The organism is Nocardia sp. NPDC004168, from assembly GCF_040610355.1.
GTDB lineage: Bacteria > Actinomycetota > Actinomycetes > Mycobacteriales > Mycobacteriaceae > Nocardia > Nocardia sichangensis.
Genome location: NZ_JBEXME010000017.1, coordinates 56,361 through 111,574, shown reverse-complemented (window position 1 = coordinate 111,574; position 55,214 = coordinate 56,361). Strand labels below are relative to the sequence as shown.

Here is a 55,214-nt window from a genome sequence, read left to right as displayed (position 1 = left end):
CCTATCTGTACGCCCGCCGCGCGGTCGTGCGGGATCCGGCGAAGGCGGCCGCCACCCGGGCGCTGGTCGGCGCGTTCGTCCGCGCCTACCAGTGGGCCAACACCCACCCGGAGGACTGGGCGCGCCGCTACTACGTGGACAACCAGAAGGTGAGCGCCGACGACGCCAAGCGCATCGTCGACTCGTTGGGCACCTACGTCTTCCCGCATCTGGACCAGCAGTTGGTCGACCGGCAGCAGGCCACCATCGACGCCATCGCCAAGGCGGGCGAACTGCCCAAGAAGGTGCAGGCGTCCAACGGCTTCGACCTGCGCTTCGACGCCGCGATCACGCAAGCGGTCACCGAGAGCGGCGCGTCGTTCGAACCGAAGGCACGCTGATGGCGACCCTCGACGCCGGGGTGCTGCGCCGCTTCGGCCTCGGCCGCTCCACGGCGGAACCGATACTGGCGAAACGCAAACCGACCCGGCCGCGCCTCGGTCCTGGCCGCCCCATCCCGTTCGGCATCGCGGTGGGACCGGCGTTGCTGATCGCCGCCTGGGTGGCCGGTTCGGCCACGGGCGCATTGGATCCGGAGACCCTGCCCGCGCCGTGGACGGTCGCCGAGACCGCCGGTGACCTGCTCGCCGACGGCCGTTTACAGAGCAATCTGCTGACCTCGGTGCAGCGCGCCGTGATCGGGCTCGGGCTCGGTGTCGCGATCGGCCTGGTGCTGGCGCTGCTGGCCGGGCTGAGCCGGGTCGGTGAAGCGTTGGTGGACGGGCCGATCCAGATCAAGCGCGCCATTCCGACGCTCGCGCTGATTCCGCTGTTCATCGTGTGGTTCGGCATCGGCGAGGAAATGAAGCTGGTGGTGATCACCACCAGCGTGGCGATCCCGATCTACCTGAATACGCACGCGCACCTGCGCAGCGTCGACGCCAGGTATGTGGAACTCGCCCAGACCGTCGGACTTTCGCGGTGGGGATTCGTCCGCCGGATCGCGCTGCCGGGATCGCTGCCCGGCTTCTTCACCGGCCTGCGGCTGGCCGTCACGATCTCCTGGCTGGCGCTGGTCGTGGTGGAACAGGTCAACGCCACCAGCGGCATCGGTTACCTGATGACCCAGGCCCGCACCTACGGCCAGATCGACATCATCGTGGTCGGCCTGGTGATCTACGGCCTGCTCGGCCTGTTCGGCGACATCCTGGTGCGCGCGGTGGAAAGGAAGGCGCTGTCATGGCGGCAGACACTCGGGGATTGAACGTCGTCCGCGCCCGGCGGCTGCGCCGTGGCTTCGGCGACCGGGTGGTGCTGCGCGACATCGACATCGACATCGCGCGCGGCGAGTTCGTCGCGCTGCTCGGCCGCAGCGGTTCGGGCAAGAGCACGCTGCTGCGGGCGCTCGCCGAATTGGACTACGACGTGCCGGGTTCCGGCGAATTGAGCGTGCCCACCGAGCGTTCGGTGGTGTTCCAGGACTCCCGGTTGCTGCCCTGGGTGCGGGTGCTCGACAACGTGACTCTCGGTCTAGGAGGTTCGGACGCCGCCGGTCGCGGTCGCGCGGCACTGGCCGAGGTCGGGCTCGCGGGCCGGGAGAAGGCCTGGCCCAAGGAGCTTTCCGGTGGCGAGCAACAGCGTGTCGCCCTGGCGCGTTCGCTGGTGCGCGAACCCGAGCTGCTGCTGGCGGACGAACCGTTCGGCGCGCTGGACGCGCTGACCCGGATCAAGATGCACGCACTGCTGCAGGACCTGTGCGCCGAGCATCGGCCCGCCGTGCTGCTGGTCACCCACGACGTGGACGAGGCGGTGCTGCTGGCCGACCGTGTCCTGGTGCTCGACGACGGGCGCATCGCGGTGGACCAGCGCATCGACCTGGAACGCCCCCGCCGCCACGGCGATCCCGCCTTCCTGCGGCACCGTTCCCTGCTGCTGGCCAGCCTGGGCGTCGACGTCGTCGACACGCCCACCGACGAGAAGAAAGCCTCATGACCGCACCGCGCCAACTCAGCCTCAACGCCTTCATCTACCCCTCCGGCCACCACGAGGCGGCATGGCGGCATCCGTCGAGCAGCCCCGAACGGATCTACGACGTCGCCTACTACCAGGAGATCGGACGCACCGCCGAAGCGGCGAAACTGGACGCGGTGTTCTTCGCCGACGGACCCGCCCTGCACAACAACGTGAAGCACAACGCGACCTCCGGCCTGGAACCGATCACCCTGCTCACCGCGATCGCCACCGCGACGACGCATCTCGGCCTCATCGCCACCGCGTCGACCACGTACTACGAGCCCTACAACCTGGCCAGGCTGTTCTCCACGCTGGACCACATCTCCCGCGGCCGGGCGGGCTGGAACATCGTCACCACCGGCACCGATCTCGCCGCGGCGAACTTCGGTCTGGACAAGCATCCCGACCATGCCGAACGGTACGCCCGTGCTAGGGAATTCGTCGACGCCGTGGTGGCGCTGTGGGACAGCTGGGAGGACGACGCCATCGTCCTGGACCAGGCCTCAGGCGTGTACGCCGACCCGGAGAAGATCCACCAGATCGACTTCGCCGGCGAATACCTGCGGGTGCGTGGACCGTTCAACGCGCCGCGCACGCCGCAGGGCCACCCGGTGCTGGTGCAGGCGGGCGCGTCGAACGACGGGCGGGCGTTCGCGGGCAAGTACGCCGAGGCGATCTTCACCGCGCATCAGCGGCTCAGCGACGCCCAGGCGTTCTACGCCGACATCAAGGAGCGGGCCCGTGGCTTCGGCCGCGACCCCGAGCACATCAAGATCCTGCCGGGGATCAGCCCGTTCATCGCCGACACCGAGGCGGCGGCCAAGAAATTGGAGCAGGAGTTCAACGAGCTCACCGTGCCGGAATACGGCCTGGCCCAGTTGGAGGGCATCGTCGGGATCAGCCTGCGGCACCTGCCGCTGGACGAGCCGATCCCGGTCGATTTGTTCGACGCGGCGGGCGATGTGACCGACAACGGGAAGAGCCGCTTGCAGGTCGTGGCGGGCATCGTGCAGCGCGAACGGCCGACCGTGCGCGGCCTGCTGCACCGCCTCGCCGGTGCGCGCGGCCACCGGGTGTTCGCCGGAACCCCCGAGCAGGTCGCCGACACCATCGAGGAATGGTTCCGCAACGGCGCGGCCGACGGGTTCAACGTCATGCCGCCGTACTACCCGGGCGGACTGGAGATCTTCGCCGAGACGGTCGTGCCGATCCTGCAGGAACGCGGCCTGTTCCGCACCGAGTACACCGGCACCACGCTGCGCGACCACTTCGGCCTGCCCCGCCCCGACAGCCGTTTCGCCCCGCAGCCCGCGCTGGCCCGGTGAGCGGCGCCGACGAAAGCGACTGTCCGCCTGGGCGCCGGGCTGTCCGCCACAGGACGGCGCCGGTGCATGCGATGGGTCGGCCCCGCGCGTTCGGTGCGGGGCCGACCGACGCCGTGCCCCGCTCACGGGTCGGGCATTCGAAGTCGGTCGCGCACGCTATCGTGCGCGTCTTCGATCCACACGCTGTGCTGGTCGACTCGAACCAGCGAGTCGGGTTCCAGGGCAATGCGAGCCAGGTGCGCTCCGGGTGCTGGTGGTCGGCCGGTTCCGAGTCTCCTGCTGTCGTGTCGCGGGTTGCCTCCACCACGCCGGTTGTGCGGTTCGCCTCGGGCAGCGGCTTCGGGCCGGATGTGATCGGGCGGAGCGCGGTCTCGCGGCATCGATCGGCGATGCGATGAGCGAGCGGTCCGTCGTAGCGGGCGACATCGGCGGCGTGCGGTTGCGGTCGCTGACCTGGACGGTGTTCGTGCCGATGGTGGTGTACGGCATCGGGTCCGGCGCGGCGGCGCCGATGTACGCGCTGCGCGCGCTCGACCTGGGCGCGTCGGCCGGGCTGGCGGGGATCATCGTCGCGCTGTCCGGGTTGGGCATGGTGCTCACCGACCTGCCCGCGGGGCGGGTCGTCGCGACCATCGGGGAACGCGGTGCGCTTGCGGTGGGTTCGGTGGTCGGTGCGATCGGCGTGCTCGCGGCGATCGTGGCGCCGAATGTCGGCGTGCTCGCGCTGGGCATGCTGCTCAACGGTGCGGCGGGCGCGGTGTGGGGCCTGGCTCGCCAGTCCTATCTGGTTGCCGTGGTGCCCCCGAACGACCTCGGCCGCGCGATGTCGACGCTGGCCGGTTCCATGCGGCTGGGGTTCTTCTGCGGACCGTTCCTCGGTGCGGCCGTGGTGCATTCGCTCGGTCCCAACGGCGCGTTGTGGTTGCAGTTGGTGACCACGGTGGTGTCCGGCGCGGCCATGGCGGCGATCCGATCGCCGGAGGGATCGGGCGAGGCGGGCGCGGGGCACGCGCTGACGGCGATCGTGGTCGAGCACCGCAGGACCCTCGGCACACTCGGCCTGGCCGCGCTGCTGGTCGGGGCCGCGCGTGCGGCCCGGCTGGCGCTGCTTCCGTTGTGGGCCGCGCACATCGGACTGAGCGCGTCGACCACCAGTTTGGTGTTCGGCCTGGCGGGCGCGGTGGACGTGCTGATGTCGTATCCGGCGGGCGTGTGGCTGGATCGCTACGGCAGGCGGGCGACCGGCGTGCCGTCGATGGTCCTGTTCGCCGCCGGTTTCGGTGTGCTGCCGTGCACTTCCTCGGTGCTCGGGCTCGGTTGCGCCGCCGTGCTGCTCGGGCTGGCCAACGGCATGAGCAACGGGCTGATCATGACGGTCGGCGCTGATGTCGCGCCCGACGGGCAGCGGGCGGAGTTCCTCGGGGCCTGGCGGCTCACCCACGACATCGGCATGTTCGTCGGACCGGTGGCGGTCGGCGCGATCAGCGCCGTGACCGTGCTCGGCGGAGCGGCCATCGCGCTCGCGCTCACCGCCGCGGCGGGCGCCTACACGATGCATCGCTGGTTTCCGGGCGTGGTCGGGGCGCCAGGGCGGCGGTCGGCCCAGACCGGGTAGGCGCTCGGCCTCGCCGCGGTTGCGCGGATTCGAGAATTTCCACTGGTGGCACGTGTCGCTAGGGTCTGGTCATCGGAGTGCGTCGGTATGGTGCTGCGGCATGTCCCTATCGTTCCTTCGGCGATCCGGCCTGGTCGCCGCCTCGATAAGTATGTGCGTCGCGGTCACGCTCGGGGTGGCCCCTGCGACAGCGGAAAGCCCGACGACCGGGCAATTGAGCGGGATCGCGCTGCTCGATCCCGCGTGGACTTTCCCCAAGGCCGCGGTGTCGCTCGGGATCGGTTACACCACGACCGATCAGCACGGCGCACCCGCGCAGGCATCCGGTGCGCTCTATCTGCCCCCGGGCCTGCCGCCGCAGGGAGGATGGCCGCTGGTGGTGTGGGCACACGGAACCGCGGGCATCGGCGATGCCTGCGCGCCGTCGCGCCGCCCGCAGTCCGAGCGGAACATCACCTATTTCGACCAGATCCTGGAGAACGGGTACGCGGTACTGGCTCCCGACTATCAAGGCCTCGGCACCCGCGGGCAGTTCAGCTACTACAACACGAACGTCGAGGGGATGTCGATAATCGACGCGGTCGCGGCGATGCGCACGACTCCGATTCCGCTATCACGCAGATGGGCCTTGGTCGGTCAGTCGGAGGGAGCGCACGCGGTGATGAGCGCGGCCGGTCTGTATGCCGAGAAAGGCGGTTCCGCTACGGGGTTGAGCGGAGTGGTGGCCACCGGGCTGCGCACCGACCCGAGCAAGAGCCTGCCGGAGATGTTCCGGGCGGACTCGACCGGCTCCAAGAACCAGATCGCCTACGCCGCGTACTATCTGGCCTCGCTGGAGGAACTGAACCCAGGCAGCGTCACCCCGTACCTGTCCGATTTCGGCAAGGACTTCGTGGAAAAGGCCGCCCACGAATGCCTTTCGCATCTGGTCGAGCGCGCCGACGGCCGCCGACCGTCGGCGCTCGTCGCCGACCCCGACCGGCCGACGCCCACCTTCGCCGAAGACATCGCCGCCCTGACGGGATATCCGGAAGACCGGTTCACCAGCGATCTCCTGATCGGCTACGGCACCGCGGACATCGATGTGCCTCCCACCGACACCGAGAGCTACGGGAAAGAACTGCAAGAGCTGAACCCCGGAATACGAGTGACGGTCCAGCAGTACCCCGGCAAGGACCACAGCGGCGCGTTCCTGGCATCGCTTCCGCATGCGCTGGGATTCCTGAACACGCACCTGCGCTGACGCTCGGCGCGCACCCGCGAGGGAACAGTCGCTGTCGACTGCTTCGGAAACGGCCGCTACACCTACTGCGGAACCGTGATCGGGACGCCCCCGGCGTCAGCGGACGCGGGTGCCGAGCAAGTGCCGCACGCCCGCGACGAACAATTGCAGGCCGAAGTCGAAACGGGCGGTGGGGTCGGTGGTCTCCTCCAACGGCGAGGCGCCCTCGGGCAGGGCGCCCGCCGAGTCCATCTGCATCCTGGACTGCTCGTCCACGGTCTCACCGAGGACGTAGTAGAGCAGCGTGAACGCCGCGAGTTCGGCCTCCTGGCGCGGCATGCCCGCGCGGATGGCGGCGCTCACCAGCCGTTCTCGCCCTTTGCTCGTGGTGAGCCGGGACGCGTAGGTCGCCGACACCAATTCGGCGCCGTCGCGATAGGCCAGCAAGCAGTCGCGCAGCCGGTGCGCCAGTTCGGTGATCTGCCCGGACCATTCCTCGGCCGCGATCGGGTCCTCCATGGGCGCGAGGATCTTGTCCGCGACCGCGCCGAGCAGCGCCTGCTTGTTCGGAAAGTGCCAATACAACGCGCCGGGCTGCACCTGGAGCGAGCCGGCCAACCTGCGCATGGTGAGGTCGGCCAGGCCGTATCGGTCCAGAATCGCGATGGCTCCGTCGACCACGTCCGCCCGGTGCAGCTGCACTCGATGCCCTTCCCGTCGTGCTTTGACTCACTCCTACCGCTACCCTAGCCTGAACACCGTTCAAGTTGCACGGCCACCTCGGCCGGACGAAGGGATTCGTGCAGTGACCCAGGCACCTGTAGACACCGAAATCTTGTCGATCGCCCGCGAGCAGGTGCTCGAGCGCGGGGTGGGGCTGACCCAGGAGCAGACGCTGGAGGTGCTACGGCTCGGTGACGACCGGCTGGAGGAGTTGCTCGCCCTGGCGCACGAGGTGCGCATGAAGTGGTGCGGCCCCGAGGTCGAGGTCGAGGGCATCATCAGCCTCAAGACCGGCGGTTGCCCGGAGGACTGCCACTTCTGCTCGCAGTCGGGCCTGTTCCAGTCGCCGGTGCGCGCCGCGTGGCTGGACATTCCCAGCCTGGTGGAAGCCGCCAAGCAGACCGCGAAGACCGGCGCCACCGAGTTCTGCATCGTGGCGGCCGTGCGCGGTCCCGACGAGCGCCTGATGGCCCAGGTGGCCGCCGGTGTCGAGGCGATTCGCAACGAGGTGGACATCCAGGTCGCCTGCTCGCTGGGCATGCTCACCCAGGAGCAGGTGGACCAGTTGGCCGCCATGGGTGTGCACCGCTACAACCACAACCTGGAGACCTCGCGGTCCTACTTCCCGAACGTGGTGACAACGCACACCTGGGAGGAGCGCTGGGACACCCTGCGTATGGTCCGCGAAGCGGGCATGGAGGTCTGCTGCGGCGGCATCCTCGGCATGGGCGAGACGCTGGAGCAACGCGCCGAGTTCGCCGCGAACCTGGCCCAACTCGAGCCCGACGAGGTGCCGCTGAACTTCCTCAACCCGCGTCCGGGTACGCCCTTCGGCGACCTGGAGGTGCTGCCCGCGTCCGACGCGCTGCGCGCCGTGGCCGCGTTCCGGCTCGCGCTGCCGCGCACCATGCTGCGCTTCGCGGGCGGCCGGGAGATCACCCTCGGTGACCTCGGCGCCAAGCAGGGCATCCTGGGCGGCATCAACGCCGTCATCGTCGGCAACTACCTGACCACCCTCGGCCGCCCGGCCGAACAGGACCTGGACCTGCTCGGCGAGCTGAAGATGCCGATCAAGGCGCTCAACGAAACGCTCTGACCGGCTCGGTTGCGACGAAGAGGCGAGCGAGCATGAGTACTGTCATGGACATGGACGAGCGCTACAACCCGTTCACCGGCAAGCGAATCGTGCCGGGCCTCGACGACGCGATCCCGGCCGCCGCCGCGCTGGGCCTGGAGCCGCCGCGCTTCTGCGAACAGTGCGGACGCCGCATGATCGTGCAGGTGAGCCCGGACGGCTGGTGGGCCAAGTGCTCCCGGCACGGCGTCGTCGACTCGGCCGAACTGGAACGCCGCTAGTGGCGTCGCCGTTGCGCGGTGAGGTGCGGGCGGCGGCTGTGGTCGCCGTCGCCGTGGTGGTGGTGAGCGCGCTCGCCGGTGTCGGCTGGGGCCTGCTCGCGCCGACCGAGCGGCTGCTCGTGGTCGAGCCGGGTCGCGGTGTCGGACTGACCGGGGAGACTGCGCATCAGTTCGACGCGCTGGCGTTGTTCGTCCTCGCGGGGGCGGTGCTCGGCTTGCTGTGCGCACTGGCCGTGTGGCGCTGGCGCTCGGCGCGTGGGCCGCTGTTGCAGCTGGGCCTGCTGATCGGTTCCGGCCTGGGTGCGGTGGTGATGGCCGGTGTAGGGGAGCAGGTCGCCGAGTGGTCGCATCCGCGCCCGCACGACCCGCCGGTGGGCCAGATCGTCACCTTGCCGATCGAACTCGGCAGCGACCTCGCGCTGATCGTGCAGCCGCTGATCGCGTCGTTCGTCATGCTGTTCCTCGCGGCGCTGAGTACCTCGGCGGATCTCGGCAGTGGCCGCCGCGCCGCCCGGAAGGAGGAAGCCTCCTACGACGGCCAGGGCGCCTTCATGCCCTATGGTGACGCTGCGAGCAGCGCAGAGCTGCCCTATGGTGGCTACCAGCCTGCCCCAGAGGGATATTCGCTGCCCGAATATCGCCAGCGCCGCTGACGCGTCGTCCGGCACGTCGCCGCGACGGGGAAGGTTTTCCGAACCACTTCGGGGTCGGGAACTCGTGGCGTGCTGGGAAGGAATGGGACGTGGCCTTCGTGGGTGGCGGTCCGGTCGTCGAAGAGCTCGACGCCAAGTTCTGGCGGGTGACCGAACCACTGGTCTATCGCGGTGCGAGTGAGGAATTCGTGGTCCCAGCTGGTTTCCGGACGGACTTCGCCTCGGTGCCGCGCCCGTTGATCTGGCTGATTCCCCGCTACGGCAGCTATACCCGTGCCGCCATCCTGCACGACTACCTGCTGAGCACGAACACGGTCGGCGTGGCCGACGCCGACGGCATCTTCCGCCGATGCCTGCACGAACTCGGAGTCTCCCTGCCACGCCGCTGGATGATGTGGGCGGCCGTGCGCGCGGCGCACCGGTTACGCGGCGCGAGTGCGGGCGACGTCGCCCGGTTCGTCGTCGTCGCGGTCCCTTCGGTGTTCTTCCTCGCCGTTCCCGCGACCGTGGTGACGGTGTTCCTCCTGTTGTTCTGGTTGGTGGAGTTGGCCTTCTGGGCCGGGTCGCGCCTAACGCAGCGGACCGAAGCTCCGCCGCCCGGTCCGCAGATGAAGACCGCCTGACCGACCTGGGGTCTCGGTGCGAACTTCGTGCGCGCTGCTGGCGAGCCTCGCGCCGGCGAGCCCGGCCGGGTCGCCGGATCCGCGCGGGCAACCCGCCACCGGCGCGGACGAGTTCTCGGCTGCCGCAGCGGCGCACGAGTTACGGTGCCGATATGAGCGACGGATCGCCCAGGCTCCCCACCCTCGTCGTCGTCAGTGGCCCGCCGGGGTCGGGCAAGACGACGCTCGCGCACGCTCTCGCCCGGGCGATCGGCTGCCCAGCCATCTGCCGGGACGAGATCAAGGAGGGCATGGTCCACGCGACGGAGAACTACGCCCCGAGCCGCTCGAACGAGCTGAACCTCCGCACGCTGCCGGTGTTCTTCCAGACGCTGGAACTGCTCCTGCGGGCCGGTGTCACGGTGGTGGCCGAAGCCGCCTTCCAAGACCGGCTGTGGCGTCCCGGCCTCACACCGCTGCGCGCCCACGCCCAGCTCCGCATCGTGCACTGCACGATCGATCCAGCTCTCGCGACACAGCGAATCCACCAGCGCCACCGTTCGGATCCGCTCCGCCGCGCCCACGACGATCCAGACCACCCCGCACCCGCCGCCTTCCAGCGCATCTCCCTCGACGCGCCGACACTCGAGGTCGACACCACCTCCGCCTACCGCCCCGACCTCCCGGCGATCGTCGCCTTCCTCGACGCCTCCTCATGATCAACGGCACACGACGGAGGGCCTTCTCGCGAAATGCCGCAACCATGTGCCGCTGATCTTGAAAATCCGTTGGAGCCGACGTGGGCGCGAGGATATGGTGGGCGGCCGGAGTGGCCGAGGGTTGTCGGAAAGGGACTGGGTGGTGAAGACCGCGCACGCGGTGGAGGACGGGGCGGCTTCTGCGCGGGGCGAACGGGCCGATCTGGCGGCGTGGCGGCGGCGGGATGCGCTGCGGCGCGGTAATGCGGCGCGGCCCATTCCGAGCAAACGGCAGTACCGTCGCCGGGACAAGCATCGCAAGACTGCGGCAGAAGGCTGAGCAATGCCTGACCGCCGCTTCCGCGGCCGGCATCTGGCGTACCCGCCGATATCGCCGGCTTTCCGGCCGGTTACGAAGGGCCGGGTGGGCGCAGCGCCGCGAATTCGTCTGTCACGCGCAGGCCGGAGTCGGTGAAGCGGTACACCGCGGCGGGGCGGCCGCCCGCGCGGCCGGGGGCGGCGGTGGCTCCGGTGGGGGTGATCACCTTGCGGCGGGAGAGAACTCGCTGAAGGTTCGTAGTGTCCACGTCGTAACCGAGTGCGGCGCAATAGATTTCGCGCAGTGTCGACATGGTGAACCGGTCCGGCGCGAGAGCGAAGGCGATGTTGGTGTAGGACAGTTTCGCCGCCAGCCGGGTGCGGGCGTGGTCGACTACCGTGCGGTGGTCGAAGGACATGTCCGGCAGTGCCGACACCGGGTGCCAGGCGGTGTCCGGGGGCAGCTGCGGGTCGGCGGTCAGCGGGACCAGCCCGAGGTAGGCCGAGGCGATGCGGCGCGGGCTCGGCACCCGGTCGGGGGCGCTGAACACGGAGAGCTGTTCCAGATGACTCAGCTCGCGCACGTCGACCTTCTCGGCGAGCTGGCGGCGCGCGGAGGCGTCGAGGTCCTCGTCGTCGCCGAGACGTCCGCCGGGGAGCGACCAGGTGCCCTTCTGCGGGTCGAGTGCGCGTTCCCACAACAACACCGCGAGTTGGGTCCGCTGGTCGGGCGGGCAACGTAGCAGCATGCCTTCTGCCCGGTCGGCAGGGGCGTGACCTGCGGCGATGTCCCGGGGGTAGCGACGAACCTGGAACACCGCGGTGAGCGATTCGTGGATGGTGCTACTATGGGCCACGTTTTCGATTATAAGTCGAAAACCTGGTTTGGTGCGAATCGGCGGTGTAGCCGACCGCACGAGGAAGGGAGCCATCCATGGCGACGACGGGTGCGAAACTGGCGCCCCCGCTGATGGGGCAGGTGTTCGACGGACCCTCCGGGTTCGCGGGTGTCGAGGCGACGCCGGAGTGGGCGCAGGAAGTCAAGCGTCTGGCCAGGGAGCGCAACGCGACAATCCTGGCGCACAACTATCAGCTGCCGGAGATCCAGGACGTGGCCGACCACGTCGGCGACTCGCTGGCGCTGTCGCGGATCGCGGCCGAGGCGCCCGAGGACACCATCGTGTTCTGCGGCGTGCACTTCATGGCCGAGACCGCCAAGATCCTGAGCCCGGCGAAGACCGTGCTCATCCCCGATCAGCGTGCGGGATGTTCGCTCGCGGATTCGATCAGCGCCGACGAACTGCGCGCCTGGAAGGCCGAGCACCCGAACGCGGTGGTCGTGTCCTACGTGAACACCACGGCCGAGGTGAAGGCACTCACCGACATCTGCTGCACCTCCTCCAACGCGGTGGACGTGGTCGCCTCGATCGACCCGGACCGCGAGGTGCTGTTCCTGCCGGACCAGTTCCTCGGCGCGCACGTCAAGCGGGTCACCGGCCGCGCGAACATGCACATCTGGGCGGGCGAGTGCCACGTGCACGCGGGCATCAACGGCGACGAGCTCACCGAGCAGGCGCGTACCCACCCGGACGCGGAACTGTTCGTGCACCCCGAATGCGGGTGCGCCACCTCGGCGCTGTACCTCGCGGGCGAGGGCGCGTTCCCGGCCGATCGGGTGCACATCCTGTCCACCGGAGGCATGATCGACGCGGCCAAGGCGGCGAAGTCGAATCAGGTGCTCGTGGCCACCGAGGTCGGCATGCTGCACCAGCTGCGCAAGGCCGCCCCCGGCATCGACTTCCAGGCCGTGAACGACCGGGCGTCGTGCAAGTACATGAAGATGATCACTCCGGCGGCCCTGCTGCGCTGCCTGGTCGAGGGCCGTGACGAGGTCCACGTCGATCCGGAAACCGCCGCGCTGGGCCGCAACTCGGTGCAACGGATGATCGCGATCGGTAATCCCGGCGGCGGTGAATGAGTCCGACCGCTGCCCTCGCGGCGGCGGGTCGCTCTCCGGCGCAACGCGCTGACCACAGCGCCCGCGCCGCGGAACGTTCGCGGATCGGAAGACAGAGAGGCGCGGGGCGATGACAACCCGGGTTTCCATCGACTGGGAGGCCGAGGCCGATCTGGTCGTGATCGGCGGTGGCGTCGCGGGACTGACCGCGGCGCGCACCGCGTCACTGCGCGGGCTGCGGGTGCTCACGCTCAGCAAGGGCGGGCCGACGGATACGTCCACCCAGTACGCCCAGGGCGGCATCGCCGTCGTGGCGCCGCACGGTGACTCGGTCGAGTCACACGTGCACGACACGGTGGAGGCGGGCGTCGGCCTGTGCGACGTGGACGCCGTGCGCTCCATCGTCGAGGGCGGGCAGGACGCGGTGGCCGCGCTGACCGACCTGGGCGCGGTGTTCGACCTCGGCCGCGACGGCCAGATCTCGCGGACCCGCGAGGGCGGCCACAGCACCCGCCGGATCATCCATGCCGGGGGCGACGCCACCGGCGCCGAGGTGCAGCGGGCGCTGAACGAAGCCGGCTTGCCGGTGCTGTTCGGCGCGGCCGTCGGCGAGATCGTCACGGGGCCGAACGGTGTGCGGGGCGTGGTCGCGCTGTCGGACCGAGGTTTCGGTGTCGTGCACGCGCCCGCTGTGTTGCTGGCCACCGGCGGGCTCGGCCAGTTGTACGCGCTGAGCACCAATCCGCCGGGCGCCACCGCCGACGGCATCGCGCTCGGGCTGTGGGCCGGCGCCGCCGTCGCCGACCTCGAATTCGTGCAGTTCCACCCGACGGTGCTGTACACCCCCGGCGGTATCGGGCGCAGGCCGCTGATCAGCGAAGCGGTGCGCGGCGAAGGTGCGACATTGGTCGACACCGAAGGCAACGCGGTGACCGAGGGGGTGCATCCACGGGGCGATCTCGCGCCTCGCGATGTCGTCTCCCGCGCCATCGCCGCGCGCATGCGGGCGCTGGGCACCGAGCACGTTTATCTCGACGCCCGCTCGATCGACGGTTTCCCGCAGCGGTTTCCGACGATCACCGCCTCGTGCCTGGCGGCGGGCATCGATCCGCGCACCGACCTCATCCCGGTCGCGCCTGCCGCGCATTACCAGTGCGGGGGCGTCGTCACCGACACTCACGGCCGTACCGCAGTGCCCGGCCTGTACGCGGCCGGAGAGGTCGCGCGCACCGGACTGCACGGGGCGAACCGGTTGGCGTCCAACAGTCTGCTGGAGGGGCTGGTGGTCGGCGAGCGCGCCGGAGCCGCCGCCGCCGAGCGGCTCGGTGAGCGGGCCCGGGTGAGCGAGATCCCCACTCGCGTAGCCGATTACGTCGACCGCGACGTAGTGCAGCACCTGATGACCACGCACGCCTCGGTGGTCCGCGACCGCGCCGGACTCGCGGAAGCGCTCAAGCGACTCGACGACGTGGTCACCAACCGCGACACGCTCGCCGCCGCCACCCACCCGATCGCCGGAATCGAGGACGCCGCACTCACTCTCGCGGCCCGCGCGCTGCTGCTGGCCGCGCTCGCCCGCACCGAGAGCCGCGGCTGTCACACCCGGTCCGATCACCCGGACGCCCTGCCCGAACTCCGCCACAGCCTCCCGATCCGGCTCAACGGCGACGGCGTCCCCGAGTACGCCCCCATTCCCTGATCACACGCACCGAGCGCGGCATCCGGTGGACCGCGAGAACCCCGCTCGGTCAGAGAGGAACGCTTCGATGGCTCTGGACGACGCCCTGGATCGCGACGAGGTGCTGCGCGTCATCCGCGCCGCGCTGGACGAGGACCTGCGCTACGGCCCGGACGTCACGACGACGGCCACCGTGCCCGCGGACGCGGTGATCAAGGCATCGGTGGTGTCGCGGGAACCGGGAACCGTGGCCGGGCTCGACGCCGGGCTGCTGGTGCTCGACGAGGTGATCGGCGCGGACGCCTACGAGATCACCGACCGCGTCGCCGACGGCACCCGGGTGTCGCCCGGACAGTCCGTGCTGACCTTGATCGCGCCCACCCGTGGGCTGCTCACCGCGGAGCGCACCATGCTCAACCTGGTGTGCCATCTGTCCGGCATCGCGACGGCGACAGCCGCCTGGGTGGACGCCGTCGCGGGCACCCGCTGCCGCATCCGGGACAGCCGCAAGACGCTGCCCGGACTGCGCGCGCTGCAAAAGTACGCCGTGCGGGTCGGCGGCGGCGTCAACCACCGGATGGGTCTCGGCGACGCCGCCCTGATCAAGGACAACCACGTGGTCGCCGCGGGGTCGGTGGTCGAGGCGTTGCGCGCGGTCCGCGCCGCCGCCCCCGACATCGCCTGCGAGGTCGAGGTCGACAGCCTCGAACAGCTCGACGCCGTGCTCGCCGAGAACGTGGAACTGGTACTGCTGGACAATTTCCCGCTCTGGCAGACCCAGGCGGCAGTGCAGCGCCGCAACGCCGCGTCACCGCGGACGAAACTGGAGTCCTCCGGCGGCCTGAGCCTCGACGTCGCCGCCGACTACGCCCGCACCGGCGTCGACTACCTGGCCGTCGGCGCGCTCACCCACTCGGTCCGCGTCCTCGACCTCGGACTGGACATGTAGGTACCCGCCCGAACGCGCAAGCCGCGCAGCGTGGCTCGGTCGGACTCGGCGAATGCGCGAATCTCCATGTCGCCCGAGCTACCCGGCGGTGCGCCGGGGCGCTCGGTCAGGCGGTGAGGTCCCGTTCCAGCGGCGTCCGGAAACGGGGAATGGCGCGCACGTCGCCGTACCATTCGGCGACTCGCTGCGCCTGCGCGGCGATCATCGCCTCGGCGTCGGTCCCCACGTCTTCGAGCAGGCGGTAGACGATCTCGCCGTCACCGCGCTGCGCCCAGCCGCCCACGATGCGCCCGTTCCACCAGACGGTGGGCCCGATGTTCCCGTTGCGATCGAACAGGTTCGGTGCGTGGGGGCCGAGGAACCATTCTCGAGCCTGCCAGCCCATGGGCGTCGGATCGAGCGCGGGAAGCAATGCCGCCCATGGCTCCGGGGCGGCGACCGGCTCCACGTCGTCGGCCAGCAGTACGCCCGTCACGCCGTCGAGGTCGACCTCGATCAGCTCGAGCGCGCCGAGCGCCGCGCGCACCTCGCCCAGCGTCCACCCGGTCCACCACTTGATGTCGGACACCGGCGCGGGACCGAACGCGCGCAACCAGCGGCGGACCAGCTCGACGCGGGCTTCTGCGGCCGGAATCACGGGGACGGGGTCCGGCAACCACGATTCGATCGGCGCCCAGGTGTACTGGCTGCTGGTCCAGCTGCCGTTCGGCCGTCCGCGCACGATGCGGCCTTCGCAGCCGAGCGTCACCAGTACCCAGGTGGTGATGTTCGTCGGCTTCGAATACGGCTTGTCCGGCGCGGTGTTCACCTGGGTGCGCAAGCGGGGGACGTCCTTGCTCAGCTGCGCGCCGGTCGCCGCGCCGCGATCGAGCAGCGCCTTGTGCGTCTCGGTCTCGACTTCGGCCCACCAGCGCCGCACATCGCCGTCCCCGATGCCCGCCTGTTCCAGGTACTTGCCGTAGGTGCGCCGCTGTTTGTGCGCCAGCGCGTCCGCGCACGAACCCTGCAGGATCGCGACCAGCTCCACCGGCACGACGAACATGGTGCGGCGCATGGCCAGCATCCGCAGCAGCGAACGGTCGTCGTAGAGCGCCTGTTCGACATCCGCGGGCGCCAGCCCCTCGGCGCGGGCCGCGACGGAGAGGAAGACAGTCGCCGGATCGGTCGCGTGCAGGGCGACCAGCGAGCGGGCGATCGCCGCGACCTGTCCGGCCCGCTCCGGGATGGCCAGCCGGTGTCGCACCGCCAGCCGGGCGCGCCGCTCGGCGACATCAATCGAACGCATAGGCGAATCGTAGCGTTCGCACCGTCGGGTCAGAGGCCGAAGCGCTCCGGAGCCGGGCGCAGCGTCCGGCAGGCGTCGCGGACGGCCTCGGTCGCCGCCGGGCCGCACGCGCCCGCCGCGCCGCCGATCGGGATGCCGGTGCGGACGACCGCGTCCGCCTCGGCCGGCTTGTGCATCGCTTTGGCGATCTGCCGCAGCACGTGCGCGCAGCCGAGGACCGGATCGTTCGCCAGCCGATTGCAGTTGTCCTCGAACAAGGCGCGCAAGTCGTCGACCGGGAAGTTGCGCAGCACCGGATCCGCCGCGACCAGTTCGGCGACGGTGCCGCGTCCGCCGCCGACGTCGCGTCGTCGGCCACGGCGACCAGCGCGCACAGGGCCACGGCGGCGTCGCGAAAGGACCCGCCGCGCGATGCGTTCCGCCTGGCGAGCAGTTGTTCGCGCCAGGTCGCGGCGGTCTCGGGCGTCGGGTCCTGCCCCCAAAATTCTGGATCAGTCGGCAGGCTCCCAGGAGCGGACCAGGTCGAGCAAGCCGGGAAAGCGCGCCTCGAGATCGTCGACGCGGACCTGGCTGCGGCGTTCGAGTCCGTAGCGTCGCTGCCGGGTGACGCCCGCCTCGCGCAGGACCCGGAAGTGGTGCGTCAACGTGGATTTGGGGCGATCGATGCCGAACCAGGAGCACGACCGGTCGGTGTCGGGGGAGTCCAGTAGCAACCGGCGGACCATGGTCAGGCGCAGCGGGTCGCTCAGCGCGGCCAGCACGTGATCCAGTCGCAGGTCGGCGCGGGCCGGCTCGGGCAGGACGGAGGTGGCATCGGCGGTGTCGGCGGCCGCTGGCATCGCGTTCTCCTCGGATTTCGGACGACTTGTACGACTTCTATCGTACTAGGCGCCAAGTTCGATTACTGTCGTACCAGTACGAAAAAATTCGAACCAAGGAGTGGTGATGGGATCGACGGTGACGGTGCTACGCACGGAAGCACCACGGACGGGCGGACGTTCGGTGTGGGCGGCGGCGTGGCCGGTGTTCGCGGTGTTCGTGTTGTCGAACGCGCCGACCCCGCTGTACGTGGTGTGGCAGCGGGCGATCGGCTTCTCCGCCGGGACGCTGACCGCGGTGTTCGCCTGCTACATCGCCGGATTGCTGGGTGCGCTGCTGGTCGCGGGCGTGGTGTCGGACCGGGTGGGTCGCAAACCGGTGCTGCTGCCCGCGGTGGCGGCGGCGGTGGCGGCCTGTGTGTTGTTCGCGGTCGCGCAGTCGGTCCCGCTGCTGGCCCTGGCGCGGCTGCTGACCGGCCTGGCGGTCGGCGCGACGGTGTCGGCGGGAATGGCGGCGGTCACCGATGTGGGCGGGTCCGACCGCAAACGGGTCGCCGCGCTGGCCGCGTCCACGGCGATGGTGTTGGGAGCCGGGAGCGGGCCATTGCTGGCAGGCATCCTGTCCGAAGCGCTGCCCGGCCCGACGGTGACGGTCTTCCTGGTCGAGATCGCCGTGCTCACTACGGCTTTCGCGGTGGTGGCCCGGTTGCCTCTGCCCGCCGGTGCCGGCGGGCGCGGACCGTGGATCCGGATCCCGTCGGTCGTAAGGGAAGGTCGCACCGCGGTGCTGCTGGGGATCGCGGTGTTCGGACCGGGCATCACCGCGACGTCGTTCGTCCTGTCGCTGGGGCCGTCGGTGCTGGCACATCTGCTCGGTGTCGCCGACCGGGTGCTCGCCGGTGCGGTGGCGTTCGCGATGTTCCTGGCCGCGACCGGAGTCCAGTTCGCGGCCCGGCGGTTCGGTGTGGGCGTCATCCTGCTCGGCGGCACGATCGCGACCGTGACGAGCATGGCCGCGCTGGTGCTCTCACTGGTCGCGACCTCGCTTCCGCTGTTCGTGACGGCGGCCGTGCTCGCCGGTGCCGGTCAGGGGCTCGGCCAGTTCGGCGGACTGACGGCGATCAGCGCGAGCGTGCCGGGCGAGCGGCTGGCCGAGGCCAACGCCGCGCAGAACGTCGGGGGGTATCTCCCCGCCGCGGTGCTACCGCTGGCCGCCGGGTTTCTCGGCGACGCTTATGGATTGAGCGCAGGTGTGATCGCGTTCGGCGTGGTGGTCGGCCTCGCGGCCGCAGCGGGCGGACTGCTCGTCGTGGCGCGCCTGCGCCGCGATGCCGCGCTGACGGCGTGACATCATCCGGGGATGCGATGGGCATCTCTCGTATCGTGCTGCGCGTTGGCCGGTGTGCTCCTGACGACAGTTCTTGTGGCGCCACGAGTTTCGGCGGATGGGGACTGCGCCGTCGATGTGGCGGTGCGCCCTGTTTCGCTGACCGTGGACGGGGAGGAGGCGACCGGCCGGGTATACGAGCCCTATCGGTGCGCCGAGGACGACGCGACCGCGCACGCGCTCGTGGTCGCGGTGCACGGGCACGATGGATCGTCGGCCGATTTCGCGGGCTACCTCGAGTCGATCGCCCGGCGCACCGCGACGCCGATCCTGTCGATGGATCTGCGCTCGGCGCAGAGCATGTGGCGCACCGGAGAATGGAATCTGTGGGCAGGGTGGCGCGACATCGTCGCCGCGACCACGTGGTACCGGGATACCCATCGCTCGATCACCCGCACGGTGCTGTGGGGCTGGAGCCAGGGCGGCATCACCAGTGGTCTCGCGGTGGCGCACGGCCCGCGCGGGATGTTCGACTACTGGGTCGACAATTACGGTCCCGCCGACGATTTCACGATGTGGTTGGGCGCCGGGTCCGTGGATCCGGCGCTGCCCGCGCAGATCGAGCGCGACGCGGGTGGCTGCCCGCCCGCCACCTGCCCGCTCGCCTACGCCGAACGCTCGCCCGCGCTGCTGGCGGCCCGGATGGACGTGCGGCGGGCGTTTCTCGTGCACGGCACCGCCGACGACGTGGTGCCGTATGCCACCAGCGTCGAGATGCGCGCGGGGCTGCTCGCCGCGGGCCGACCCACCTCGATGTACACCGTCGTGACCGGGCGCGATCTGAACGGGCAAGTGGTTCCCGGCGACCACAGCGTCGGACCGGCCCTCTTCGAGGGCGGTTGCGTCGTCGAGCGTCTGCTGCTCGGCGCGGAGCCGGTCGACGGCCCGGATCGCGACTACCTCGTGGACGTCGCGCACGACGTCGTCACCGCACCGGCCGCCCCGCCGGGCGCGAAGTGCGCGGCGTGAGGGAACACGATCGCCGTTGCGCGCAGTTGACCGAGAAGAACCGACGACGAAGTGAGGACGCGATGAGCAAACCCGCCGACCCGGCTTACCACTGGAACGGAGCGGATCTCGATCTGGACGCCTACCTGGCCCGGATCGGGTTCGACGGCGAGCGCGCCCCCACCGTCCGGACGCTGCACGAGCTGGTGCGGGCGCACACCACCGCGATCCCGTTCGAGAACCTGGAGATCATCCTGGGCCGATCGATCCCCCTGGATCTGGCGACCTTGCAGGACAAACTCGTGCGGCGCCGCCGCGGCGGTTACTGCTACGAGAACGTCGGACTGTTCGCGGCCGCGCTGGAACGCCTCGGATTCGGTGTCACCGGCCTCAGCGGTCGCGTGAGCATGGGCGCGGGCACGGCGCTGCGGCCTGCCACCCATGCCTTGCTGCGCGTGACGACCGCCGACGACGACCGCGTCTGGCTGTGCGACGTCGGCTTCGGCGCCGGACCGCTGGTGCCGTTCGAGTTGTCCGCGGGCGAATTCACCGGCGGCGACTGGCAGTTCCGGCTGGAGAGCAGGCGCGGCGAGCTGGATTCCGACCTGTGGGTACTGCACCAATTCGGCCGGGACGGGTGGATCGACCGGTACAGTTTCACCTTGAATCCGCAGTACGGCATCGACTACGCCGTCGGCAACCATTTCGTGGCTACCTCGCCGCGTTCCCCGTTCACCACCCGGCCGTTCGTGCAGCGTTTCCACCCGGAGGTCCACCACGTGCTGGACGGCACCACGCTCGTCACCGAGTACCCCGACGGCACCGGCAACACAAGGGAACTGGAGCCGACCGAGCTGCCCAAGGTCCTCGCGGAGGTGTTCGACATCGACCTCACCGAGGCCGATGCCGCCGCACTCGCGAATGCTCCGTGGATACGCGACTGACCCCGCGAGCGGGCTGTTGACCGGTGATGTCCGGCTGCGCCCATTATGGTCGTCGGGTGCGTACCAACCGGAAAGCCCTCGTCCTGTTCGCCGCACCGCTGCTCGTGGCCGCCGCCTGCTCGTCAGGGCCGGACCAGCCCGATACCGTGGCAGGGCAATTCGCCGAGGCGTTGAACCGCGACGATATCGCCGCCGCGGCCGCGCTCACCGACAATCCGGCCGTAGCCGCCGACACCCTCGGCGCGCTGTACGACGGACTCGGCAAGGACGTGCGCTTCGACGTCCGCTCGGTCGACGACAACCGCTTCGCCCTGGCCGCCACCTGGAAGCTGGGCGCGGACGGCAAGTCGGAGTGGACCTACACCACCAACGGCGCCGCGCACGACGACGGGAACGGATGGCGGGTGAAGTGGGATCCCGCCACGGTCGCCCCCGGGCTCGCGGCGGGGCCATTGAGCTACGGCAGGGTTTATCCGCAACCGGCCCGCATCCTCGATTCCGCAGGCGGCGAGCTGATGACCGAACAGGTCGTCACGCTGGTCGACGTCGGCCCCGGCGCCGACATCCCCGCGGTCGCGGATCTGCTCGGCCCGCTCGCGCCCGGCCTCACCGCCGGGTCGGTGCAAACGGAACTGGCGGCGGCGCAAGGAAAGCCGATCACCGCGATCACCTTGCGCGATTCCGATCTCGCCCCGATCCGAGACCGCCTGGCCGCGCTGCCCGGTGTCACCCTCGCGCCGCAGACCCGTCTGCTGACGACCGACAAGGCGTTGGCCGCCCCGACCCTGTCCGGACTGGCCGAGTTGTGGCAGCAGTCCGCCGACGCGCACGCCGGGTGGGCCGTGCGCGCCCAGACGCCGCAGGGCACCGAGCGGGTCGCGGGAACGGATCCCACGCCCACCGCCGACATCGCGACCACGCTCGATCTCGGCTTGCAGCGCGCGGCCGAGGCGGCGCTCGCCCCGATCGCACAGCCCGCGGCGATCGTCGCCCTGCGTCCGTCGACCGGCGAGGTCGTCGCGATCGCGCAGAACGCCCCCGCCGACGCGCAGGGCCCGATCGCGCTGACCGGGCTGTACCCGCCGGGTTCGACGTTCAAGACGGTCACCGTCTCCGCCGCGTTGCAGGCGGGGACGGTCACACCCGACACCGTGCTGCCCTGCCCCGGCACCGCGAACATCGAGGGTCGCCGCATCCCCAACGACAACAATTTCGATCTCGGCGCGGTTCCGCTGCACACCGCGTTCGCCCGCTCTTGCAATACCACGATGGGCGCCCTCGCCGTGCGATTGCCCGCCGACGCGCTGACGAAAGCGGCCACACAACTCGGCCTCGGCATCGATTACGTCACACCGGGCCTGACCACGGTCACGGGGAAGGTGCCCGCGGCCGAGACCTCCGCGTTACGTGTGGAGTCGGCGATCGGTCAAGGGCAGGTGACAGCGTCGACGTTCGGCATGGCCCTGGTCGCCGCGTCCATCGCTCGCGGCTCGGTGCCCGCGCCCACCCTGGTCGCGGGCAAGCCGGGCACCCCGGACCGCACCTCGGACGCGCTGCCGCCGCAGGTCGACGACCAGCTGAAAGCCATGATGCGCGAGACCATCACCGGTGGCACCGCGACCCAATTGCGCGACATTCCCGGCCTGCTCGGCAAAACGGGCACCGCGGAGTACATCGATGACGCCCACGCCCACGGCTGGTTCGTCGGCATCGACGGCGACCTGGCCTTTTCCGTGTTCATCAGCGACGCGGGCAGTTCGGCTCCCGCGGTGGACGCGGCGGGCCGGATGCTGCGTGCCCGTGGTTAGTCCCTTTCGGGCGATTCGAGGCAGTGTGAAGGCCCGGCTGACGCGTGCGAGCATTCCTACGCCCGCTACACTCATCCCCGGACCGCGTGAGTAATCAATATGCGGGATGTCACGATTTCGAGAAGGTTCGGAGTAGGCGCCATCGATACCGGTCAGTTGATCGCGGAGCATTACCGCCTGGTCGAGCGGATTGGTAGCGGCGGCACGGGCGTGGTCTGGCGTGCCGTCGACGAACGCCTCCAGCGCTCCGTGGCCGTCAAGCAGATCCACATCCAGCCGAGCCTGCCCGAGGCCGAACGCGACGTGGTGCGCCAGCGCGCGATCCGGGAGGCCCGCAACGCCGCCCGCTTCCAGCATCCGAACGCGATCGTCGTGTTCGACATCACCGAGCACGAGGGCGACCCCTGCCTGGTGATGGAGTACTTGAAGTCCAAGAGCCTCGCCGCGGTGATCGCCGCGCAGGGCACCTTGCCGCTGACCCAGGTCGCGCGGATCGGCGAGCAGGTCGCCTCGGCGCTGATCGCCGCGCATCAGGCGGGCATCGTGCACCGTGACGTGAAACCGGGCAACATCCTGCTCGATGATCACGGCACGGTGAAGATCACCGACTTCGGCATCTCCCGCGCCACCGGCGACGTCACCCTCACCGAGACCGGGCTGATCTGCGGCACCGCCGCCTACCTCGCGCCCGAGGTCGCCCGTGGCTCCGATCCGAGTCCCGCCTCCGATGTGTTCGCGCTGGGCGCCACGCTGTTCCACGCGCTCGAGGGCGAACCGCCCTACGGTGCGGGCTCCAATCCGCTCGCGGTGCTCTACGCGGCCGCGAACGGTCAGCTGAGCGAACCGCGCAACGCGGGCCCCGCCACGGACTTCCTGCTCGACCTGCTCAGCCCCGAGCCGCGCGAGCGTCCGAGCATGCGGGCGGCGCGCGAGCACCTCGCCGCGTTCGCCGACGCGGGTCCGGCCCCGGTGGCCGCCGGATTCGTGCCCGCCAGCGAGGCGTTCGCCCGGCCGAGGGCGGGCCAGTCCGAATCGGCGACCCGCGAGCTGCGGCCTTCGGCGATGGCGTCGACGCCTTACACGCCGACCGAGCGCCAGCCGCGCTCCCGTCCGGTCCCCCCGCCGCCACCCGCCCACCCGGACACCGCGACGCACCCCCGCACCATGGCCCAGCCGCGGCCGCAGTCCCGGCACGGCGCGGGCGGCAAACGCCGCGCGATCTTGATCGGCGCACTGATCGGCGCGGTCGCCGTCGTCGGGGCCGTCGTGGTGAACATGATGAGTTCGTCGGGTTCGGGCACCAGCACGGCTCAGGGCAGCACGTCTTCCGTGGTCGCGTCGACGCGACCAGGCGCGAACACGACGTCGGCCGCCGCCTCGGTGGGGGAGACGAAGAGCGTCGGCAAGGCCGACTCGCGGCAGTCCATCGATCTAGTGGTGAACTTCTACAACAATCTGACGTACTCGAGCTTCTCCGCTGCTTGGAAACAGCTGACCCCCGCTGCCCAGCAGGTATACGGCAGCCAGCAAGCCTTCGAGGACTATTGGACGCAGAATCGGGTGTCGACGTTCAACACCGTCGACACCGGCGGCGGTTCGGGCGTCAACGCGGACGGTTCGGTGGACGTCAACGTGGCCAGCGTGTCCTACGGGAGCCGGAACAAGTCGGTGACGCTCCGGTTGATCAATCCCGGAAACGGGTCCGTGCTCATCGACAGCGACACCCGCTGACGCGTGAGCCTGGCCCATCCCCCGCGATAGATCGAGAGCGGTGCCGGACTCGGCGCGCCGCGGGACACCCCCGCTGCCCGGACCTGCGCACATGGGTCCACTGCGGCCCCGCCGCCCGGACCACGCGGATAACGGCTGGCGTCGGCCCATTAGGCTGGTAGCGGCAACTTTCCTGTTGCGGAATCAGCTGGAGACAAGGACCGACACCACATGACAACCCGCATCGAGCTCGCCCGCGTCGATCTGCGCGGTCGTACTCCCTCCGTCGCCGAGCTGCGCGCCGCGCTGCCGCGCGGGGGAGTCGACGTGGACTCGGTGCTGCATCAGGTGCGCCCGGTGGTCGAGGCGATCCGTGATCACGGTGTGTCGGCGGCGCTGGAGTTCAGCGAGCGCTTCGACGGGGTCATCCCGGCGACGGTGCGGGTGCCCGCGGCCGAGCTGGAAGCCGCGCTGGAGCGGCTGGATCCGGCGGTCCGCGCCGCGCTGGAGGAATCCATCGCCAGGGCGCGCAAGGTGCACGCCGACCAGCGGCGCGCCGACAAGACCACCGAGGTGGTACCGGGCGGCACCGTCACCGAGCGCTGGGTGCCCGTCGAGCGGGTCGGCCTGTACGTGCCGGGCGGGAACGCCGTCTACCCGTCCAGCGTCGTGATGAACGTGGTGCCCGCGCAGACCGCGGGCGTCGGCTCGCTGGTGGTGGCCTCGCCGCCGCAGGCCCAGTTCGGCGGGCTGCCGCACCCCACCATCCTGGCCGCCGCGCAACTGCTCGGCGTCGACGAGGTGTGGGCGGTCGGCGGCGCCCAGGGCGTCGCGCTGCTGTCCTACGGCGGCGTCGACACCGACGGCGCGCAGCTGGAACCGGTCGATCTGATCACCGGGCCGGGCAACATCTACGTCACCGCGGCCAAGCGGCTGTGCCGCGGCCTGGTCGGCATCGACGCCGAGGCGGGGCCCACCGAGATCGCCATCCTCGCCGACGCGACCGCCGATCCGGTGCACGTCGCCGCCGACCTGATCAGCCAGGCCGAGCACGATGTCCTCGCCGCGAGCGTGCTGGTCACCGACAGCGAGCAGCTGGCCGACGCGGTGGACGCGGCGCTCACCACGCAACTGGCCGTGGTCAAGCACGCCCACCGGGTGACCGAGGCGCTGCGCGGCAAGCAGTCCGGCACCGTCCTGGTCGACGACATCGAGCAGGGCCTGCGCGTGGTGAACGCCTACGCCGCCGAGCACCTGGAGATCCAGACCGCCGACGCGCCCGCGGTCGCGGCCAGGGTGCGCAGCGCGGGCGCGGTGTTCGTCGGCGCGTACGCGCCGGTCAGCCTCGGTGACTACTGCGCGGGGTCCAACCACGTGCTGCCCACCGCGGGCTGCGCGCGGCACTCCTCCGGCCTGAGCGTGCAGACCTTCCTGCGCGGCATCCACGTCGTGGAGTACACCGAAGCGGCGCTGAAGGACGTGGCAGGCCACGTGGTGGCGCTGGCGAACGCCGAGGACCTGCCCGCACACGGCCAGGCCGTGCAGGCGCGTTTCGAGGCCCTGTCGTGACGCGCGCGGTGAGCGCGCCCGGCGCGGACCTGACCCTGGAAGATCTGCCGCTGCGGGAGAACCTGCGTGGCAAGAAACCCTACGGCGCACCGCAATTGACGGTCCCCGTGCAGTTGAACACGAACGAGAACCCGCATCCGCCGAGCCGGGCGCTGATCGACGATGTCGCCGAATCGATCCGGGCGGCCGCCGCGGACCTGCACCGCTATCCGGACCGCGACGCCGTCGCGCTGCGCACCGACCTGGCGCGGTATCTGACCGCGCAGACCGGTGTCGCGGTGCAGACCGGCAACGTCTGGGCGGCCAACGGCTCCAACGAGATCCTGCAGCAGCTGCTGCAGGCCTTCGGCGGACCGGGCCGCAGCGCACTGGGTTTCGTGCCCTCGTACTCGATGCACCCGATCATCTCCGAGGGCATCGACACCGAGTGGATCGAGGCCAAGCGCAACGCCGACTTCTCCCTCGACATCGAGCACGCGCTGGCCGCCATCGCCGAGCGCAGGCCGGATGTGGTGTTCGTGACCAGCCCGAACAATCCCACCGGGCACAGCATCCCGCAGGACGACCTCGCGCGCATCCTCGCGGCCGCCCCCGGCATCGTGGTGGTCGACGAGGCCTACGGCGAATTCTCCGCGCAGCCGAGCGCCATCGGGCTGATCGACCGTTTCCCCGCGAAGCTCGTGGTGACCAGGACGATGAGCAAGGCCTTCGCGTTCGCCGGTGGGCGTCTGGGCTATCTGGTCGCCGCACCCGCGGTGATCGACGCGATGCTGTTGGTGCGGCTGCCCTACCACCTGTCGGTGGTCACCCAGGCCGCCGCGCGCGCCGCCCTGCGGCACGCCGAGGAGACCCTCGGCAGCGTCGCCGAACTGGCCGCGCAGCGCGACCGGGTGGCGGCGGCGCTGCGAGAACTCGGCTACGACGTGATCCCCAGCGACGCCAACTTCTTGCTGTTCGGCCGCTTCACCGACGCGGCGCGCAGCTGGCAGCGCTACCTCGATCACGGCGTGCTGATCCGTGACGTCGGCCTGCCCGGCTACCTGCGCACAACGATCGGCCTAGCCGCCGAGAACGACGAACTGTTGCGGGTCAGCGGACTGCTGGCGGGCACCGACCTGGCACCGCGATGAACCAGCGCCGGACATCCCTAGGCGACAATTCGATTGGACGTGAGCATGAGTAGGACCGCCCGGGTGGAGCGGGTCACCAAGGAATCCAGCATCGTGGTCGAGCTGGATCTCGACGGCACCGGCAAGACCGAGATCGCCACCGGCGTCCCCTTCTACGACCACATGCTGACCGCGCTCGGCGCGCACGCGAGCTTCGACCTGACCGTGCGCGCGGAGGGCGACATCGAGATCGAGGCGCATCACACGGTCGAGGACACCGCGATCGTGTTCGGTCAGGCACTGGGCAAGGCGTTGGGCGACAAGGCGGGCATCCGCCGGTTCGGCGACGCCTACATCCCGATGGACGAGACGCTGGCGCACGCCGCGGTCGACGTGTCCGGCCGCCCCTACTGCGTGCACACCGGGGAGCCGGATCACCTGCTGCACACGGTGATTCCCGGTTCCGGGCCCGGCGCGCCGTACTCAACGGTGCTCAACCGCCACGTCTTCGAGTCGATCGCGCTGAACGCGCGCATCGCGCTGCACGTGCGGGTGCTCTACGGCCGCGACCAGCACCACGTCACCGAGGCCGAGTTCAAGGCGGTGGCGCGTGCGCTGCGCACCGCGGTGGAACTCGATCCCCGGGTGAGCGGGATTCCGTCGACGAAGGGAACCCTGTGAGCGGCAAGTCCGTGGCCCTGCTCGACTACGGCTCCGGAAACCTGCACTCCGCCGAACGGGCGCTGGCGAGGGCGGGCGCGCGGGTGGAGGTGACCGCCGACCCCGAAGCGGTGCTGGCGGCCGACGGCCTGGTCGTGCCCGGCGTCGGAGCGTTCGCCGCGTGCATGGCGGGACTGCGCGGGGTGCGGGGCGAGCGCCTGATCGGTCAGCGGCTGGCAGGCGGGCGGCCGGTGCTCGGCATCTGCGTCGGCATGCAGATCCTGTTCGAGCGCGGCGTCGAGTTCGGCGAGGAGACCGACGGGTGCGCCGAATGGCCCGGCACGGTCGAACGGCTGTCCGCGCCGGTGCTGCCGCACATGGGGTGGAACACCGTCTCCGCCCCGTCCGACAGCGTGCTGTTCGCGGGCCTCGACGCCGACACCCGGTTCTACTTCGTGCACTCCTACGCCGCCCAGACGTGGGATCTGCCGCCCAGCGAGCACTTCGCCGCACCCAAGCTGACCTGGGCCGAGCACGGAGTGCCGTTCCTGGCGGCGGTGGAGAACGGTGCGCTGTCGGCGACCCAGTTCCACCCGGAGAAGTCCGGTGACGCGGGTGCACACCTGCTGCGCAACTGGGTGAACGCGCTGTAGGCCGGTCCCGCGCACGGAGCGCGCGAGACCAGCCGTCCGGTCAGTGCTTCCTGACCTTGCTGACCAGCCAGCGCCCGTCGACCCGGTCCACCGTCACGGTCATCGACATGCGGCTGGTCTGCGGGAGACCGTCGGTCTCGTCGCTGGTCACCGTCCGTACCACGTCGACGTCCACCTCGGCCCGGTTGTCGTCACCCGAGACGATGCGGCAATCGGCCGAGTTGGCCTCGGCGCGGATGTGCGCGGCCTCCGCGCTCGACTGGATGTTGGCGCGGAAGTTCTCGAACTCGGTCCGGAATTCCCCGGTGCTGAGGTCGAGCATCCGCCGCGCGTGGTCGCCGAACCGCGCGTAGTCGTAGGTCGCCGCGGCGGAACCGAATTCGCATCCCGCCAGCCGCGCCTCCTCGGGCGGGGCGGCGGTGGCGGCGGGAGCGGCGACGAAGGCCGCGGAGCAGGCAGCTGCCGAAAGAGACAGGGCGGCAGCGATTTTGGATCGTGACATGCACTTCCTCGGTGCGAAATGGAAGCGGCGACCGGGGGTGATCGCCGAGCGGAGACGATACCGCCCGCGCCACTGGGGATCGCGGCGATCTCGCGGCGGATCACGACATCCCGGCTCCCCTGAAACCATCGAGCGATTCGCGAGCACCGTCCCCGGCGGGGACCTCACCTCGGCGCAGCGCCGACGCTGCGCCCTGATCGCGGGCACGGTGTCGCCCGCGCCACCGGACCGGGCGGCAGTAACTCGGCGCTATTCGTGACCGCGGGGCTGGATCCTGTTCGACCGCCGGAGCACGCGCACGCTCACCGAGATCGAACGGACGGCGAAGGGAGGTCCAGGTCGACCGGGGTGCGCGGATCGCGGCGGCCGTGGTGACGGCCGTGCTCGCCGCTGCGGCCCGGAACCGCTCTCGCGTGTTCGACGCGCCCCTGATCACGGGCGCGTGCCGGTGGACCAGATCGGGGTCGTCTGCACCCGGGACAGACGCCACCCTTCGCCGGTGCGGATCGCGTCGAAGCGGTAGACCTCGCCGAGGGTGTAGACCGGCTGCGGAGGTGTGCCGTCGGAGGCGGCGAGCGCGAAGGTGGCGATCAGATTGGCCCGCACCTCCGCCGTGTCGCCGCGCAGGTCGATCAGCACATTGCCGATGACGTGCTGGATGCGCAGATGTTCGCCATGGTTGCGGCTCGCCTGGGCGATCAGCGCGTCGCGGCCCTCGGCCGTGCCGCCGGGTGTCTTCGCGGTCGCGTCGGGGGTGTAGATCGTCCGCAGGTCGTCGAATCGTCCCTCGTCCAGGGCGCGACCGAGCCGGTCGACCAACGCGGTGATCTGCCCGCGGTCCAGCAGTTCGCGCACCTCCGCCGTCGGCGTCGCGGTGGCCGAGGCGCAGGCGGCGGTGAGTGCGGCCAGCGGGAGGGTCAGCAGGGGGAGGGCGAGCCGGACTTTGCGCATCGAACGCACCTTTCAGGATAACGTTGGTGATTCCAACATTGGCTACGCCAACTTAACAGATTGTGGGCGTAGCCAACAAATTTTGGCGAGGTGGCCGCGTGGGCGTCGCGCAGGTGAAGGTCCGCGGGGTACCCGCCAGGCTGGGTCGCACACCGGCGGCCACCGGCTCGCGTCGATCGGCCCGAATCCGTGATCGAGCTCCCATCCGCCCAGGCCCTGCACTCGGACGCGGCCGGGTAACCACTAGGCTGCTCTCGTGAGTCTTGTGCTGCTACCCGCCGTCGATGTCGCCAACGGAGAGGCCGTGCGCCTCGTGCAAGGAGAAGCCGGAAGCGAAACCAGCTACGGCTCGCCTCGTGAGGCGGCGCTGGCCTGGCAGGAAGCCGGCGCGGAATGGGTGCACCTGGTCGACCTGGACGCGGCCTTCGGGCGCGGCTCGAACCGGGAACTGCTCGCGGGCGTCGTCGGGGAGCTCGACGTCAAGGTGGAACTGTCCGGAGGCATCCGCGACGACGAGAGCCTGGAAGCGGCCCTGAGCACCGGTTGCGCCCGGGTCAACCTCGGTACCGCCGCGTTGGAGGACCCGGTCTGGTGCGCGAAGGCCATCGCCCGCCACGGCGAGCGCATCGCCGTCGGCCTCGACGTGCGCATCGTCGACGGCGAACACCGGTTGCGCGGACGCGGCTGGGTGAGCGACGGCGGCGACCTGTGGGAGGTGCTCGAGCGCTTGGAGCGCGACGGCTGCTCGCGCTACGTGGTGACCGACGTGACCAAGGACGGCACGCTCACCGGCCCGAACCTGGACCTGCTGCGCGAGGTCTGCGCGGCCACCGACGCCCCGGTGATCGCCTCCGGCGGCGTCTCCACCATCGCGGACCTGGTCGCGATCGCCGAACTGGTGCCGGAAGGCGTCGAGGGGTCGATCGTCGGCAAGGCGCTCTACGCGGGCCGGTTCACCCTGCCCGAGGCGCTGGCCGCGGTGAGATGACCCAGGAGCTGTCGGCACTGCTCGCGGAGGCGAGCGAGATCCTGGACTCGGTGCGCCCGCGGTTCATCGAGGGCATCGGCGCGCCGAGCGCGGTCGCCAAGGGCCGCAACGACTTCGCCACCGAGCTGGACTTGGAACTGGAACGCACCGTCTCCGCCGAACTGCGCAGACGCACCGGCATCGAGGTGCATGGTGAGGAGTTCGGCGGACCGCAACTCACCTCGGGCACCGCATGGGTGCTCGACCCGATCGACGGCACCTTCAACTACTCGTCCGGGCATCCGCTCTCCGGCATGTTGCTCGCGCTGGTTCGCGACGGCGAGCCGGTGCTCGGGCTGACCTGGCTGCCGCTGCTCGACCGCCGCTACGCCGCCATGACCGGAGGCCCAGTGCTGCTGGACGGGCGACCGCTGCCGCCGCTGCCGCGCGGCAAGCTGGCCGAGGCGATGATCGGTTTCGGCGCGTTCAACGTCGACTCGCACGGCCGCATCCCCGGCCAGTTCCGCTTCGACCTGCTCGGCCCGCTGAGCAGGCTGTCCTCCCGGGTGCGCATGCACGGCTCGACCGGCATCGATCTGGCGTTCACCGCCTCGGGCGTGCTCGGCGGCGCGATCGTGTTCGGGCACCATCCCTGGGACAACGCGGCGGGCGTCGCGCTGGTGCGCGCGGCGGGCGGAGTGGTCACCGACCTGGTGGGCGAGCCGTGGACCATCGCCTCCGGCTCCGTGCTCGCGGCCGCGCCCGGCGTGCACGAGGAACTGCTCGACATGATCTGCACGGTCGCCGATCCGGCGGCCGCGGAGAAAGGGTGAGGCAATGACGTTGGCCGTACGGGTGATCCCGTGTCTGGACGTCGACGCGGGACGCGTGGTGAAGGGCGTCAACTTCGAGAACCTGCGGGACGCGGGTGATCCCGTCGAACTGGCCGCGCTCTACGACGCGCAGGGCGCCGACGAGCTGACCTTCCTCGACGTGACCGCCTCCACCGGCGACCGCGGCACCATGATCGACGTGGTGACCCGCACCGCCGAGCAGATCTTCATCCCGCTCACCGTGGGCGGCGGGGTGCGCACGGTCGAGGACGTGGACCGCCTGCTGCGCGCGGGCGCGGACAAGGTCTCGGTGAACACCGCCGCGATCGCGCGGCCGGAGGTGCTGCGCGAGATGTCGGAGCGATTCGGCTCCCAGTGCATCGTGCTTTCGGTGGACGCGCGCACCGTGCCGCAGGGGCAACCCGACACCCCCTCCGGGTGGGAGGTGACCACCCACGGCGGCAAACGCGGCACCGGCATCGACGCCGTCGAATGGGCCGTGCGCGGCGCCGAACTCGGTGTCGGCGAGATCCTGCTCAATTCCATGGACGCCGATGGCACCAAGGCCGGTTTCGACCTGTCGATGATCCGTGCCGTGCGGGCGGCGGTCACCGTCCCGGTGATCGCCAGCGGCGGCGCCGGCGCGGTCGAGCACTTCGCCCCTGCGGTGCACGCGGGCGCCGACGCGGTGCTCGCGGCCAGCGTGTTCCACTTCGGCGATCTGACCATCGGCCAGGTCAAGGATTCGATGCGGGCGGAGAAGATCGTCGTCCGGTAGCGACTGGCGGAAATTCGCCGACCAGGAAGGCGGGTCGAAGCGGCGCGGTTGCATCGGGCATGACCATCGGAATCGCGCTGTCGCCGTTCGCCCTCGACGCCCCCGGCAACGCCGTGGACACGGCGGTGTCGCTGGGTGAGTCGGCGCTCGCCGCCGGAGTGTCGTCCGTGTGGTTCGGCCAGACGCTCAGCTACGACGCCATCGCGCTGGCCGGGATCGTCGGCCGCGCCGTGCCGGGACTCACGGTCGGCACGTCCGCGGTGCCGATCACGGCGCGTCATCCGCTGCTGATCTCCAGCCAGGCGCAGACCGCGCAGGCGGCCACCGGCGGCCGGTTCACCCTCGGGCTCGGTCTGGGCGCGAAATTCCTCGCCGACCCGGTCTTCGGCGGATCCTTCGACCGGCCGATCACCCGGCTGCGCGAGTTTCTCACCGCGCTGCGCACCGTGTTGCACACCGGCACGGTGGACTTCCACGGCGAGACGCTCACCGCCGCCACGCCGCTGCCCGCCGGGGTGGCCGGCGCACACCCGCCGGCGCCGATCCTGGTGGCCGCCATGGGCCCGCAGGCCCTGCGCGTCACGGGTGAGCTGGCCGACGGCACCCTGCCCTTCCTGGTCGGCCCGAAGGCGCTGGCCGAGCACATCGTCGCACCGCTCACCGCCGCGGCCGAGCGGGCCGGGCGGCCCGCACCCCGGATCACCGTCCTGGTGCCCGGCGTGATCACCGCCGACCTCGATGCCGCCCGTGCGGCCGCCGCGGCCCAGACGACGTTCTACGACGACATCCCCTCCTATGCGCGGGTGATCGAGCTGTCCGGTGCCTCGCGGGCGGCGGAACTCGTGGTGATCGGCGACGAGGACCTGATCGCGGCCCGCGTCGCGGAGTACTTCGCGGCGGGCGCGACGGAGGTCGTGTTCTCGCAGACCGATCTGACCACCCCGGAGGACCAGCGGCGCACCTGGGCGGTGCTCGGCGAACTCCAGCGCTCCCAGGTGGGCTGATCGTGCACTCCGGGCGCGCTCGGTCGCGGGCGCCCCTGTTATAACGGTGCTATGAGTCTCGACCCCGCCATCGCCGCCCGTCTCAAGCGCAATGACGCCGGATTGATCTCGGCCGTCGCGCAGGAACGCGCCACCGGTGACGTGCTGATGGTCGCGTGGATGGACGACGAGGCGCTGGCGCGCACGCTGGAAACCCGTAAGGCCACGTACTATTCGCGTTCCCGTCGGCAGTACTGGGTCAAGGGGGAGACTTCCGGCCACACCCAGTACGTGCACGAAGTACGACTCGACTGCGACGGCGACACGATCCTGCTGATCGTCGACCAAGAAGGCGCGGCCTGCCACACCGGCACGCACACCTGCTTCGACTCGGACGTGCTCCTGGCCGCGCGATCCTGAATCGGCGCTGTCGGACGTCGTTCGTCCTCAGCCCGCGCATGGTCGCAGTGAAGGCGGAGGTACGTTCAGGAGCCGTTCGGTTGCTGGTCGTCCCGGCTCGCGGGCGTGAGTTCGCCGAGCCGGTCGAGTGCGTCGGTCAGCCGCTCGGCCAGCAGTTCGCCGAGTTCGGCGACCTGTGCCTTCTGCGCCTCGTCCAAGCCGTCGAAGACCAAGTGCCGCACGGCTTCCAGATATCCGGGTGCGGCCTCGACGACCTTCAGGTACCCGTCGTCGGTGAGTACCGCGTGCACGCCGCGCCGCCCCGCCGTCGCCGAACGCTGTGCCCAGCCCATGCGCTCCAATTTGGACACCACATGCGACAATCGCGATAGCGATGCATTTGCCTTGTGGGCAAGCTCACTCATCTGCAGGCGATGGCCCGGTTCCTCCGACAACAGCGTCAGTACCCAGTACTCGAAATGCGTCACGCCGGACTCGCGCTGCAGCTGGGTGTCCAGGGCTCCTGGCAGCCGCGTCATCAGCGCCACGATCGCACGCCACGCGCGTTGTTCGACCGGGTCGAGCCACTTCGTCACTGTGTGCCTTCTTTCAAGCCAAGTGACGTGGTTTTGTTCGTTGTCCTAGTGATTGTCGAAAATCTTGTGCACAGTCACCCGCGACATTGAGTTTGCCACGACTTCGCTCGACCGTCATAAAGATGCCGCATGACGTGAGTTCACTCACACGTGGCGCGGCGGCGTGTCCTCGGCCTTCGGTTTCGCTGGGTGGGTGCGCCGCCACCTGCGCAGCAGCAACAGCGCCACGGCGACGAGGAACAACAGCGTCGCGATGACGGCGCCCGTGAGCGCGGCGCCACGGAAGGCGGGCGCGTCGACATCCAAGATCCGCTGACCCGCGTGGGCGGCACTGCTGCTGCCCAGCACGATGGTCAGCGTCATCAGGTTGGGGATGGCGCACAGGATCGCGACCACCGCGGCCGCTCCGGCCAGGAACCTGCCTGCCTTACGCCGCCACACCAGCACGGCGAACAGCAGCAGGAAAAGCGTGACGACGGTGCAGAATCCGCCGTAGAACAGCCCCCAGCCGATGCCCTTGGCGAAGCTTCCGTGCACCATCGACCCGACCCGCTGCGCCCACCAGCGCGGGACGAACGCGGACAGGACGAAGTACGAGACGACCAGCACCGCGAGAATCGCCGCGCCGACGATGATCCGCGTGCGCCAGACGGCTGCCGCGGGTTTGCGCTCGCCCGGCTGCACGTCGGTCGAAGTCATGCGTCCAGCCTAGGCCGCGCCGTCATCGGGAAGCGGTCACGGCGCGCGCTCTGTGCGTACCTCCGCGTTCGCTGCGGCCGTGCGCTCTTTACGTACCTCCGCGTTCGCTGCGGCCGTGCGCTCTTTACGTACCTCCGGCCTTCGCTGTCTGTGGCCATGCGAAGGGCTTGCCCGACAGCGCTCGTCTACCGGTTGCGCAGGTAGTTCAGCGCTTCGTCGGCGTGGACGGCGGCGCGCAGCTCGCCGGTGATGATCTTGTGGATGGTGCGGTCGGTGTCGATGACGAACGTTTGCCGCTTCACCGGTGCGAGTTTGCCCAGCAGCCCGCGCTTGACGCCGAACTTCGCGGCGACGGCGCCGTCGGCGTCGGAGAGCAACGGGTAGCCGAGGCGCTGTTTCTCGGCGAACCCGGCCTGGGTGTCCACGTTGTCGGTGCTGATGCCGACACAGGTGGCGCCGAGTGCGGCGAATTCGGCGGAGAGGTCACGGAAGTGACAGGCCTCGGCCGTGCAGACGGGCGTGTTCGCCGCGGGATAGAAGAAGAGGACCAGAGGGCCGTCCGCCAGCAGCGCGTCGAGCGAGCGGGGAGTGCCGGATTGATCGGGAAGCTCGAAATCAGGGGCGAGCTGTCCTTGCTGCATACCCGGGAACACTACCGCGCGGTCGGTCGAATCGGGTATTTCGTGCGCGCCGGACCTGGTGCTCGTGCCCGCCGTGCGCTGTCCGCGATCCGATCGCGGCGCCGGTCATCGGGCACGAGCCGAGGGGCAGGGCGGCTACGCGCCGATGAGCGCCGCCACCTCAGGGTTCTTGATCGCCATCACATCGAGGATGCCGTGGGCCCGCAGGAACGGCCTCAGCTCTTTGATGCGGTCGCTGTGGACGGCGTATTCGTCGGGGAAGCGGTTCTTGTCGAGGGACTCCAGTGCTTTGACGTAGGTGACGAAGGACGCGAGCGCGTTGGCCGGGGCGCTTTGCTGGTAGGCCGGATGACTCGTGCCCCCGGTGCGCGGGGCGTGCGGGCGCGGGACGCTGTGGTTCGGGATGTGCCGAGAACCCTCGGGCGCTACCGATTGCGAGGGGTACATCAGTTGTCTCCTCTCGAGATGGATACCGCATGCGACGTGGAACGCCGCGAGTGTAGTGAGCCTCGCCACACCTTCGGCGACCGCGTGGGAACCGGACGGTCGACCTGATTTGTCGGGTTTGTCGCGCCGGGTCGCCGCGTCGGCGGCACCGCTCAATCGCCGGTCGGTCCGGCCTGGGATGATGAGTACATGGCAGGCGCGTCCACTCCCACCACCACGACCCGCGAGCAGTTCCATCAGCTGGCCGCGGAGCACCGGGTGGTCCCGGTCACCCGAAAGGTACTGGCGGACTCGGAGACTCCGCTGTCGGCCTACCGCAAACTCGCGGCCGACCGGGCGGGCACCTTCCTGTTCGAGTCCGCGGAGAACGGCCGGTCGTGGTCGCGCTGGTCGTTCATCGGCGCGGGCAGCCCCTCGGCGCTGACCGTCGTGGACGGCGAGGCGGCCTGGCTGGGCAATGTCCCGGCCGACGCGCCCTCCGGCGGCGATCCGCTGGTCGCGTTGCGCGAGACGCTGGAGCTGCTGCGCACCGAGCGGCTGCCCGGGCTGCCGCCGCTGACCGGCGGCATGGTCGGCTACCTCGGCTACGACGCGGTGCGCCGGATCGAGCGGCTGCCCGCCCTGGCGCTGGACGATCTGCGACTGCCGGAGATGGTGCTGCTGCTCGCCACCGACCTGGCCGCGTTCGACCACCACGAGGGCGCGATCACGCTGATCGCCAACGCGGTGAACTGGAACGGCACCGCCGAGCGCGTCGACGAGGCCTACGACGACGCGGTGGCCCGCCTGGACCGGATGACCGCCGCGCTCGGCGCGCCCGCCGACTCCACCGTGTCGGTGTTCGACCGGCCCGAGCCGCGATACCGGCGCAAGCGCACCACCGAGGAGTTCGGCGCGGGCGTGCGCCGCCTGGTCAAGGAGATCGAGGCGGGCGAAGCGTTCCAGGTGGTGCTGTCCCAGCGTTTCGAGATGGATTACGACGGTGCGCCGATCGATCTGTACCGGATGCTGCGCGCGTCGAATCCGAGCCCCTACATGTACCTGCTGCACATCCCGGACGGCGCTGGCGGCACCGCGTTCTCCATCGTCGGCTCCAGTCCGGAATCACTGGTGACCGTGAAAGACGGTGTGGCGACGACACATCCGATCGCGGGCACCCGCTGGCGCGGCGGCACCGAGGAGGAGGACCTGCTGCTGGAGAAGGGCCTGCTCGCCGACGAGAAGGAGAACGCCGAGCACCTCATGCTCGTCGACCTCGGCCGCAACGACCTGGGCCGGGTGTGCGAGCCGGGCACCGTGCGGGTCACCGAGTACCGGCACATCGAGCGCTACAGCCATGTCATGCACCTCGTGTCGACGGTGTCGGGCCGGTTGGCGCCCGGACGGATCGCGCTGGACGCGGTGCGGGCGTGCTTCCCGGCGGGCACCCTGTCCGGCGCTCCCAAGGTGCGCGCGATGGAACTGATCGAGGAACTCGAGCCGACCCGGCGCGGCGTCTACGGCGGCGTCGTCGGGTACCTGGACTTCGCCGGTGACGCCGACACCGCCATCGCCATCCGCACCGCGCTGCTGAAGGACGGCACGGCCTACGTGCAGGCGGGCGCGGGCATCGTCGCGGACTCTGACCCGGAGTACGAGGACGTGGAGTCCCGCAACAAGGCGATGGCGGTGCTCAAGGCGATCGCGGCGGCCGGAACGGTGCGGGCCTACGGCACGGAACCCGGCGCGGCGGACGGCGGCACGCGATGACGGCTGCCCATCCCGGAGACGAACCGGACCGAGCGCGAGAACCGACCCCGGACACCGCGGGGCCACAAGCCGTTCCAGCGGCCGACGGCTCGGCCGGATCGGCGAGCGCGGAAGGCCATTCGCGCCGCAACTACCCCGTCGCTCCAGTGGCGTTGCTCGCCCTCGCCGCCGCCGCGCTGTGGGCGTCGTCCCGGATGACCTGGGTGACGGTCACCTCGTCGGACGGTCTGACCCAGCCCCGCACCGATCATCTGAACGGCGGCGTGTGGTTCGGCGCGCTGACACCGCTGGCGCTGGTCCTGCTCGCCTCGATCGCGGCCGTGCTGGCCACCAAGGGCTGGTTGCGTCGCGTGGTCGGCGTGCTGATCGCGTTGGTCGCCGCGGTGGCCGCGGTACCCGCGTTCGCGTTGCTGACCGATTCCGGCAAGACCGCCGAGCGGGCCGCGAAGCTCGCGGAGCTCCCGGCGCGCGCGCAGGTCGAGACGGCGACCACCTCGGCGTTCCCCGCCGTGCTCGCGCTGCTCGGCGCGATCGCCGCGTTCGGCGCCGGCGCCCTGCTGGCCCGCATGCCCGCCGAGACGGCGCGGCTGTCCGGCAAGTACGACAACCCGGTCTTCCGGCGCGCCGCCGCCACGGCCGAGGTCACGCAGCGGCGCGCGCAGTCTCCGGACGACCGGTCGGCACCTCAGCTGTCCGAGCGCGTGCTGTGGGACGCGCTGGACGCGGGCACCGACCCGACCGACGAACCGCAGGCCGGGCAGGCGTCCCCAGAAGATTCCGACCCGGGCGAGGCGGGCCGACGTGGCCGCTGAGCTGTCTCCGCGCGGCGGGTGTGGCGGGTGCCACCTTGCGCGGAGCCCTTCCGCATGGTTCAACCCCAGCCCCGGCGCGAACGCGCCCGGTAGGTCCATTTATTCTTTGACAGCATCGGTGAGACAGCGCCTGGGGGGATTCTCAGGTAGCAAGTCCGTCTCCCCAGAAAGGATTCGAGCCAGATGACGGTACTCGACTCGATTCTCGACGGGGTCCGCGCGGATGTGGCCGCTCGGGAAGCCCTGCTGGACTTCCAGGCGGTCAAGGCCGCCGCCGCGGCGGCTCCCGCGCCGCTGGACGCCCGCGCGGCGCTGCTCGAGGACGGCATCGGCGTGATCGCCGAGGTCAAGCGAGCAAGTCCGTCCAAGGGCGAGCTGGCGGACATCCCGGACCCGGCGAGTCTGGCCAAGGCCTACGAGGACGGTGGCGCGCGGATCATCAGCGTGCTCACCGAGGGCCGCCGCTTCAACGGGTCGCTGGACGACCTGGACGCGGTCCGCGCCACGGTGAGCATCCCGATCCTGCGCAAGGACTTCGTCGTCGGCCCGTACCAGATCCACGAGGCGCGCGCGCACGGCGCGGACGTCATCCTGCTGATCGTCGCGGCGCTGGAACAGGACGTGCTGTCCTCCCTGATCGACCGCACCGAGTCGCTTGGCATGACCGCGCTGGTCGAGGTGCACACCGAGGAGGAGGCCGACCGCGCGCTGGAGGCGGGCGCGTCGGTGATCGGCGTCAACGCCCGCAACCTCAAGACACTCGAGGTCGACCGCGACGTGTTCGCGCGGATCGCGCCCGGATTGCCCACCGAGGTCATCCGGATCGCCGAGTCCGGCATCCGCGGCACCGCCGACCTGCTGGCCTACGCGGGCGCGGGCGCGGACGCCGTGCTCGTCGGCGAGGGGCTGGTGACCAGTGGCGACCCCCGCGCGGCGGTCTCCGAGCTGGTGACCGCGGGCACCCACCCCTCCTGCCCGAAGCCGGCACGGCGGGGTCGGTGACCGGCGTGGCGGCGGTACCTCAGGCCAGCGACGGCGTCGCCCAGCGCAGCGGCCACGAGCCCGACGTGGGCGGGCACTTCGGCGTCTACGGCGGCAGGCACGTGCCGGAAGCGCTGATGGCCGTCATCGAGGAGGTCACCGCCGAGTACGAGAAGTCCCGGCTCGACGACTCCTTCCTCAACGAACTCGATCGGCTGCAGCGCGACTACACCGGCCGCCCGTCGCCGGTGTTCGAGTGCAAGCGGCTGTCCGAGCAGGCGGGCGGCGCCCGCATCCTGCTCAAGCGCGAAGACCTCAACCACACCGGCTCGCACAAGATCAACAATGTGCTCGGCCAGGCGCTGCTCGCCAAGCGGATGGGCAAGACCAGGGTGATCGCGGAGACCGGCGCGGGCCAGCACGGCGTCGCCACGGCGACCGCCTGCGCGCTGCTGGGCCTGGACTGCGTCGTCTACATGGGCGCGGTCGACACCGCGCGCCAGGCGCTCAACGTGGCCAGGATGCGCCTGCTCGGCGCCGAGGTGATCTCGGTGACCTCCGGTTCGCAGACGCTCAAGGACGCCATCAACGAGGCGCTGCGCGACTGGGTGACCAACGCCGACGACACCTACTACTGCTTCGGCACCGCCGCGGGCCCGCACCCGTTCCCGATGCTGGTGCGCGATTTCCAGCGCATCATCGGCCTGGAGGCCCGCGCCCAGGTGCAAGCCACCACCGGCCGGTTGCCCGACGCGGTCGTCGCCTGCGTCGGCGGCGGATCCAACGCCATCGGCATCTTCCACGCGTTCCTCGACGACCCCGACGTCCGGCTGATCGGTTACGAAGCGGCCGGTGACGGCGTCGACACCGGCAGGCACGCGGCCACGTTCACCGGCGGGACGCCGGGAGCGTTCCAGGGCGCCTACTCGTACCTGCTGCAGGACGAGGACGGCCAGACCATCGAGTCGCATTCGATCTCGGCGGGCCTGGACTATCCGGGCGTCGGACCCGAGCACGCCTACCTCAAGGACGTCGGCCGCGCCGAATACCGGCCGATCACCGACACCGAGGCGATGGACGCCCTGCTGCTGCTCAGTCGCAAGGAGGGCATCATCCCCGCGATCGAGTCGGCGCACGCGGTGGCAGGCGCCCTGCAACTGGGCATGGAACTCGGCGAGGGCGCGATCATCCTGGTAAACCTCTCCGGCCGGGGCGACAAGGACATGGACACGGCAGCGCGGTGGTTCGGGCTGTTCGACGAGCCGAAGGAGGAGGGCCGGTGAGCCAGCAGTCCCGCTTGGCGAACACCTTCGCCGCCTGCCGAGCCGAGGGCCGCGCGGCACTGATCGGCTACCTGCCCGCGGGCTACCCCGACCTGGCCGGTTCGATCGAGGTCGTGCGCGCGATGGTCGAAGCCGGATGCGACATCGTCGAGGTCGGCGTCGCCTACTCCGATCCCGTGATGGACGGCCCGACCATCCAGGCCGCCGCCGAACAGGCGCTGCGCGGCGGTGTGCGGGTACGCGACGTGTTCGCGGTGGTCGAGGCGATCACCGAAGCCGGGGGCAAGGCCGTCGTGATGAGCTACTGGAATCCCGTGCTCCAGTACGGCGTGGATCGCTTCGCGCGGGATCTGGCCGCCGCGGGCGGCGCGGGCATCATCACCCCGAACCTGATTCCGGAAGAGGCCGACGACTGGTTCATCGCCTCGTCCACGCACAACTTGGACCGCATCTTCCTGGTCGCGCCGTCGTCCACCGAGGAACGCCTGGTGAAGACGCTGGAGGCCAGTCGCGGCTTCGTCTACGCGGCCTCGACCATGGGCGTGACCGGCGCGCGGGACGTGGTGTCCTCGGCCGCACCCGCCCTGTGCGCGCGGATCCGGGCCCACTCCGACATCCCGATCGGCGTCGGCCTCGGCGTCCGCTCGGGCGAGCAGGCCGCCGAGATCGCGTCCTACTCCGACGGCGTCATCGTCGGCTCGGCGCTGGTGAGCGCGGCGGGCCGAGGGCTGGACGCGGTGCGAGCACTCACCGCGGAGCTGGCCGAAGGCGTGCGGTCGGCGACCGTCGCGTCCTAGCAACCGGTCGGAGTCCGGCGCAGCGCACGGTTTCGAAGCCCGTCCGACGGGCTCCGACTTCCGGACTTCGGACCCGGTAGCCGCCGAATCGCCATGATCCGGGCTCGGCACGGGCGTGCTCTGGGCGTCTTCGGCGAACCCCGACGCGGCGAGGGCGGTGCGGTGGTGGCGGGCCGGTCGAGCATCTCCGCTACGGTGGCCCCGTGACGTTACGAGTCCTCGCAGACAGTGTCCTGGCCGACGGCGGCGTCAGCGGCGCCGTGCTGGCCTACCTCCCCAGCCCCGCGCGCGGCGTCTGGCAGCTCGGTCCGTTCCCGCTGCGGGCGTATGCCCTGTGCATCATCCTCGGCATCATCGTCGCGATCTGGTGGGGCGAACGGCGCTGGCGCGCTCGCGGCGGCCAGCCCGGCGCGATCCTGGACGTCGCGATGTTCGCGGTGCCGTTCGGCCTGGTCGGCGGCAGGCTCTACCACGTGGCCACCGACTGGCAGAAATACTTCGGCGCGGGCGGCCACCCGGTCGACGCGCTGAAGATCTACCAAGGCGGGCTCGGCATCTGGGGTGCGGTGCTGCTGGGCGGCATCGGAGCGTGGATCGGCTGCCGGGTATACAAGATCCCGTTGCCCGCTCTGGGTGACGCGGTCGCGCCGCCGATCCTGCTGGCGCAGGCCATCGGCAGGCTCGGAAACTACTTCAACCAAGAGCTCTACGGGCGCGAGACCGACCTGCCGTGGGGCCTGGAGATCTACCGGCGGGTGGGCGACGACGGTCAGCTCGACATGATGAACGGCGGCTCCACCGGCGTGGTCGAAAAGATCGTGCACCCCACCTTCCTGTACGAGCTGCTGTGGAACCTGCTGGTCGTCGTGCTGCTGGTGTACGTGGACCGGCGTTTCCGGATCGGTCACGGACGGCTGTTCGCGCTGTACGTCGCCGGCTACTGCTTCGGACGGTTCTTCGTCGAACTGATGCGCGCCGACGAGGCGACGAAGATCGCGGGCATCCGGATCAACTCGTTCACCTCCGCCCTCGTGTTCCTGGCCGCGATCGCCTACTTCGTGTTCGCCACCAAGGGACGCGAGACGCCCGAGCAGTTGCAACCCGGCGCGAGCCCCCGGCCGTGGCCGTGGCAGCTCCGCGCGCTGCGTGCCGCCGCAGCGGCGCCGACCGAGAAGTCCTCGGGTACCGGCGAATTCGAGAAGGCCGGGTCCGCCGCCGACGCAGCCGAGACCGGGACGTCCGCTGCCGAGCTGGGCGGACATCCCGATGGCTCCGAAAACGGTTCGGCGAAAACGAATTCCGGCACGGCAGCGTCGGACAAGGGCTGATCGCCGCCGGTCGCCGCGACGGCCCGATCCGTCGCGGGCGGCCTCGATTCTCCTCCGCGGCAACGATCGGGCGATCCGCCGCGATAACCACTGGTAGCGCCGAACGCTCCGGGGGCGACAACCCGGTCGTTCCCGGTGACAATGACTCGTGATCGTGACGAGCCGCGGTTCGGCGATCCAGTGAGGCCGGGGGCCGACAAGAGGGTGCCCGCACTAATGAGGAGGACATGAGTGACCGACCCTTACCAGCAGAATCCGGGCGCCGGAGGCCCGCAGTACGGCCCGCCGGGCACCGGCCCTGACCTGACCAAGCCGCTGGAGGAACAGAGCCAGCCGCAGTACAGCCCGCCGCCGGACCCTTACGGCCAGCAGCCCCAGTACGGCCAGCCCGTCGGAGCCTACGGCCAGCAGCCCGGTGGCTACCCGGCCGCGCCGTACCCGGTCGGCCCGCAGGGCTACAACCCGAACGACCCGGAGGCGCCCTGGGGCCGCGACCCGTTCGGTGTTCCGCTGTCGGACAAGCAGAAACTGGTCGCGGGCCTGCTGCAGATCTTCCTCGGCAGTTTCGGTGTCGGCCGCTTCTACCTGGGGTACACCGGCCTCGGCATCGCCCAGCTGGTGGTGAGCGTCCTCACCTGCTTCACCGTCGGCTGGATCTGGGGCGTCGTCGACGGAATCCTGATGCTCACCGGCAAGGTACCGGACAGCGACGGTCGCCCGCTGCGCGACTGATCGCGGCATCGGCAGACCGCGGAGGCGGGCGCGGGGAGCCCCGCCTCCGCGGTGTCGTGCGCCGAGCACAACCGTTCCGCGCATCGTGATCGCGATACTGTCGCCGGCGAAAATCCTGGCGTAGCATGACCGGACTCGCGTGCCGTGTGTGGAGCTCCACGCACCGAAGAGAGGGATTCCGTGCGTCGCAAGCTGTTCGCCGCCGTCATGCTCGCCATCGTCGCCGCCACCGGACTGAGCGCGTGCGGTGACACCGACCCGAATGTGCTGAAGGTCGGCACCGAGGGCACCTACTCCCCGTTCAGTTTCCAGGGCTCCGACGGCAAGCTCACCGGCTACGACGTCGAGGTGATCCAGGCGGTCGGTGCCAAGCTCGGCAAGAAGGTCGAGTTCGTGCAGACTCCGTGGGACGCCATCTTCGCGGGCCTGGAATCCAAGCGCTTCGACCTGGTGGCCAACCAGGTGACCGTGAACGACGAGCGCACGGTCAAGTACGCGCTGTCGGCGCCCTACACCACATCGGCGGGCGTGATCGTCACCCGCGCCGACAACAACGCCGTCACCGGTCTCGCCGATCTCAACGGGAAGACCTGCGCGCAGTCGGCCACCAGCAACTGGAGCAAGGTCGCCACCGACGCGGGTGCGAAGGTCGAGGCCGTCGAAGGTTTCGTGCAGGCCATCCAGCTGCTGAAGAACGGCCGCGTGGACGCCACCGTCAACGACAATCTCGCCGTCGCCGAATACACCAAGAAGACCGGCGACACCAGCGTGAAGATCGCGGGCCGGACCGGATCGGTGAGCAAGCAGGCGTTCGCCGCGCGCAAGGGCGACGCGCTGATCACCGACGTGGACAACGCGCTGAACCAGCTGCGCGCCGACGGCACCTTGGCGAAGATCTCCGAGAAGTATTTCGGGACAGACGTCAGCCAGTAGCCGACATCGTTCATGGACGCCGCCACCCGGGACCTCATCTGGCACAACCTGTGGCCGATGCTGCAGGCCACCGTCACCAAGACCCTTCCGCTCACCGCCATCAGCTTCGCCATCGGCCTCGCGCTCGCGTTGTTCGTCGCGCTGGCCAGGATGTCGCCGGTGCGGCCGTTGTCGGCGGCGGCCCGCTTCTACATTTCCCTCATTCGCGGCACACCGCTGCTGGTGCAGCTGTTCATCGTGTTCTACGCGCTGCCGCAGTTCGACATCGTGATCGACCCCTTTCCCGCCGCGGTGATCGCGTTCAGTCTCAATGTCGGCGGGTACGCGGCCGAGGTGGTGCGCGCCGCCATCCTGAGCGTCGCCACGGGGCAATGGGAGGCGGCGCAGGCGCTCGGCATGTCGTACCCGATGATGCTGCGGCTGGTCATCCTGCCGCAGGCCGCGCGCATCGCCGTGCCGCCGCTGTCGAACACCTTGATCTCCTTGGTGAAGGACACCTCACTGGCCTCCACCATCCTGGTGACCGAACTGCTGCGCGTCGCCCAGCTCGCCGCCGCCCCCACTTTCGACTTCTTCGCGCTCTACGGAGTCGCGGCGCTGTACTACTGGGTGATCTGCCTGATCCTCGGGTTCGGGCAGACCCGGCTGGAAACGAGGTTGGCCCGTCATGTCGCTCGCTGAATATCCGTTTGTACCTGCTATGGAGCTGTCGTTCATTTTTTTCACCAAGGATTCACCATGGCCACGGCGGGACCTGCCCACCGAGCGGGACTAGGCTCTACCCGTGATGCGACGGACGAAGATTGTGTGCACGCTCGGACCGGCCACTGCCACCGAGGACCGTATCCGCGAACTCGTCGAGAGCGGCATGGACGTGGCTCGGCTGAACTTCAGCCATGGCGAGCACGCGGACCATGCCGAGAACTACAAGAAGGTGCGTCAGGCCTCCGACCACCTCGGCCGGGCGGTCGGCATTCTCGCCGACCTGCAGGGTCCCAAGATCCGCCTCGGCCGCTTCCTGGAAGGCAAGACCGTCTGGGCGACGGGTGAAGAGGTCCGCATCACCGTCGACGACATCGACGGGACCCACGACCGCGTGTCCACCACCTACAAGGAACTCGCGCAGGACGCCAAGCCCGGCGATCGCCTGCTGGTCGACGACGGCAAGGTCGGCCTCATCGTCACCCGCGTCGATGGCAACGACGTGGTCTGCCGGGTCACCGAGGGTGGGCCGGTCTCCAACAACAAGGGCGTCTCGCTGCCGGGCATGGACGTGTCGGTCCCCGCGCTCTCGGAGAAGGACATCGAGGACCTGGAATTCGCGCTGAAGCTCGGCGTGGACTTCATCGCGCTGTCGTTCGTGCGGTCCCCGTCCGATGTCGAGCTCGTGCACGACGTGATGGACCGGGTGGGCCGCCGGGTGCCGGTGATCGGCAAGCTGGAGAAGCCGGAGGCGATCGACAACCTGGAGGCCGTCGTCCTGGCCTTCGACGCGGTCATGGTCGCGCGCGGCGATCTCGGTGTCGAGCTGCCCCTGGAGCAGGTTCCGATCGTGCAGAAGCGCGCCATCCAGATGGCCCGCGAGAACGCCAAGCCGGTCATCGTCGCCACGCAGATGCTGGAATCGATGATCGAGAACTCCCGCCCCACCCGCGCCGAGGCCTCCGACGTCGCGAACGCGGTGCTCGACGGCGCCGACGCGGTGATGCTGTCGGGCGAGACCTCGGTGGGCAAGTACCCGATCGAGACGGTGCGCACGATGGCGCGCATCGTGCACGCGGTGGAGACCGAGTCGACCCGGGTGCCGCCGCTGACCCACGTGCCGCGCACCAAGCGCGGCGTGATCTCCTACGCCGCCCGCGACATCGGCGAGCGGCTCAACGCCAAGGCGCTGGTCGCGTTCACCCAGTCGGGCGACACGGTGCGCCGCCTGGCCCGCCTGCACACCCCGCTGCCGCTGCTGGCGTTCACGCCGCTGCCCGAGGTCCGCAGCCAGCTGGCGCTCACCTGGGGCACCGAGACCTTCATCGTGCCGACCGTGAGCAGCACCGACGCGATGATCCACCAGGTGGATGTAGCACTTTTGTCGATGGACCGATACCAGAAGGGTGACCTGGTGGTCATCGTCGCCGGGTCGCCGCCCGGTACCGTCGGTTCCACCAACCTGATCCACGTTCACCGAATCGGTGAGGAGGACCATTAGTGAGTGCTTCCCTGAGCAGCCCCGTCGACGTCGCGGACGGCACGCAGCGTTCCGACCTGGATGTGCTGCTTGCCCTGCTCGATCTCGAGCAGATGGACGAGGACGTGTTCGTCGGCCAGCACCCGGAGAAGGTGTGGAGCCGTACCTTCGGCGGTCAGCTCGTCTCGCAGGCGATCATCGCCGCGGGCCGCACGGTCGGCGACCGGCCGGTGCACGCGGTCAACGCGCACTTCGTGCGCGGCGGCGATGTGAAGAAGCCGATCGAGTACCGGGTGGACCGTCATCGCGACGGCCGGGCGTTCGCCAACCGCACGGTCACCGCCAGCCAGGACGGCCAGGAGCTGTTCGTCATGCTCGCCGCGTTCCAGGACTGGGGCAGGGGACTCGAGCACGCGCATGCCCAGCCGGAGGTGCCGGACCCGGAGACACTGCCGCGGGTCGAGGAGAGCTTCGAAGGCTTGGAGGACAAGCTGGAGATGTTCGTCAAGGCGCCGCATCCGATCGACATGCGCTACACCAACGATCCGGCGTGGATCCTGAAGGGCACGGGGGAGCGGCTCAACCACAACCGGGTGTGGATGCGCGCGGACGGCAGGCTGCCCGACGATCCGCTGATCCATGTGGCGACGCTGGGCTACTCGTCCGACACCACGGTGCTGGACTCGATCATCACCACCCACGGGCTGTCGTGGGGTCTGGACCGCATCGTCGCGGCCACGGTCAACCATTCGATCTGGTTCCACCGCCCCTTCCGTTTCGACGAGTGGGCGCTGTACTGCACCGAATCGCCGGTGGCCGCGGGCTCCCGTGGCCTGGCGACCGGCCGCTTCTACTCCCGCAGCGGCGATCTGCTGGCCACCACGGTGCAAGAGGGACTCATCCGCCACTTCCCCTCGCGGCGCTGAGGTCCGGAGTTACAGCAGTTCGAGATCGCGATCGATGTCGAGATCGACGTCGGTGCGTTGCGATGCGCGGATCGAGACCGGGATATCCGATCCCGGCTCGGTTCGCGCCAGCCCTGAGATGCGCTGCAGCAGTTGGCGTTCCAGTGCGGCCATATGGTCGTCGGTCAGCTGGTCGGGTGCGCCGACCAGACTGAGCGCGATCTCGTAGGTGCCGCGACGGTCCGAGCGGTCGCCGGGCGGATCCGCGGGGCAGCGGCTCTCGAGAGCCGCGTGGGCCGGGTCGTCGGCGTCGACCGGCAGGGTGAAGCGCCAGGCGAACACGTCCCGGTCGGTGAGATGGTCGTCGACCACCTCGCGCACGGTGTCGACGACGCGTTCGAGAGTTTCCGGTGTCACATAAACATGGAGCGAAACATCCGAAATGCGTTTCGGCATGTCTGATTCCTGTCCTGTGTCGAACCAGCAACGGCGGAGAGTGTTGTCCGGCGGGAGTTTAGTGCGTCCGACGCGGAAATGAACACAGCCCGTTGATAACAGGTTCGATACGCGACGGCTGCGTGCGCTGTCGCGTGCGGTTTTCGCCCGCGGTCACCGGGTGCGTTGGGCGGCGAGGAATGTCGCCAGCGGCGCCGGTGCGCCGCCGGGGCGGATCACCAGTCCACGGCGCTCGTCGTGCGGCCAGCGCGGCTGCTCGTGCGGGGCGAGCGCGAGCAGCAGCGGCACCAGCGCCTCGGCGATGCGGTCGCCGACCTCGCAGAACGCCTGGGGGGACAGCCCGACCGGGTCGGCGATGTTCTCCCGGCCGACCAGCGACAGATCGTTGCGCGCCCGGTGCAATTCGGCGACCGTGCGCGCGCCGGTGACGTGCGCGATGCGATGGGCCTCCAGCAGCGTGAAGGTGCGCGCTCCGGCGCCGAAGGCCAGGTCGACCACCTGGTCGCGGATCTGCTCGGTCATCGTGAGCACCAGGTCGGCCTTGTCGACCAGCTCCGGCTTCAGGCGACGTGCCCGGAAGTTGCTCGCGTCGGCGCCGAGCCCGGTGATGGTCTGCGCGGCCAGTGGCTCGACGGGAAATCCCACCAGCGCACGGGTTCCCGCGCTTTCGGCGGTGAGGTAGGGGAGATCGTGTTCGACCGCGAGGGCGCGCGTGAGCCGCTCGGCGATCACCGAACGGCAAACGTTGCCGTTGCAGACGAACAAGACGTGCATACCGATAACGATAAACGGCGCACAGGCTATCAGAAGGGCATGAGTCGTTAGTCCCACATGTGGGAACAACATATTCATCTGCTCGTAGCGCGCCGTACACGAAGTGCGCCGCTTCCGGCCTCTGGCCTGCGACGTACGTCACTCCGAGGAGTGGTGCTGTTCGATTCTCCTTCTTGCTGTACCCCGGCGCGCAGGCATTCAAACGCTGCATTGTGATTGCTTCGTGATATGACAGCGCGCGCAGGCTACTCGGATTCGCTGCCGTAGTAAGCGTTTTCGCTCACCACGGGCTCGACCCCGGCCGGTCTGCCCTGGACCCGACCGCGAGTGGAGAAGCGCTGACCGCGCGAGGCGACCACGGGCGCGAACCGCGCGAGTCCTGTCGCGGGGTCCATGTCGTCGTACATGGCATCGATGCCGCCACGAGCGAAGTACGCCTCGTGCCAGAAGCCGGTGCCGCCGGAGTCGCGCAGGAACTCCCGCCACCAGTCCCGATGTGGTGCCGTCCGGGTCCAGGCTTCGAGGCTCTCGAGATCACGCCAGTACTGCCGTGCGCCCCAATGCGGCGGGAACAGCGCCCACACGAGATCTTCGTGCAGCAGCAACCCGTCCGGACGATCCTTGTGCGAGCGATAGAGTTTCGGCCCCAGCCCGAGCAACCGCAGCATCCCCCGAGGCCGCCGCACCCGCATGCCGATATAGATGACCACCAGATCCGGATACTCCGACAGATCCACGGTGGTCCTGTTCACTCGCATCGCATACCTCCGCTGGCCCCGGATGTCGAATGCCGCCACAGGGACAACGATTCGACACTCGGATCGGTTCGATGAGGACGCATGCTCGCCATCCGCGATATCGCCCCGGCCGTCGAGTACCCATCGCCATCCGCTGGTACACGGTTGGCTGCGACAGTGGCCGGGGCGTGTCGATCACGGCTTCGGCGGGTGTCGGCGGTAGCCATCGCAGTGACCGGTCGGCGTCAGAGTTGCAGTAGCCGGGCGATGGTTTCGCCGAGGACACGTTCCCGCACTTCGCCCGAAGCGGTGACGCGTTCCACCGTGGCGCGAGCAAGGAAGGGGTCGCCGTAGGGGGCGTCCGAGCCGAACAGAGTACGGTCGGGAATTTCGTCGATCGCGAGCCGAACAGCGAATATGACGTTGGCGGTGGACAGTTCGAGGTACATGTTCGGAATTTCACGGACCAATTCGATGGCCGACAGCCAGTTGAGCCCGCCCATCTGGCTGATGATCAGTGGAACGGTCGAATGCCGACGTGCGAGGTCCGCCAGAGTTCTCAAGTCCCGGGCCGTGGTCGGGGCGAATCCATGGACCACCACCGGAAGGCCCCCGTGGTCGGCGGCGGCTCGCAGGACCGGTTCGATCCGCGCCGCGTTGTCGGGCTGTGGTGTCAGTTCGCCGATGCCGCGCAGGCCTCGGCCGACCACCTCGCGGTACACGTACTCGGCGATCTCCGACGCGGGCAGATCGAGCCGCACCGTGCCGAAGCCGATGAAACGATCGGGATATGTCGCGAGCGCCGCGTCGAGTTCCTGCCACGCCAGGCGGTAGCTGTCGGCGTCTTTCCCGCGCCCGTCGAGGGCGGCGGTCAAAGCGCTCATCTCGTTTCGGAGCGACACGAGATCGGTCGCCCGTTCCGGATGCGGACGTGTGGCGAACAGCACCGCCCGGTCCACTCCCGCTTCGTCCATGAGTTCGATATGAGTCCGCACCGGGTCGTGAACATGGCTGTGCGCGTCGATGATCAAGGGCTGCCTCCCGTGGCGTTCGAGGAATAGGGCCGCGGGTGCAGTGTTGAAGGTTGACGCAGTGCAAGGTCAAGAGATCGGGAGTGACGTCGCATGTTGATCGGAGAATTGGCCGAACGCACCGGCGCCAGCGAACGTCAGCTGCGCTACTACGAGCACGCCGGTTTGCTCACACCGCAGCGGCAGGCCAATGGCTACCGCGACTACGACCGCACCGCGGAACAGACCGTCCGGCAGATCCGGGCCTTACTGGCCGCGGGCCTGTCGACGCGCTTGGTTCGACAAGTGCTGCCCTGCGCTCTGGACGAGGGCTCCCTGCGCCCTTGCCCCGGGGTGCTGGAGAAGCTACGCACCCAGCTGGTCCGGCTCGATCACCGTGCGACCGACCTGGCGCAGGCCCGGGAAACCCTTCGCGAGGTGATCAGAACCGCCGAAGACGCCGAAGCACGGCAACCACGGCCGAAGCTGCGGCAGCCGACGACGCCGGACGTTTAGGCGGAGGCGTGGCCGTGGCATCACGTGGTGTGGCACCGCGCTTGCGCTCGGCGGGGGCCGCGTGACGGAATCAGGGAGTGGCAATCGCAGAGATCGCGTTCCACCTTGGTGCCGAGTGTGGGACTCGAACCCACACGTCCTTTCGGACAACGGTTTTTGAGACCGTCGCGTCTGCCAGTTCCGCCAACTCGGCGCACCGGGTGGAACTATAGCGGGTCGGGTGGCGTGGACGGAAATGGGTTGGCCCGAACGGCGCGGAGGCGCGGTTTGCGCAGGGTATATGCGTTCTATGCCGAAGTGAAAGGTACTCTTTACATCACTCGACAGCCCGAAGGATGGCCGGAGCTCGCCCCGTGCGAGCGCGGCTTTCCTTTGGTTGGGTCGGGTACAGGGCATCGGAACCAGAGGGGTCTACCTATGAGCACAGCAGCTGGGGGCGCCGGCACCAAGAAGGACGCCGGGGCGAAGCGGGTCGTCGTCGCCGAGGACGAGGCGCTCATTCGCATGGATCTGGTCGAGATGCTGACCGAAGAGGGCTATCAGGTGGTCGGCGAGGCGGGTGACGGCCAGCAGGCGGTGGACCTCGCCGTCGAGCACCGGCCCGATCTGGTCATCATGGACGTGAAGATGCCGCGCCGTGACGGGATCGACGCGGCGGCGGAGATCGCGTCGAAACGCGTTGCCCCGGTGGTCATCCTGACCGCGTTCAGCCAGCGCGATCTGGTGGAGCGGGCCCGTGACGCGGGTGCGATGGCCTACCTGGTGAAGCCGTTCACGAAATCGGATCTGGTGCCCGCCATCGAATTGGCCGCCAGTCGCTTCCACGAGATCACCGCGCTGGAGAGCGAGGTCGCGAATCTCGCCGAGCGACTCGAGACGCGCAAACTGGTGGAGCGTGCCAAGGGTGTGCTGATGCAGACGCAGGGCCTTTCGGAGCCGCAGGCGTTCAAGTGGATTCAGCGCACCGCAATGGACCGCCGCACGACGATGAAGGCGGTCGCCGAGGTAGTGCTGGAGAACCTGACACCGAAGTGACGGCGCCGTTCGCGGGAAAATTTACGCGAACGAAACGTAGTCGTGAACAAGAATTCGAAACGATGTCGCGCGCATGATCCGAATGTGATGCGGAACTAACGTACCGACGCTATGTTCTGACCGGGCTGATGTGAGTCGGCCTCCTCGGCGATCCCGGGGGAGCACAGAACTTAGATGAGGTGAAACGTGCTTAGTTCGACATGGCGCAGTCGCTCGACGCGAGCTGTTCTGGCCGTCGGCGCCGCCGCCGCGCTGGTGCTGACGGGTTGTAGCGACAAATCCACCAGCAGCGGTTCGGATTCCTCGGGTACCAGCGGGGCGGGCGGCCTCTCCATCCAGCCGGTTCTGCAGGTCGACCAGCAGGGCAAGGAAGTGCCGAAGGCCGACGCGGCAACGGCGGCCGATCCCGCGGGCGACGGCAAGGCGACCTGCGCGCCGGGCACGGCCATCGCGATGGCGGGCGCGCTGACCGGCCCCGACGCCGCGCTCGGCATCAACATCGTCAACGGCGTCAAGCTGGCCCTGGACAAGCACAACAAGGCCAACCCCGGCTGCAAGATCGAGCTCAAGCAGTTCGACACCGAGGGCGACCCGCAGAAGGCCACCCAGGTGATCCCGCAGATCGTCAACGACCGCTCGATCATCGGCCTGGTCGGTCCCGCCTTCTCCGGTGAGACGAAGGCGACCGGCAAGATCCTCAGCGACGCGGGCCTGGTGTCGGTCACTTCGTCGGCGACCAACGCGACGCTGACCCAGAACGGCTGGACCACCTTCTTCCGCGGTCTGGCCAACGACGACGTGCAGGGTCCCTCGGTGGCGAAGTACCTGGTCAACAGTGCCGGCTACAAGAAGGTCTGCGTCATCCAGGACAACACCGACTACGGCACCGGCCTGGCGAAGTCCATCACCGAAGGCCTCGGCGCCGCCGCCGACCCGGCGTGCGCGGCCAGCATCAAGAAGGGCGACAAGGACTTCTCCGCGACGGTCACCAAGGTGGCGGCGGCGAATCCGGACGCCATCTTCTACTCCGGCTACTACTCCGAGGCCGCGCCGCTGGCCCAGCAGTTGAAGTCCGGTGGCGTGAAGGCGGTCTTCGTCTCCGCCGACGGCACCAACGACCCGCAGTTCGTCGCCCAGGCGGGCAGCGCGGCCAAGGGCGCGAAGCTGTCGTGCCCGTGCGGTCCGGCCCCGGAGAAGTTCGCCAAGGACTACGAGGCGCTCAACGGTCAGGCGCCGGGCGTCTACTCGGTCGAGGCCTACGACCTGACCACGATCCTGGCCAAGGGCATCGACGGCGGGAAGGTCACCCGCCCGGACCTGCTCGACTATGTGCGGACGTACGACGGTGCCGGCCTCGCGCGTCAGTACAAGTGGAACCCGAACGGTGAACTGTCGAACGCGCTGATCTGGGTGTACGAGGTCAAGTAGCCCCGGATCCCGGGCGCACGGCACGTACGGGGATTCGGACGAATCCCCGTACGTGCCGTTGTTCGGTGGGCGAATGGATGAGGGCAGAAATAAATGAAACAAACGGCATTGGCCGCCGGGGTACAACTCGCGGCCGGCTCGGTCGACTTCAACTACGAGGGGCTGATCGATAATTTCTGGCGGCTGACCGTCGACGGCGTGACCTATGGCGCCATCTATGCCTTGGTCGCCGTGGGCTACACCTTGGTGTACGGCGTATTGCGGCTGATCAATTTTGCCCATTCGGAAATTTTCATGCTCGGGTTGTTCGGCCAGTTGATCGGATTGATGATCTTCGGATTCACGGCAGGCCCCGACGCCTACACCCAGGGCGTGGCGCTCACGGTCGTGTACCTGGGCTTGGCGATGGTGGTGGGCATGCTCGTATCCGGCGGCGCGGCCGTCGGATTGGAGCGGGTGGCCTATCGTCCGCTGCGCAAGCGCGGCGCCAAGCCGCTGGCCTTCCTGATCACCGCGATCGGCATGTCGTTCGTCCTCCAGGAACTGGTGCACTTCGTGCTGCCGAAGATCCGCCCCGATCTCGGCGGCACCAACGCGCAGCAGGCCATCCGGCTCGTCGAGCCCACCGTGCAGTTCAGTTTCGGCGGCGCGGACGTCACCAACATCATGCTGCTCATCGTGATCGCGGCCGTGGCGCTGGCGATCGTCACCGAAGTCCTGATCAACCGGACCAAGTTCGGGCGCGGTATCCGCGCCGTGGCGCAGGATCCCGACACCGCGACGTTGATGGGCGTTTCGCGGGAGCGGGTCATCATGCTGACCTTCCTCATCGGCGGCGTGCTCGCGGGCGCGGCGGCGATGCTGTACACGCTGAAGATCCCGAACGGGATCATCTACTCCGGCGGATTCATCCTCGGTATCAAGGCGTTCAGCGCCGCGGTGCTCGGCGGCATCGGCAACCTGCGCGGCGCGCTGCTGGGCGGTCTGGTGCTCGGCGTGGTGGAGCAGTACGGCCAGATGCTGTTCGGCACCGAGTGGCGTGACGTGGTCGCGTTCGTGGTGCTCGTTCTGGTGCTGATGGTTCGCCCGACGGGCATCCTCGGCGAGAGTCTCGGAAGGGCGCGCGCATGACCGACACGACTACGACGGCGTCCACGCCGGACCCCGCGCGCCGCGGCCTCGGGGACGCGATCAGGACCTGGTGGGACGGCTTGAGCAGGCCCGCGCAGTGGGGCGTCGGCGTCCCGATCCTGCTCCTGCTCGCCTTGCTCCCGCTGTTCCCGCCGCCGCTGCTGAACACCCCTTCCTACAATTTCGGCCTGGTGATGGCGCAGGTCGCGATGTACGCGCTGCTGGCCATCGGCCTCAATGTCGTGGTCGGGCAGGCGGGCCTGCTCGATCTCGGCTACGTCGGCTTCTACGCGGTCGGCGCCTACACCGTCGGCCTGCTCACCAGCCCCAACAGCCCGTGGAACCAGACCGACGGCGGCTGGCTCGATCCGAAATGGGCCTGGCTGGCGTGCCTGCCGATCGCGGTCGCGGTGACCGCGGTGTCCGGTCTGATCCTCGGTTCGCCGACGCTGCGCCTGCGCGGCGACTACCTGGCGATCGTGACGCTCGGCTTCGGTGAGATCGTCCGGTTGCTCGCGGAGAACCTCACCGAGATCACCAACGGCAGCCTCGGCCTGTCGGGTGTCGCGTACCCGCACGTCGGCGAGTCCGCGAGCAGACCGGAAGGCGTGTTCTCCGGCGGCAACAGCGGCAACCCGGACAGCGCCGAC

At 69.6% G+C, this 55,214-nt stretch carries 59 protein-coding genes and 1 tRNA gene (2 of these 60 cut by a window edge); 44 read left to right on the top strand and 16 right to left on the bottom strand.

The window, feature by feature from the left end; all coding sequences use genetic code 11:
- The 6 genes from ABZW96_RS26375 to ABZW96_RS26350 form a co-directional block, all read left to right on the top strand.
- Positions 1 to 380 carry the end of an ABC transporter substrate-binding protein gene (locus ABZW96_RS26375; RefSeq protein WP_355078298.1) on the top strand. Its footprint begins 712 nt before the window's first position, so the window shows 380 of its 1,092 coding nt (coding positions 713–1,092); its start codon lies off the left edge, out of view; its stop codon occupies positions 378 to 380.
- On the top strand, positions 380 to 1,243 hold the full coding sequence (locus ABZW96_RS26370; protein ID WP_355078297.1) for an ABC transporter permease: 864 nt from the start codon (positions 380 to 382) through the stop codon (positions 1,241 to 1,243). The genes ABZW96_RS26375 and ABZW96_RS26370 overlap by 1 nt, the downstream gene beginning before the upstream one ends.
- Positions 1,219 to 1,971 (top strand): ABC transporter ATP-binding protein, encoded by a 753-nt coding sequence (locus ABZW96_RS26365; RefSeq protein ID WP_355078296.1) that lies wholly within the window; start codon positions 1,219 to 1,221, stop codon positions 1,969 to 1,971. Before ABZW96_RS26370 ends, ABZW96_RS26365 begins: the two co-directional genes overlap by 25 nt.
- Positions 1,968 to 3,317, top strand: a complete 1,350-nt coding sequence (locus ABZW96_RS26360; RefSeq protein WP_355078295.1) for an LLM class flavin-dependent oxidoreductase — start codon at positions 1,968 to 1,970, stop codon at positions 3,315 to 3,317. The genes ABZW96_RS26365 and ABZW96_RS26360 overlap by 4 nt, the downstream gene beginning before the upstream one ends.
- Before the next feature lie 394 nt (positions 3,318 to 3,711).
- Positions 3,712 to 4,932, top strand: coding sequence for an MFS transporter (locus ABZW96_RS26355; RefSeq protein WP_355078294.1), 1,221 nt, complete (start codon positions 3,712 to 3,714; stop codon positions 4,930 to 4,932).
- A gap of 100 nt (positions 4,933 to 5,032) precedes the next feature.
- Positions 5,033 to 6,175 (top strand): lipase family protein, encoded by a 1,143-nt coding sequence (locus ABZW96_RS26350; RefSeq protein WP_355078293.1) that lies wholly within the window; start codon positions 5,033 to 5,035, stop codon positions 6,173 to 6,175.
- Between the two features lie 96 nt (positions 6,176 to 6,271).
- On the opposite strand, the gene ABZW96_RS26345 is transcribed toward ABZW96_RS26350, so the two are convergent.
- On the bottom strand, positions 6,272 to 6,856 hold the full coding sequence (locus tag ABZW96_RS26345) for a TetR/AcrR family transcriptional regulator C-terminal domain-containing protein (RefSeq protein WP_355078292.1): 585 nt from the start codon (positions 6,854 to 6,856) through the stop codon (positions 6,272 to 6,274).
- Positions 6,857 to 6,959: 103 nt separating this feature from the next.
- On the opposite strand from ABZW96_RS26345, the gene bioB reads away from it, so the two are divergent.
- The 5 genes from bioB to ABZW96_RS26320 all read left to right on the top strand — a co-directional run bounded on the left by bioB (position 6,960) and on the right by ABZW96_RS26320 (position 10,207).
- Positions 6,960 to 7,973 (top strand): biotin synthase BioB, encoded by a 1,014-nt coding sequence (bioB, locus tag ABZW96_RS26340; RefSeq protein ID WP_355078291.1) that lies wholly within the window; start codon positions 6,960 to 6,962, stop codon positions 7,971 to 7,973.
- 32 nt (positions 7,974 to 8,005) lie between these two features.
- On the top strand, positions 8,006 to 8,233 hold the full coding sequence (locus ABZW96_RS26335; protein WP_355078290.1) for a hypothetical protein: 228 nt from the start codon (positions 8,006 to 8,008) through the stop codon (positions 8,231 to 8,233).
- Positions 8,233 to 8,886: a DUF2567 domain-containing protein gene (locus tag ABZW96_RS26330; protein ID WP_355078289.1), complete on the top strand. Its 654-nt coding sequence runs from the start codon at positions 8,233 to 8,235 to the stop codon at positions 8,884 to 8,886. The genes ABZW96_RS26335 and ABZW96_RS26330 overlap by 1 nt, the downstream gene beginning before the upstream one ends.
- Before the next feature lie 89 nt (positions 8,887 to 8,975).
- Positions 8,976 to 9,509, top strand: a complete 534-nt coding sequence (locus tag ABZW96_RS26325; protein ID WP_355078288.1) for a DUF1353 domain-containing protein — start codon at positions 8,976 to 8,978, stop codon at positions 9,507 to 9,509.
- Between the two features lie 152 nt (positions 9,510 to 9,661).
- A complete protein-coding gene (locus ABZW96_RS26320; protein ID WP_355078287.1) occupies positions 9,662 to 10,207 on the top strand; it encodes an ATP-binding protein in 546 nt (181 codons plus the stop codon).
- Between the two features lie 389 nt (positions 10,208 to 10,596).
- Here ABZW96_RS26320 and ABZW96_RS26315 read toward each other — a convergent pair whose 3' ends face one another.
- Entirely contained in the window at positions 10,597 to 11,361 is a 765-nt protein-coding gene (locus tag ABZW96_RS26315) for an NUDIX domain-containing protein (RefSeq protein ID WP_355078286.1), read from the bottom strand.
- A gap of 77 nt (positions 11,362 to 11,438) precedes the next feature.
- On the opposite strand from ABZW96_RS26315, the gene nadA reads away from it, so the two are divergent.
- From nadA to nadC, 3 genes are all read left to right on the top strand, one after another.
- Entirely contained in the window at positions 11,439 to 12,482 is a 1,044-nt protein-coding gene (nadA, locus tag ABZW96_RS26310; protein WP_355078285.1) for a quinolinate synthase NadA, read from the top strand.
- A gap of 109 nt (positions 12,483 to 12,591) precedes the next feature.
- Positions 12,592 to 14,160: an L-aspartate oxidase gene (locus ABZW96_RS26305; RefSeq protein WP_355078284.1), complete on the top strand. Its 1,569-nt coding sequence runs from the start codon at positions 12,592 to 12,594 to the stop codon at positions 14,158 to 14,160.
- Between the two features lie 67 nt (positions 14,161 to 14,227).
- Positions 14,228 to 15,088 carry a carboxylating nicotinate-nucleotide diphosphorylase gene (gene nadC, locus ABZW96_RS26300; protein WP_355078283.1) on the top strand — a complete coding sequence of 287 codons (861 nt, stop codon included), beginning with the start codon at positions 14,228 to 14,230 and terminating at the stop codon, positions 15,086 to 15,088.
- A gap of 106 nt (positions 15,089 to 15,194) precedes the next feature.
- On the opposite strand, the gene ABZW96_RS26295 is transcribed toward nadC, so the two are convergent.
- The 3 genes from ABZW96_RS26295 to ABZW96_RS26285 all read right to left on the bottom strand — a co-directional run bounded on the left by ABZW96_RS26295 (position 15,195) and on the right by ABZW96_RS26285 (position 17,212).
- Positions 15,195 to 16,373 (bottom strand): winged helix DNA-binding domain-containing protein, encoded by a 1,179-nt coding sequence (locus ABZW96_RS26295; protein WP_355078282.1) that lies wholly within the window; start codon positions 16,371 to 16,373, stop codon positions 15,195 to 15,197.
- Between the two features lie 29 nt (positions 16,374 to 16,402).
- Positions 16,403 to 16,747: a hypothetical protein gene (locus tag ABZW96_RS26290; protein ID WP_355078281.1), complete on the bottom strand. Its 345-nt coding sequence runs from the start codon at positions 16,745 to 16,747 to the stop codon at positions 16,403 to 16,405.
- Positions 16,748 to 16,864: 117 nt separating this feature from the next.
- Positions 16,865 to 17,212, bottom strand: coding sequence for a helix-turn-helix domain-containing protein (locus tag ABZW96_RS26285; RefSeq protein WP_355078280.1), 348 nt, complete (start codon positions 17,210 to 17,212; stop codon positions 16,865 to 16,867).
- 106 nt (positions 17,213 to 17,318) lie between these two features.
- Here ABZW96_RS26285 and ABZW96_RS26280 point away from each other — a divergent pair, with 106 nt between their 5' ends.
- The 9 genes from ABZW96_RS26280 to hisH all read left to right on the top strand — a co-directional run bounded on the left by ABZW96_RS26280 (position 17,319) and on the right by hisH (position 27,979).
- Positions 17,319 to 18,539, top strand: coding sequence for an MFS transporter (locus ABZW96_RS26280; protein ID WP_355078279.1), 1,221 nt, complete (start codon positions 17,319 to 17,321; stop codon positions 18,537 to 18,539).
- Between the two features lie 123 nt (positions 18,540 to 18,662).
- On the top strand, positions 18,663 to 19,547 hold the full coding sequence (locus ABZW96_RS26275) for a prolyl oligopeptidase family serine peptidase (RefSeq protein WP_355078278.1): 885 nt from the start codon (positions 18,663 to 18,665) through the stop codon (positions 19,545 to 19,547).
- A gap of 62 nt (positions 19,548 to 19,609) precedes the next feature.
- Positions 19,610 to 20,470 (top strand): arylamine N-acetyltransferase, encoded by an 861-nt coding sequence (locus tag ABZW96_RS26270; protein WP_355078277.1) that lies wholly within the window; start codon positions 19,610 to 19,612, stop codon positions 20,468 to 20,470.
- 56 nt (positions 20,471 to 20,526) lie between these two features.
- A complete protein-coding gene (locus ABZW96_RS26265) occupies positions 20,527 to 22,278 on the top strand; it encodes a penicillin-binding transpeptidase domain-containing protein (RefSeq protein WP_355078276.1) in 1,752 nt (583 codons plus the stop codon).
- A gap of 99 nt (positions 22,279 to 22,377) precedes the next feature.
- A complete protein-coding gene (locus tag ABZW96_RS26260) occupies positions 22,378 to 24,009 on the top strand; it encodes a serine/threonine-protein kinase (RefSeq protein WP_355078275.1) in 1,632 nt (543 codons plus the stop codon).
- Positions 24,010 to 24,219: 210 nt separating this feature from the next.
- Positions 24,220 to 25,557, top strand: coding sequence for a histidinol dehydrogenase (gene hisD, locus ABZW96_RS26255; protein WP_355078274.1), 1,338 nt, complete (start codon positions 24,220 to 24,222; stop codon positions 25,555 to 25,557).
- Positions 25,554 to 26,687, top strand: coding sequence for a histidinol-phosphate transaminase (locus ABZW96_RS26250; RefSeq protein WP_355078273.1), 1,134 nt, complete (start codon positions 25,554 to 25,556; stop codon positions 26,685 to 26,687). Before hisD ends, ABZW96_RS26250 begins: the two co-directional genes overlap by 4 nt.
- Positions 26,688 to 26,732: 45 nt before the next feature.
- The gene (gene hisB / locus ABZW96_RS26245) at positions 26,733 to 27,347 is read left to right on the top strand and encodes an imidazoleglycerol-phosphate dehydratase HisB (RefSeq protein WP_039797249.1); all 615 of its coding nucleotides are present in this window, start codon (positions 26,733 to 26,735) and stop codon (positions 27,345 to 27,347) included.
- The gene (hisH, locus tag ABZW96_RS26240) at positions 27,344 to 27,979 is read left to right on the top strand and encodes an imidazole glycerol phosphate synthase subunit HisH (protein WP_355078272.1); all 636 of its coding nucleotides are present in this window, start codon (positions 27,344 to 27,346) and stop codon (positions 27,977 to 27,979) included. Before hisB ends, hisH begins: the two co-directional genes overlap by 4 nt.
- Before the next feature lie 40 nt (positions 27,980 to 28,019).
- Here the strand turns inward: hisH and ABZW96_RS26235 are convergent, their stop codons facing one another.
- A complete protein-coding gene (locus ABZW96_RS26235) occupies positions 28,020 to 28,481 on the bottom strand; it encodes a hypothetical protein (RefSeq protein WP_355078271.1) in 462 nt (153 codons plus the stop codon).
- A 432-nt stretch (positions 28,482 to 28,913) separates the two neighbouring features.
- Complete coding sequence (locus ABZW96_RS26230) at positions 28,914 to 29,432, bottom strand: nuclear transport factor 2 family protein (protein WP_355078270.1); 519 nt, start codon at positions 29,430 to 29,432, stop codon at positions 28,914 to 28,916.
- 256 nt (positions 29,433 to 29,688) lie between these two features.
- Here ABZW96_RS26230 and priA point away from each other — a divergent pair, with 256 nt between their 5' ends.
- From priA to hisI, 5 genes are read left to right on the top strand one after another with little or no spacing between them, the layout of a single operon-like run.
- Positions 29,689 to 30,420, top strand: coding sequence for a bifunctional 1-(5-phosphoribosyl)-5-((5-phosphoribosylamino)methylideneamino)imidazole-4-carboxamide isomerase/phosphoribosylanthranilate isomerase PriA (gene priA, locus ABZW96_RS26225; protein WP_355078269.1), 732 nt, complete (start codon positions 29,689 to 29,691; stop codon positions 30,418 to 30,420).
- Positions 30,417 to 31,232: an inositol monophosphatase gene (locus tag ABZW96_RS26220; protein WP_355078268.1), complete on the top strand. Its 816-nt coding sequence runs from the start codon at positions 30,417 to 30,419 to the stop codon at positions 31,230 to 31,232. Before priA ends, ABZW96_RS26220 begins: the two co-directional genes overlap by 4 nt.
- Positions 31,233 to 31,236: 4 nt before the next feature.
- Complete coding sequence (hisF, locus tag ABZW96_RS26215; RefSeq protein WP_355078267.1) at positions 31,237 to 32,010, top strand: imidazole glycerol phosphate synthase subunit HisF; 774 nt, start codon at positions 31,237 to 31,239, stop codon at positions 32,008 to 32,010.
- A gap of 59 nt (positions 32,011 to 32,069) precedes the next feature.
- The gene (locus ABZW96_RS26210) at positions 32,070 to 33,014 is read left to right on the top strand and encodes a TIGR03564 family F420-dependent LLM class oxidoreductase (RefSeq protein WP_355078266.1); all 945 of its coding nucleotides are present in this window, start codon (positions 32,070 to 32,072) and stop codon (positions 33,012 to 33,014) included.
- 51 nt (positions 33,015 to 33,065) lie between these two features.
- Entirely contained in the window at positions 33,066 to 33,413 is a 348-nt protein-coding gene (gene hisI, locus ABZW96_RS26205) for a phosphoribosyl-AMP cyclohydrolase (protein WP_355078265.1), read from the top strand.
- 65 nt (positions 33,414 to 33,478) lie between these two features.
- On the opposite strand, the gene ABZW96_RS26200 is transcribed toward hisI, so the two are convergent.
- The 4 genes from ABZW96_RS26200 to ABZW96_RS26185 all read right to left on the bottom strand — a co-directional run bounded on the left by ABZW96_RS26200 (position 33,479) and on the right by ABZW96_RS26185 (position 35,775).
- Positions 33,479 to 33,931 carry a MarR family transcriptional regulator gene (locus ABZW96_RS26200; protein WP_355078348.1) on the bottom strand — a complete coding sequence of 151 codons (453 nt, stop codon included), beginning with the start codon at positions 33,929 to 33,931 and terminating at the stop codon, positions 33,479 to 33,481.
- Positions 33,932 to 34,132: 201 nt separating this feature from the next.
- The gene (locus tag ABZW96_RS26195; RefSeq protein WP_355078264.1) at positions 34,133 to 34,687 is read right to left on the bottom strand and encodes a permease; all 555 of its coding nucleotides are present in this window, start codon (positions 34,685 to 34,687) and stop codon (positions 34,133 to 34,135) included.
- Between the two features lie 185 nt (positions 34,688 to 34,872).
- Positions 34,873 to 35,328 (bottom strand): peroxiredoxin, encoded by a 456-nt coding sequence (locus tag ABZW96_RS26190; RefSeq protein WP_355078263.1) that lies wholly within the window; start codon positions 35,326 to 35,328, stop codon positions 34,873 to 34,875.
- A gap of 135 nt (positions 35,329 to 35,463) precedes the next feature.
- A complete protein-coding gene (locus ABZW96_RS26185) occupies positions 35,464 to 35,775 on the bottom strand; it encodes a hypothetical protein (protein ID WP_355078262.1) in 312 nt (103 codons plus the stop codon).
- Between the two features lie 189 nt (positions 35,776 to 35,964).
- Here ABZW96_RS26185 and ABZW96_RS26180 point away from each other — a divergent pair, with 189 nt between their 5' ends.
- The 11 genes from ABZW96_RS26180 to ABZW96_RS26130 all read left to right on the top strand — a co-directional run bounded on the left by ABZW96_RS26180 (position 35,965) and on the right by ABZW96_RS26130 (position 47,498).
- Positions 35,965 to 37,524, top strand: coding sequence for an anthranilate synthase component I (locus ABZW96_RS26180; RefSeq protein WP_355078261.1), 1,560 nt, complete (start codon positions 35,965 to 35,967; stop codon positions 37,522 to 37,524).
- A complete protein-coding gene (locus tag ABZW96_RS26175; protein WP_355078260.1) occupies positions 37,521 to 38,336 on the top strand; it encodes a TIGR02234 family membrane protein in 816 nt (271 codons plus the stop codon). Before ABZW96_RS26180 ends, ABZW96_RS26175 begins: the two co-directional genes overlap by 4 nt.
- Before the next feature lie 183 nt (positions 38,337 to 38,519).
- A complete protein-coding gene (trpC, locus tag ABZW96_RS26170; RefSeq protein WP_039797261.1) occupies positions 38,520 to 39,338 on the top strand; it encodes an indole-3-glycerol phosphate synthase TrpC in 819 nt (272 codons plus the stop codon).
- Positions 39,335 to 40,600: a tryptophan synthase subunit beta gene (gene trpB, locus ABZW96_RS26165; protein ID WP_355078259.1), complete on the top strand. Its 1,266-nt coding sequence runs from the start codon at positions 39,335 to 39,337 to the stop codon at positions 40,598 to 40,600. The genes trpC and trpB overlap by 4 nt, the downstream gene beginning before the upstream one ends.
- Positions 40,597 to 41,397: a tryptophan synthase subunit alpha gene (gene trpA, locus ABZW96_RS26160; protein ID WP_355078258.1), complete on the top strand. Its 801-nt coding sequence runs from the start codon at positions 40,597 to 40,599 to the stop codon at positions 41,395 to 41,397. Before trpB ends, trpA begins: the two co-directional genes overlap by 4 nt.
- A 203-nt stretch (positions 41,398 to 41,600) precedes the next feature.
- Entirely contained in the window at positions 41,601 to 42,725 is a 1,125-nt protein-coding gene (gene lgt / locus ABZW96_RS26155; protein WP_355078257.1) for a prolipoprotein diacylglyceryl transferase, read from the top strand.
- A 231-nt stretch (positions 42,726 to 42,956) separates the two neighbouring features.
- Positions 42,957 to 43,457 (top strand): NINE protein, encoded by a 501-nt coding sequence (locus tag ABZW96_RS26150; RefSeq protein WP_355078256.1) that lies wholly within the window; start codon positions 42,957 to 42,959, stop codon positions 43,455 to 43,457.
- Between the two features lie 207 nt (positions 43,458 to 43,664).
- A complete protein-coding gene (locus tag ABZW96_RS26145) occupies positions 43,665 to 44,390 on the top strand; it encodes an amino acid ABC transporter substrate-binding protein (RefSeq protein ID WP_355078347.1) in 726 nt (241 codons plus the stop codon).
- A gap of 12 nt (positions 44,391 to 44,402) precedes the next feature.
- Entirely contained in the window at positions 44,403 to 45,071 is a 669-nt protein-coding gene (locus tag ABZW96_RS26140; protein WP_355078255.1) for an amino acid ABC transporter permease, read from the top strand.
- Positions 45,072 to 45,174: 103 nt separating this feature from the next.
- Positions 45,175 to 46,593, top strand: a complete 1,419-nt coding sequence (gene pyk / locus ABZW96_RS26135) for a pyruvate kinase (RefSeq protein WP_355078254.1) — start codon at positions 45,175 to 45,177, stop codon at positions 46,591 to 46,593.
- 92 nt (positions 46,594 to 46,685) lie between these two features.
- Positions 46,686 to 47,498 (top strand): acyl-CoA thioesterase II, encoded by an 813-nt coding sequence (locus ABZW96_RS26130; protein ID WP_355078346.1) that lies wholly within the window; start codon positions 46,686 to 46,688, stop codon positions 47,496 to 47,498.
- A 9-nt stretch (positions 47,499 to 47,507) separates the two neighbouring features.
- On the opposite strand, the gene ABZW96_RS26125 is transcribed toward ABZW96_RS26130, so the two are convergent.
- The 4 genes from ABZW96_RS26125 to ABZW96_RS26110 all read right to left on the bottom strand — a co-directional run bounded on the left by ABZW96_RS26125 (position 47,508) and on the right by ABZW96_RS26110 (position 50,475).
- On the bottom strand, positions 47,508 to 47,894 hold the full coding sequence (locus tag ABZW96_RS26125; RefSeq protein ID WP_355078253.1) for a hypothetical protein: 387 nt from the start codon (positions 47,892 to 47,894) through the stop codon (positions 47,508 to 47,510).
- A 192-nt stretch (positions 47,895 to 48,086) separates the two neighbouring features.
- Complete coding sequence (locus tag ABZW96_RS26120; RefSeq protein ID WP_355078252.1) at positions 48,087 to 48,707, bottom strand: low molecular weight phosphatase family protein; 621 nt, start codon at positions 48,705 to 48,707, stop codon at positions 48,087 to 48,089.
- A gap of 245 nt (positions 48,708 to 48,952) precedes the next feature.
- Positions 48,953 to 49,465 carry a DUF4188 domain-containing protein gene (locus ABZW96_RS26115; protein ID WP_355078251.1) on the bottom strand — a complete coding sequence of 171 codons (513 nt, stop codon included), beginning with the start codon at positions 49,463 to 49,465 and terminating at the stop codon, positions 48,953 to 48,955.
- A gap of 224 nt (positions 49,466 to 49,689) precedes the next feature.
- The gene (locus ABZW96_RS26110) at positions 49,690 to 50,475 is read right to left on the bottom strand and encodes an amidohydrolase family protein (RefSeq protein ID WP_355078250.1); all 786 of its coding nucleotides are present in this window, start codon (positions 50,473 to 50,475) and stop codon (positions 49,690 to 49,692) included.
- A gap of 93 nt (positions 50,476 to 50,568) precedes the next feature.
- Between ABZW96_RS26110 and ABZW96_RS26105 the strand changes: the two genes are divergently transcribed.
- The gene (locus ABZW96_RS26105) at positions 50,569 to 50,970 is read left to right on the top strand and encodes a MerR family transcriptional regulator (RefSeq protein ID WP_355078249.1); all 402 of its coding nucleotides are present in this window, start codon (positions 50,569 to 50,571) and stop codon (positions 50,968 to 50,970) included.
- A gap of 106 nt (positions 50,971 to 51,076) precedes the next feature.
- Here ABZW96_RS26105 and ABZW96_RS26100 read toward each other — a convergent pair.
- A tRNA-Leu gene (locus ABZW96_RS26100) sits at positions 51,077 to 51,163 on the bottom strand.
- Between the two features lie 224 nt (positions 51,164 to 51,387).
- Here ABZW96_RS26100 and ABZW96_RS26095 point away from each other — a divergent pair.
- The 4 genes from ABZW96_RS26095 to ABZW96_RS26080 form a co-directional block, all read left to right on the top strand.
- Positions 51,388 to 52,005, top strand: a complete 618-nt coding sequence (locus tag ABZW96_RS26095) for an ANTAR domain-containing response regulator (protein ID WP_039797267.1) — start codon at positions 51,388 to 51,390, stop codon at positions 52,003 to 52,005.
- 228 nt (positions 52,006 to 52,233) lie between these two features.
- Positions 52,234 to 53,433: a branched-chain amino acid ABC transporter substrate-binding protein gene (locus ABZW96_RS26090; protein WP_355078345.1), complete on the top strand. Its 1,200-nt coding sequence runs from the start codon at positions 52,234 to 52,236 to the stop codon at positions 53,431 to 53,433.
- Between the two features lie 93 nt (positions 53,434 to 53,526).
- Positions 53,527 to 54,564, top strand: a complete 1,038-nt coding sequence (locus tag ABZW96_RS26085) for a branched-chain amino acid ABC transporter permease (protein ID WP_355078248.1) — start codon at positions 53,527 to 53,529, stop codon at positions 54,562 to 54,564.
- Positions 54,561 to 55,214, top strand: the 5' end (the start) of a protein-coding gene (locus ABZW96_RS26080) for a branched-chain amino acid ABC transporter permease (protein WP_355078247.1). It continues 765 nt past the right edge of the window; 654 of the gene's 1,419 nt are visible here — the first part of the coding sequence; it begins with the start codon at positions 54,561 to 54,563; its stop codon lies off the right edge, out of view. Before ABZW96_RS26085 ends, ABZW96_RS26080 begins: the two co-directional genes overlap by 4 nt.

Excerpts from the sequence above, each read along its gene's own strand:
- ABZW96_RS26370 (WP_355078297.1), top strand. The coding sequence starts at position 380 with ATGGCGACCCTCGACGCCGGGGTGCTGCGCCGCTTCGGCCTCGGCCGC.
- ABZW96_RS26365 (WP_355078296.1), top strand. The coding sequence starts at position 1,219 with ATGGCGGCAGACACTCGGGGATTGAACGTCGTCCGCGCCCGGCGGCTG.
- ABZW96_RS26360 (WP_355078295.1), top strand. The coding sequence starts at position 1,968 with ATGACCGCACCGCGCCAACTCAGCCTCAACGCCTTCATCTACCCCTCC.
- ABZW96_RS26355 (WP_355078294.1), top strand. The coding sequence starts at position 3,712 with ATGAGCGAGCGGTCCGTCGTAGCGGGCGACATCGGCGGCGTGCGGTTG.
- ABZW96_RS26350 (WP_355078293.1), top strand. The coding sequence starts at position 5,033 with ATGTCCCTATCGTTCCTTCGGCGATCCGGCCTGGTCGCCGCCTCGATA.
- ABZW96_RS26335 (WP_355078290.1), top strand. The coding sequence starts at position 8,006 with ATGAGTACTGTCATGGACATGGACGAGCGCTACAACCCGTTCACCGGC.
- ABZW96_RS26320 (WP_355078287.1), top strand. The coding sequence starts at position 9,662 with ATGAGCGACGGATCGCCCAGGCTCCCCACCCTCGTCGTCGTCAGTGGC.
- nadA (WP_355078285.1), top strand. The coding sequence starts at position 11,439 with ATGGCGACGACGGGTGCGAAACTGGCGCCCCCGCTGATGGGGCAGGTG.
- ABZW96_RS26305 (WP_355078284.1), top strand. The coding sequence starts at position 12,592 with ATGACAACCCGGGTTTCCATCGACTGGGAGGCCGAGGCCGATCTGGTC.
- nadC (WP_355078283.1), top strand. The coding sequence starts at position 14,228 with ATGGCTCTGGACGACGCCCTGGATCGCGACGAGGTGCTGCGCGTCATC.
- ABZW96_RS26295 (WP_355078282.1), bottom strand. The coding sequence starts at position 16,373 with ATGCGTTCGATTGATGTCGCCGAGCGGCGCGCCCGGCTGGCGGTGCGA.
- ABZW96_RS26285 (WP_355078280.1), bottom strand. The coding sequence starts at position 17,212 with ATGCCAGCGGCCGCCGACACCGCCGATGCCACCTCCGTCCTGCCCGAG.
- ABZW96_RS26280 (WP_355078279.1), top strand. The coding sequence starts at position 17,319 with ATGGGATCGACGGTGACGGTGCTACGCACGGAAGCACCACGGACGGGC.
- ABZW96_RS26270 (WP_355078277.1), top strand. The coding sequence starts at position 19,610 with ATGAGCAAACCCGCCGACCCGGCTTACCACTGGAACGGAGCGGATCTC.
- ABZW96_RS26260 (WP_355078275.1), top strand. The coding sequence starts at position 22,378 with ATGCGGGATGTCACGATTTCGAGAAGGTTCGGAGTAGGCGCCATCGAT.
- hisD (WP_355078274.1), top strand. The coding sequence starts at position 24,220 with ATGACAACCCGCATCGAGCTCGCCCGCGTCGATCTGCGCGGTCGTACT.
- hisB (WP_039797249.1), top strand. The coding sequence starts at position 26,733 with ATGAGTAGGACCGCCCGGGTGGAGCGGGTCACCAAGGAATCCAGCATC.
- ABZW96_RS26235 (WP_355078271.1), bottom strand. The coding sequence starts at position 28,481 with ATGTCACGATCCAAAATCGCTGCCGCCCTGTCTCTTTCGGCAGCTGCC.
- ABZW96_RS26230 (WP_355078270.1), bottom strand. The coding sequence starts at position 29,432 with ATGCGCAAAGTCCGGCTCGCCCTCCCCCTGCTGACCCTCCCGCTGGCC.
- ABZW96_RS26220 (WP_355078268.1), top strand. The coding sequence starts at position 30,417 with ATGACCCAGGAGCTGTCGGCACTGCTCGCGGAGGCGAGCGAGATCCTG.
- hisF (WP_355078267.1), top strand. The coding sequence starts at position 31,237 with ATGACGTTGGCCGTACGGGTGATCCCGTGTCTGGACGTCGACGCGGGA.
- ABZW96_RS26210 (WP_355078266.1), top strand. The coding sequence starts at position 32,070 with ATGACCATCGGAATCGCGCTGTCGCCGTTCGCCCTCGACGCCCCCGGC.
- hisI (WP_355078265.1), top strand. The coding sequence starts at position 33,066 with ATGAGTCTCGACCCCGCCATCGCCGCCCGTCTCAAGCGCAATGACGCC.
- ABZW96_RS26200 (WP_355078348.1), bottom strand. The coding sequence starts at position 33,931 with ATGACGCGGCTGCCAGGAGCCCTGGACACCCAGCTGCAGCGCGAGTCC.
- ABZW96_RS26195 (WP_355078264.1), bottom strand. The coding sequence starts at position 34,687 with ATGACTTCGACCGACGTGCAGCCGGGCGAGCGCAAACCCGCGGCAGCC.
- ABZW96_RS26190 (WP_355078263.1), bottom strand. The coding sequence starts at position 35,328 with ATGCAGCAAGGACAGCTCGCCCCTGATTTCGAGCTTCCCGATCAATCC.
- ABZW96_RS26185 (WP_355078262.1), bottom strand. The coding sequence starts at position 35,775 with ATGTACCCCTCGCAATCGGTAGCGCCCGAGGGTTCTCGGCACATCCCG.
- ABZW96_RS26180 (WP_355078261.1), top strand. The coding sequence starts at position 35,965 with ATGGCAGGCGCGTCCACTCCCACCACCACGACCCGCGAGCAGTTCCAT.
- ABZW96_RS26175 (WP_355078260.1), top strand. The coding sequence starts at position 37,521 with ATGACGGCTGCCCATCCCGGAGACGAACCGGACCGAGCGCGAGAACCG.
- trpC (WP_039797261.1), top strand. The coding sequence starts at position 38,520 with ATGACGGTACTCGACTCGATTCTCGACGGGGTCCGCGCGGATGTGGCC.
- ABZW96_RS26145 (WP_355078347.1), top strand. The coding sequence starts at position 43,665 with ATGCTCGCCATCGTCGCCGCCACCGGACTGAGCGCGTGCGGTGACACC.
- ABZW96_RS26140 (WP_355078255.1), top strand. The coding sequence starts at position 44,403 with ATGGACGCCGCCACCCGGGACCTCATCTGGCACAACCTGTGGCCGATG.
- ABZW96_RS26130 (WP_355078346.1), top strand. The coding sequence starts at position 46,686 with ATGGACGAGGACGTGTTCGTCGGCCAGCACCCGGAGAAGGTGTGGAGC.
- ABZW96_RS26120 (WP_355078252.1), bottom strand. The coding sequence starts at position 48,707 with ATGCACGTCTTGTTCGTCTGCAACGGCAACGTTTGCCGTTCGGTGATC.
- ABZW96_RS26115 (WP_355078251.1), bottom strand. The coding sequence starts at position 49,465 with ATGCGAGTGAACAGGACCACCGTGGATCTGTCGGAGTATCCGGATCTG.
- ABZW96_RS26105 (WP_355078249.1), top strand. The coding sequence starts at position 50,569 with ATGTTGATCGGAGAATTGGCCGAACGCACCGGCGCCAGCGAACGTCAG.
- ABZW96_RS26095 (WP_039797267.1), top strand. The coding sequence starts at position 51,388 with ATGAGCACAGCAGCTGGGGGCGCCGGCACCAAGAAGGACGCCGGGGCG.
- ABZW96_RS26085 (WP_355078248.1), top strand. The coding sequence starts at position 53,527 with ATGAAACAAACGGCATTGGCCGCCGGGGTACAACTCGCGGCCGGCTCG.